This window comes from Methylobacterium sp. J-072 (assembly GCF_022829425.1).
Classification (GTDB): domain Bacteria; phylum Pseudomonadota; class Alphaproteobacteria; order Rhizobiales; family Beijerinckiaceae; genus Methylobacterium.
The window spans coordinates 1-47,402 of the sequence record NZ_JAKSYK010000154.1 but is presented as its reverse complement, the minus strand read 5'-3'; the positions used below and the strand labels follow the sequence as shown (position 1 = coordinate 47,402).

Annotated in this window: 48 protein-coding genes; 26 read left to right on the top strand and 22 right to left on the bottom strand. The window is 70.6% G+C overall.

Annotated features, from left to right (window positions below):
* Positions 1-313, top strand: a 313-nt coding sequence (locus tag MKK67_RS18045) for a type II toxin-antitoxin system PrlF family antitoxin (RefSeq protein WP_409568415.1), incomplete at its 5' end; no start/stop codon positions are given.
* A gap of 15 nt (positions 314-328) precedes the next feature.
* Here MKK67_RS18045 and smpB read toward each other — a convergent pair.
* Together smpB and dapA are read right to left on the bottom strand one after the other, a co-directional pair.
* Positions 329-802, bottom strand: a complete 474-nt coding sequence (gene smpB / locus MKK67_RS18040; protein WP_243966813.1) for an SsrA-binding protein SmpB — start codon at positions 800-802, stop codon at positions 329-331.
* A 16-nt stretch (positions 803-818) separates the two neighbouring features.
* Positions 819-1,718, bottom strand: coding sequence for a 4-hydroxy-tetrahydrodipicolinate synthase (gene dapA, locus MKK67_RS18035; RefSeq protein WP_243966804.1), 900 nt, complete (start codon positions 1,716-1,718; stop codon positions 819-821).
* 248 nt (positions 1,719-1,966) lie between these two features.
* Between dapA and MKK67_RS18030 the strand changes: the two genes are divergently transcribed.
* On the top strand, positions 1,967-4,282 hold the full coding sequence (locus MKK67_RS18030; RefSeq protein WP_243966828.1) for a lytic transglycosylase domain-containing protein: 2,316 nt from the start codon (positions 1,967-1,969) through the stop codon (positions 4,280-4,282).
* 454 nt (positions 4,283-4,736) lie between these two features.
* On the opposite strand, the gene MKK67_RS18025 is transcribed toward MKK67_RS18030, so the two are convergent.
* Both MKK67_RS18025 and MKK67_RS18020 read right to left on the bottom strand, forming a co-directional pair.
* Positions 4,737-4,952, bottom strand: coding sequence for a hypothetical protein (locus MKK67_RS18025; RefSeq protein ID WP_243966796.1), 216 nt, complete (start codon positions 4,950-4,952; stop codon positions 4,737-4,739).
* 186 nt (positions 4,953-5,138) lie between these two features.
* Positions 5,139-5,735, bottom strand: a complete 597-nt coding sequence (locus MKK67_RS18020) for a thermonuclease family protein (protein WP_243966793.1) — start codon at positions 5,733-5,735, stop codon at positions 5,139-5,141.
* 492 nt (positions 5,736-6,227) lie between these two features.
* On the opposite strand from MKK67_RS18020, the gene MKK67_RS18015 reads away from it, so the two are divergent.
* The 3 genes from MKK67_RS18015 to MKK67_RS18005 are packed head-to-tail and all read left to right on the top strand — an operon-like array spanning position 6,228 to position 8,572.
* Positions 6,228-6,533: a PepSY domain-containing protein gene (locus tag MKK67_RS18015; protein WP_243966791.1), complete on the top strand. Its 306-nt coding sequence runs from the start codon at positions 6,228-6,230 to the stop codon at positions 6,531-6,533.
* A 15-nt stretch (positions 6,534-6,548) separates the two neighbouring features.
* Positions 6,549-7,211, top strand: coding sequence for a response regulator transcription factor (locus tag MKK67_RS18010; protein WP_092043123.1), 663 nt, complete (start codon positions 6,549-6,551; stop codon positions 7,209-7,211).
* On the top strand, positions 7,208-8,572 hold the full coding sequence (locus MKK67_RS18005) for an ATP-binding protein (RefSeq protein ID WP_243966783.1): 1,365 nt from the start codon (positions 7,208-7,210) through the stop codon (positions 8,570-8,572). The genes MKK67_RS18010 and MKK67_RS18005 overlap by 4 nt, the downstream gene beginning before the upstream one ends.
* Here the strand turns inward: MKK67_RS18005 and metW are convergent.
* The 5 genes from metW to MKK67_RS17980 all read right to left on the bottom strand — a co-directional run bounded on the left by metW (position 8,569) and on the right by MKK67_RS17980 (position 11,554).
* A complete protein-coding gene (gene metW / locus MKK67_RS18000) occupies positions 8,569-9,255 on the bottom strand; it encodes a methionine biosynthesis protein MetW (RefSeq protein ID WP_243966774.1) in 687 nt (228 codons plus the stop codon). The genes MKK67_RS18005 and metW overlap by 4 nt on opposite strands.
* Positions 9,256-9,263: 8 nt before the next feature.
* Positions 9,264-10,469, bottom strand: a complete 1,206-nt coding sequence (locus MKK67_RS17995) for a homoserine O-acetyltransferase (RefSeq protein ID WP_243966760.1) — start codon at positions 10,467-10,469, stop codon at positions 9,264-9,266.
* Positions 10,470-10,637: 168 nt separating this feature from the next.
* Positions 10,638-10,817 (bottom strand): hypothetical protein, encoded by a 180-nt coding sequence (locus MKK67_RS17990; protein ID WP_243966751.1) that lies wholly within the window; start codon positions 10,815-10,817, stop codon positions 10,638-10,640.
* Positions 10,818-10,946: 129 nt separating this feature from the next.
* Positions 10,947-11,114: a hypothetical protein gene (locus tag MKK67_RS17985; RefSeq protein ID WP_243966749.1), complete on the bottom strand. Its 168-nt coding sequence runs from the start codon at positions 11,112-11,114 to the stop codon at positions 10,947-10,949.
* Positions 11,115-11,257: 143 nt separating this feature from the next.
* Positions 11,258-11,554, bottom strand: coding sequence for a hypothetical protein (locus MKK67_RS17980; protein ID WP_243966747.1), 297 nt, complete (start codon positions 11,552-11,554; stop codon positions 11,258-11,260).
* 601 nt (positions 11,555-12,155) lie between these two features.
* On the opposite strand from MKK67_RS17980, the gene MKK67_RS17975 reads away from it, so the two are divergent.
* From MKK67_RS17975 to MKK67_RS17965, 3 genes are all read left to right on the top strand, one after another.
* A complete protein-coding gene (locus MKK67_RS17975) occupies positions 12,156-12,770 on the top strand; it encodes a LysE family translocator (protein WP_243966745.1) in 615 nt (204 codons plus the stop codon).
* Positions 12,771-12,868: 98 nt separating this feature from the next.
* The gene (locus MKK67_RS17970; RefSeq protein ID WP_243966736.1) at positions 12,869-13,984 is read left to right on the top strand and encodes a pyridoxal phosphate-dependent aminotransferase; all 1,116 of its coding nucleotides are present in this window, start codon (positions 12,869-12,871) and stop codon (positions 13,982-13,984) included.
* The gene (locus tag MKK67_RS17965) at positions 13,977-14,927 is read left to right on the top strand and encodes a prephenate/arogenate dehydrogenase family protein (RefSeq protein WP_243966726.1); all 951 of its coding nucleotides are present in this window, start codon (positions 13,977-13,979) and stop codon (positions 14,925-14,927) included. Before MKK67_RS17970 ends, MKK67_RS17965 begins: the two co-directional genes overlap by 8 nt.
* Before the next feature lie 196 nt (positions 14,928-15,123).
* Here the strand turns inward: MKK67_RS17965 and msrA are convergent, their stop codons facing one another.
* Positions 15,124-15,840: a peptide-methionine (S)-S-oxide reductase MsrA gene (msrA, locus tag MKK67_RS17960; protein WP_243966717.1), complete on the bottom strand. Its 717-nt coding sequence runs from the start codon at positions 15,838-15,840 to the stop codon at positions 15,124-15,126.
* Positions 15,841-16,124: 284 nt separating this feature from the next.
* On the opposite strand from msrA, the gene MKK67_RS17955 reads away from it, so the two are divergent.
* The 3 genes from MKK67_RS17955 to trpB all read left to right on the top strand — a co-directional run bounded on the left by MKK67_RS17955 (position 16,125) and on the right by trpB (position 18,191).
* Positions 16,125-16,520, top strand: coding sequence for a type II toxin-antitoxin system RelE/ParE family toxin (locus MKK67_RS17955; RefSeq protein WP_243966709.1), 396 nt, complete (start codon positions 16,125-16,127; stop codon positions 16,518-16,520).
* Positions 16,489-16,815, top strand: a complete 327-nt coding sequence (locus MKK67_RS17950) for a DNA-binding transcriptional regulator (RefSeq protein ID WP_279601692.1) — start codon at positions 16,489-16,491, stop codon at positions 16,813-16,815. The genes MKK67_RS17955 and MKK67_RS17950 overlap by 32 nt, the downstream gene beginning before the upstream one ends.
* Before the next feature lie 134 nt (positions 16,816-16,949).
* The gene (gene trpB, locus MKK67_RS17945; RefSeq protein ID WP_243966820.1) at positions 16,950-18,191 is read left to right on the top strand and encodes a tryptophan synthase subunit beta; all 1,242 of its coding nucleotides are present in this window, start codon (positions 16,950-16,952) and stop codon (positions 18,189-18,191) included.
* A gap of 285 nt (positions 18,192-18,476) precedes the next feature.
* Here the strand turns inward: trpB and MKK67_RS17940 are convergent, their stop codons facing one another.
* Positions 18,477-18,953 (bottom strand): ComEA family DNA-binding protein, encoded by a 477-nt coding sequence (locus MKK67_RS17940; protein WP_243966678.1) that lies wholly within the window; start codon positions 18,951-18,953, stop codon positions 18,477-18,479.
* Positions 18,954-19,117: 164 nt separating this feature from the next.
* Between MKK67_RS17940 and MKK67_RS17935 the strand changes: the two genes are divergently transcribed.
* Entirely contained in the window at positions 19,118-20,962 is a 1,845-nt protein-coding gene (locus MKK67_RS17935) for an ABC transporter ATP-binding protein (protein WP_243966669.1), read from the top strand.
* A gap of 343 nt (positions 20,963-21,305) precedes the next feature.
* The gene (locus MKK67_RS17930) at positions 21,306-22,211 is read left to right on the top strand and encodes a cell envelope integrity EipB family protein (protein ID WP_243966661.1); all 906 of its coding nucleotides are present in this window, start codon (positions 21,306-21,308) and stop codon (positions 22,209-22,211) included.
* A 619-nt stretch (positions 22,212-22,830) separates the two neighbouring features.
* Here the strand turns inward: MKK67_RS17930 and MKK67_RS17925 are convergent.
* Positions 22,831-23,127, bottom strand: coding sequence for a DUF3572 domain-containing protein (locus MKK67_RS17925; RefSeq protein WP_243966652.1), 297 nt, complete (start codon positions 23,125-23,127; stop codon positions 22,831-22,833).
* 80 nt (positions 23,128-23,207) lie between these two features.
* Between MKK67_RS17925 and MKK67_RS17920 the strand changes: the two genes are divergently transcribed.
* The 5 genes from MKK67_RS17920 (at position 23,208) to MKK67_RS17900 (ending at position 28,729) form a co-directional block, all read left to right on the top strand.
* Positions 23,208-23,579 (top strand): response regulator, encoded by a 372-nt coding sequence (locus MKK67_RS17920; RefSeq protein ID WP_007560977.1) that lies wholly within the window; start codon positions 23,208-23,210, stop codon positions 23,577-23,579.
* A gap of 79 nt (positions 23,580-23,658) precedes the next feature.
* Positions 23,659-25,032, top strand: coding sequence for a PleD family two-component system response regulator (locus MKK67_RS17915; RefSeq protein WP_243966644.1), 1,374 nt, complete (start codon positions 23,659-23,661; stop codon positions 25,030-25,032).
* A gap of 224 nt (positions 25,033-25,256) precedes the next feature.
* Positions 25,257-26,462: a DUF2252 family protein gene (locus MKK67_RS17910; RefSeq protein WP_243966635.1), complete on the top strand. Its 1,206-nt coding sequence runs from the start codon at positions 25,257-25,259 to the stop codon at positions 26,460-26,462.
* A gap of 457 nt (positions 26,463-26,919) precedes the next feature.
* Positions 26,920-27,882 carry an acetyl-CoA carboxylase carboxyltransferase subunit alpha gene (locus tag MKK67_RS17905; RefSeq protein ID WP_243966627.1) on the top strand — a complete coding sequence of 321 codons (963 nt, stop codon included), beginning with the start codon at positions 26,920-26,922 and terminating at the stop codon, positions 27,880-27,882.
* Positions 27,883-27,997: 115 nt separating this feature from the next.
* Positions 27,998-28,729 carry a DUF1796 family putative cysteine peptidase gene (locus tag MKK67_RS17900; RefSeq protein ID WP_243966616.1) on the top strand — a complete coding sequence of 244 codons (732 nt, stop codon included), beginning with the start codon at positions 27,998-28,000 and terminating at the stop codon, positions 28,727-28,729.
* A 226-nt stretch (positions 28,730-28,955) separates the two neighbouring features.
* Here the strand turns inward: MKK67_RS17900 and MKK67_RS17895 are convergent, their stop codons facing one another.
* A complete protein-coding gene (locus tag MKK67_RS17895; protein WP_243966596.1) occupies positions 28,956-29,840 on the bottom strand; it encodes a LysR substrate-binding domain-containing protein in 885 nt (294 codons plus the stop codon).
* A 108-nt stretch (positions 29,841-29,948) separates the two neighbouring features.
* On the opposite strand from MKK67_RS17895, the gene MKK67_RS32660 reads away from it, so the two are divergent.
* Positions 29,949-30,431 (top strand): MFS transporter, encoded by a 483-nt coding sequence (locus tag MKK67_RS32660; protein WP_279601690.1) that lies wholly within the window; start codon positions 29,949-29,951, stop codon positions 30,429-30,431.
* On the top strand, positions 30,338-31,483 hold the full coding sequence (locus tag MKK67_RS17890) for an MFS transporter (protein WP_313899028.1): 1,146 nt from the start codon (positions 30,338-30,340) through the stop codon (positions 31,481-31,483). Before MKK67_RS32660 ends, MKK67_RS17890 begins: the two co-directional genes overlap by 94 nt.
* Positions 31,484-31,494: 11 nt before the next feature.
* On the opposite strand, the gene MKK67_RS17885 is transcribed toward MKK67_RS17890, so the two are convergent.
* Positions 31,495-32,382 (bottom strand): DMT family transporter, encoded by an 888-nt coding sequence (locus MKK67_RS17885; RefSeq protein WP_243966580.1) that lies wholly within the window; start codon positions 32,380-32,382, stop codon positions 31,495-31,497.
* Between the two features lie 156 nt (positions 32,383-32,538).
* Between MKK67_RS17885 and MKK67_RS17880 the strand changes: the two genes are divergently transcribed.
* Complete coding sequence (locus MKK67_RS17880) at positions 32,539-33,399, top strand: helix-turn-helix transcriptional regulator (protein WP_243966570.1); 861 nt, start codon at positions 32,539-32,541, stop codon at positions 33,397-33,399.
* A 48-nt stretch (positions 33,400-33,447) separates the two neighbouring features.
* Here MKK67_RS17880 and MKK67_RS17875 read toward each other — a convergent pair whose 3' ends face one another.
* Positions 33,448-34,350 carry a LysR family transcriptional regulator gene (locus MKK67_RS17875; protein ID WP_243966568.1) on the bottom strand — a complete coding sequence of 301 codons (903 nt, stop codon included), beginning with the start codon at positions 34,348-34,350 and terminating at the stop codon, positions 33,448-33,450.
* A 96-nt stretch (positions 34,351-34,446) separates the two neighbouring features.
* Here MKK67_RS17875 and MKK67_RS17870 point away from each other — a divergent pair, with 96 nt between their 5' ends.
* Together MKK67_RS17870 and MKK67_RS17865 are read left to right on the top strand one after the other, a co-directional pair.
* A complete protein-coding gene (locus MKK67_RS17870) occupies positions 34,447-35,622 on the top strand; it encodes an MFS transporter (protein WP_243966567.1) in 1,176 nt (391 codons plus the stop codon).
* Between the two features lie 420 nt (positions 35,623-36,042).
* Positions 36,043-37,500 carry a murein L,D-transpeptidase family protein gene (locus MKK67_RS17865; protein ID WP_243966565.1) on the top strand — a complete coding sequence of 486 codons (1,458 nt, stop codon included), beginning with the start codon at positions 36,043-36,045 and terminating at the stop codon, positions 37,498-37,500.
* 716 nt (positions 37,501-38,216) lie between these two features.
* Here MKK67_RS17865 and MKK67_RS17860 read toward each other — a convergent pair.
* Positions 38,217-38,390 carry a YqaE/Pmp3 family membrane protein gene (locus MKK67_RS17860; RefSeq protein WP_243966564.1) on the bottom strand — a complete coding sequence of 58 codons (174 nt, stop codon included), beginning with the start codon at positions 38,388-38,390 and terminating at the stop codon, positions 38,217-38,219.
* A 366-nt stretch (positions 38,391-38,756) separates the two neighbouring features.
* Here MKK67_RS17860 and MKK67_RS17855 point away from each other — a divergent pair, with 366 nt between their 5' ends.
* The 3 genes from MKK67_RS17855 to MKK67_RS17845 all read left to right on the top strand — a co-directional run bounded on the left by MKK67_RS17855 (position 38,757) and on the right by MKK67_RS17845 (position 39,972).
* Positions 38,757-39,044: a type II toxin-antitoxin system RelE/ParE family toxin gene (locus tag MKK67_RS17855; protein ID WP_243966563.1), complete on the top strand. Its 288-nt coding sequence runs from the start codon at positions 38,757-38,759 to the stop codon at positions 39,042-39,044.
* A 4-nt stretch (positions 39,045-39,048) separates the two neighbouring features.
* Positions 39,049-39,333: a HigA family addiction module antitoxin gene (locus tag MKK67_RS17850; protein WP_092037298.1), complete on the top strand. Its 285-nt coding sequence runs from the start codon at positions 39,049-39,051 to the stop codon at positions 39,331-39,333.
* Positions 39,334-39,672: 339 nt separating this feature from the next.
* Positions 39,673-39,972, top strand: coding sequence for a GIY-YIG nuclease family protein (locus MKK67_RS17845; protein WP_243966562.1), 300 nt, complete (start codon positions 39,673-39,675; stop codon positions 39,970-39,972).
* A gap of 276 nt (positions 39,973-40,248) precedes the next feature.
* Here the strand turns inward: MKK67_RS17845 and MKK67_RS17840 are convergent, their stop codons facing one another.
* The 6 genes from MKK67_RS17840 to chlG all read right to left on the bottom strand — a co-directional run bounded on the left by MKK67_RS17840 (position 40,249) and on the right by chlG (position 46,550).
* Positions 40,249-41,826: a cytochrome c gene (locus tag MKK67_RS17840; RefSeq protein WP_409568416.1), complete on the bottom strand. Its 1,578-nt coding sequence runs from the start codon at positions 41,824-41,826 to the stop codon at positions 40,249-40,251.
* An 85-nt stretch (positions 41,827-41,911) separates the two neighbouring features.
* Complete coding sequence (locus tag MKK67_RS17835) at positions 41,912-42,250, bottom strand: hypothetical protein (protein WP_243966560.1); 339 nt, start codon at positions 42,248-42,250, stop codon at positions 41,912-41,914.
* The gene (locus MKK67_RS17830) at positions 42,250-42,744 is read right to left on the bottom strand and encodes a tryptophan-rich sensory protein (protein ID WP_279594623.1); all 495 of its coding nucleotides are present in this window, start codon (positions 42,742-42,744) and stop codon (positions 42,250-42,252) included. The genes MKK67_RS17835 and MKK67_RS17830 overlap by 1 nt, the downstream gene beginning before the upstream one ends.
* Positions 42,745-42,749: 5 nt before the next feature.
* A complete protein-coding gene (locus tag MKK67_RS17825) occupies positions 42,750-43,964 on the bottom strand; it encodes a geranylgeranyl diphosphate reductase (protein ID WP_243966557.1) in 1,215 nt (404 codons plus the stop codon).
* Between the two features lie 4 nt (positions 43,965-43,968).
* Positions 43,969-45,207 (bottom strand): BCD family MFS transporter, encoded by a 1,239-nt coding sequence (locus MKK67_RS17820; RefSeq protein WP_243966556.1) that lies wholly within the window; start codon positions 45,205-45,207, stop codon positions 43,969-43,971.
* A gap of 458 nt (positions 45,208-45,665) precedes the next feature.
* Positions 45,666-46,550 carry a chlorophyll synthase ChlG gene (gene chlG, locus MKK67_RS17815; protein WP_243966555.1) on the bottom strand — a complete coding sequence of 295 codons (885 nt, stop codon included), beginning with the start codon at positions 46,548-46,550 and terminating at the stop codon, positions 45,666-45,668.
* Positions 46,551-47,402 lie beyond the last annotated feature (852 nt).

The following is a 47,402-nucleotide window of genomic DNA, read 5'->3' as shown; positions in this document are numbered from 1 at the left end:
CTGCGCTCGCAATGACGAAATGGCTTCGAAGCGATCAACCGGAAACCGGACCACACCGGCGGCTGATCATCGTCGCGGTCGTGATATGGAGCGTGCGATGGCAAAGTTGGGTCCGCGAACCGCGCGCGACGCATTTCTTGCCCTACTCGAACAGGACGTCGAGTCGCGACCAGAGGCCGTCAAGCCAGTCTATCAAGAGCTCTACCAGCGCGCTGCAGCCTTGGTCGAGGGCATCGCAGCTGATCTGGATAGCGCGCTCCCGAGCGACGCGACGGCGCGAAGCCGCCTCGAACGCGCCCGCTCCTGGACCTGACTCGCCTCCGAAGCCTTACCCCCGGTCCCGCAGCAGCCGCGCCCGGTCGCGCTGCCAGTCGCGCTCCTTGGCGGCCTCGCGCTTGTCGTGGGCCTGCTTGCCCTTGCCCAGGCCGAGCTCGATCTTCGCCCGGCCCTTGTCGTTGAAGTAGATCTTCAGCGGCACCACCGTGTAGCCCTGGCGCTGGGTCGCGCCGATCAGCTTGTTGATCTGGCGACGGTGCAGCAGCAGGCGGCGCGGGCGCTTGGGCTCGTGGTTGAAGCGGTTCGCCTCCAGATATTCCGGGATGTAGGCGTTGAACAGCATCAAATCGCCGCCGGAGGGGCCGGCATAGGCCTCGCCGATCGTCGCCTTGCCGCCGCGCAGGGACTTCACCTCGGTGCCGGTCAGGGCGATGCCGGCCTCCAGCGTGTCCTCGATCGTGTAGTGGAAGCGCGCGGCACGGTTGTCGGCGACGACGCGCCGACTGGGCTCCGGTTTCGGGGCCATGTTTTTGGGATTCTCCTTAGCCTTCGAGCAGACCGGCGTGGCGCAGGGCCGCGTCGACGATCGCCCGGGTCGCGTTCGAGACCGGCACCAGCGGCAGGCGCAGTTCTTCCGTCATGTGGCCGAGCTTGGCGAGCGCATACTTCGCCGGCGACGGATTGGCCTCGGCGAACAACCCGCTCTGGAGCGGGAACAGCCGGTCCTGGATGGTGAGCGCCTTGGCGTAGTCACCCGCGAGCGAGGCCTCCTGCAAATCGGCACAGAGGCGCGGCGCCACGTTGGCCACCACCGAGATGCAGCCATGGCCGCCCTGGGCGTTGTAGCCGAGCGCCGTCGCATCTTCGCCTGAAAGCTGGAGGAAGTTCGCCCCCATGGCCTGACGCTGCTGGCTGACGCGGTCGATCTTGGCGGTCGCGTCCTTCACGCCGGCGATGTTCTTCAATTCGTACAGACGGGCCATCGTCTCGACGCTCATGTCGACGACGGAGCGGGGCGGGATGTTGTAGATGATGATCGGGATGCCGACCGCGTCGTTGACGGCCTTGAAGTGGGCGTAGAGGCCCTCTTGCGTCGGCTTGTTGTAGTAGGGCGTGACCACGAGCACCGCGTCGGCGCCGGCGCGCTCGGCGTGGCGCGCCCGCGCCACCGCCTCGGCGGTGGAGTTGGAGCCCGCGCCCGCCACCACGGGCACGCGGCCGCCGGCCTCGTCGATGCAGGCCTCGACCACCCGGTCGTGCTCGGCATGGGTCAGGGTCGGGCTCTCGCCGGTGGTGCCGGTGGGCACGAGGCCGTGGCTACCCTGCTCGATCTGCCAGCGCACGAATGTCCGGAACGCGGCCTCGTCGAAGGCGCCGTCGCGGAACGGCGTCACAAGCGCGGTGAGCGAGCCCCGCAGGCGGCTCCCGGTCATCTCGGTCATCTCAGGCGTCCCGAAAAGTATCAGCTGGGGTCTCGGCGGATGGGCTGGTCCCGGCGTTCTCGGGCCCGTGCGTCCCGCGCGCCCTTCGGCCGCGGACGGGCAGACATAGAAGGTCGCGCCACGGTGCGCAAACAGATCGTGGTCACGGTTTACGGGTTCTTAATGCCCCCGCGCCGATCTTCATTTCTTTCCACTCCGGTCGTGAGAAGGGGGGAAACGTGATCCGAGCCCAGTCGATCCGAGGTCCCCTGATCCGAGCGCTGGCCTCGACGCGCACGCCCCTGGCGGCGGCGGCCCTGGTCACGACGCTTGTCACGACCCTTGGGGTCGCGCTCGCCGGCCAAGCCGGCACCGACGCGCCCGCCTCGCAGCCGACGCCGCCTTCGAGCGACGCCGCCCTGTCGCCCGCCCAGACCCGGAGCACGGAGGCCGAGACGGTCGCCGATCCGGTCACCGCCGACGCCCTGAAGCTCGACCCGGCCCAGACCGCCAAGGGCTCCGACCGGGGCGAGGAGGCCGCCGGCAAGATCCCGGCGGCGGCCACCGCCTATGCTTCGGCCGATCCCGACGCCCCCGTGGCCTTCCCGCTGCCCGACGCGGCGGTGACCCCGGCGGCGCCAGTGCCCGAGGTCCCGGACCCGGGCAAGCCGAAAATTTCGGGCGACACCGATCCCACGCTGCTGCGCGGCGCCATCGACCTCTACCGCAAGGGCCGGGTCGCCGACGGCGACCGGATGCGCGACGGCTTCAACGACCCCGCCGCCCGGGCGCTGCTCGAATGGGTGGCGATCCGCGCTGGCGCCGGCATCGGCTTCGCCCGCACGGTGGCCTTCACCCGCGCCAACCCGACCTGGCCGGCCGGGCCGCTGCTGCGCCGCCGGGCCGAGGAGGCGCTGCTCTCCGAGCGCAAGCCTCCGGTCCTGGTCCGGGCCTTCTTCGCCACGGCCAAGCCGGTGAGCGCGCCGGGCAAGTTCGCCCTGGCGCTGGCGCTGCGGGCCGACGGCTATGACGGCGACGCCGCCGAGATCGTCCACGACCTGTGGCGCACCGAGAGTTTCGGGAAGAGCCTGGAGGCCAAGGTCCAGGACGCGTTCCCGGGGGTGCTCACCCGCATCGACCACCGCTACCGGATGGAGCGGGCGCTCCTGAAGGACGATTGGGAGAGCGCCGGCCGGGCCGCGGGCTATGCGGGCGGCGGCTATGCCAGCCTCGTGCGCGCCCGCCGGGCCGTGGAGGACAAGGCCGGCGGTCCGGCCGCCCTCGCGGCGGTGCCGCCGTCGCTCCGGGGCGACGCCTCCTACATCTTCTCCCGGGCGCAGTATTTCCGCCGGGCCGACAAGCCCGAGGAGGCTGCCGCGGTTCTCGCCACCGCGCCGGTCAACCCGGACGTGCTGGTCGACGGCGACGAGTGGTGGGTCGAGCGCCGGATCGTGGCGCGCAAGCTCCTCGACCTCGGCGATGCCCGCACCGCCTTCACGGTGGCGAGCGGCCATGCGGCCCGCACCCCCGAGAAACGCCTGGAGGCCGAGTTCCACGCCGGCTGGATCGCCCTGCGGTTCGCCGGCGATCCGGCGAGCGCCGCCCAGCACTTCGCCCGGATGGCGACCATCGCCGAGAGCCCGGTCTCGCTCGCCCGCGCCGCCTATTGGCAGGGCCGGGCGGCCGAGTCCCTCGGCCAGCACGACGTGGCAAAAACGTTCTACGAGCGGGCCGCCCTGCAGCCGATCGCCTATTACGGCCAGGTGGCCCGGGCCAAGCTCGGCCAGACCAGCCTGCCGCTGCGCGCGCCGGCCGATCTCGAGGGCGTCGAGCGGCAGGCCTTCGAGGACCGGCTCTACATCCGGGCCCTGCGCATGCTCGGCGAGGCGGGTCTCAAGGATCTGGCGCTGCCGCTCTACATCGATGCCGCCCGGGACCTCGGCGACCCGCGCGAGATCCAGGCGCTCGGCGACCTCGCCACCGAGATGAAGGATGCCCGCGCCCTGGTGGCGATCGGCAAGCTCGCGGTGCAGCGCGGCCTGCCGCTCGACGCCCACGCCTATCCGACCATCGGCATCCCGACCTACGAGACGTTTTCGGCGGTGCCGCAGGTGGAGCGGGCCATGGTCTACGCCATCGCCCGGCAGGAGAGCCAGTTCGACCCCCGGGCCCAGTCCGGCGTCGGCGCCCGCGGCCTGATGCAGATGATGCCGGCCACCGCCCAGCGCACCGCCCGCCGGGTCGCCACGTCCTTCGACGTCGACCGCCTGACCAGCGACCCGGCCTACTGCGCCAAGCTCGGCCAGGCCCATCTCGGCGAGCTGATGGAGGATTGGCGCGGCTCCTACGTGCTCGCCTTCGCCTCCTACAATGCCGGCGGCGGCAACGTGAAGAAGTGGATCGACGCCTACGGCGACCCGCGCAAGGGCGAGGTCGACGTGATCGACTGGGTCGAGCGCATCCCGTTCACCGAGACCCGCAACTACGTGCAGCGGGTGATGGAGAACCTGCAGGTCTACCGCTCCCGCCTCGACGGCCGCAGCGCCTTGCTGATCGACGGGGATCTCCACCGCGGGGCGCGGTAGGATATCGGGCGTTCGCCGCGCGGGGTGCGATGGTCACGCACCTGATGCCAGCGCGTCTCCCTCCCCCCTCTGCGGGGGAGCGGATTCACAGATCGATTACGGCCCGTGCTTCGGCTCCAGCCTTGGTGCGAGTATCCCCTCGCCCCGCTCGTGGGGAGAGGGCTTCGGCGACCTCGTCGTCGCCGAAGCGAGGCGGCAGCCGATGGTGAGGGGGCGGTTCCGGACGCGCGCCTCGTCCTGAACCGCCCCCTCACCGCCGCTCCGGCTTCGCCTGCGCTTCCCGCACGGACGACGAGGTCCGTGCGGGCCTCTCCCCGCAAGCGGGGCGAGGGGACCCGCGCTTCGTCCGCAGATGTGTGAACATCGTAGCCTCTGCGGGGGAGGGAACGCGCGTGCTTCAGCCGCGGCCCTCATCCGTAGAAAGAACCCCGCTCTCAACCAGCGCTCGCGCCTCTCAGCCCTGCTCGTCCTCGATGATGCCGCGCAGGGCGGTGAGGGCGCGTTCCCGGCCGGCGTCGGTCCTGATAGATGACCAGAGCCGCAGGCATTCCTGCATGTCGGCGGTGCCGAGCGACCCGCTGTCGCCGTTGAAGAAGCGGTCGACCGGGATGCCGAGAATGTCGGCGAGCGTCAGCAAGGTCTGGGTCCCCGGCTTCTCGGTACCGCTCATGAGGGACGATCCCCTTACCAGTATACGGTATAATTTAACCAGTTTTATATTATATAAAATTGAATAAAAAATCAATCCTGCTATCTTTATAGGTTTCTAAGAAATACCATCTGCCGATCTGTGGCAGACCAAGCCCGCCAGCGTCCCGGCGGACGCCATCGGCTCGCCCGACACTCACGCCGCGGCTCATCCCGCATTCCGGAGCCCGGCCGCGTCGGCGCGCCGGCCGCGGCGCTCGGCCGGGTCCTGGAACACCCCGGACCACAGGCCGAGCCGCCGTCCCCAGGCCCGGTCGGCGGCCGCCGTGTAGGTCGGCGCGGCCGTGCGATCGGGTACCGCGAGGCCGCGCGCCACCATCCAGGCCCCGAGATCCTCGTCGCCGACCCGGCAGAGCGCCGCCACCGCGCCTTCGGAGTCCGTCCCGCGCGGCTCGCAGGTGATGGCTTCGGTGCCGATATGGTCGGCCAGGGCCCGGGCCGCGTCCCGGCCGCACGGATAGGGCCGGTCCTGCGCGTCCGAGCAGGTCTGGTCGGCATCGGGCGCGGCGATGCCGTAGAGGCTGACCCGGTGCGGGCCGACCATCACGGTCCCGCCGTCGAGCACCCGGGCCGGGCCGTGCAGGGCCTCGCCGGCCCGGGCCGGGGCGTGCCAGGCGAGGCCGCCGGCCAGGAAAACCGCCAGCAGCGGCAGCCGCGAGCGCCGGGCGGCGGACTCGTCGGGGCAGAGGAGGGTGCCGGCGAGGCCGGCGGCACAGGCGAGGAGGGCACCGAGGATCAGGGACATGGGATCGCGTCTCCGCAAGAGGTCTGGCCCCCTTCTGCCGGAACCCCGCCCCGCGACCCTGACGGGGCCTGTCAGCCTCCCGTCAGGCTGTTCGCGCCATGCGATGCGGGATGACTTTACAGGGCCGGACCCCACCTCTCTTCGTCATGGTTGACCCAGCCCAATGTTGCCTTGTGCAGGCCGCGACGCGCGCTCCTCTCCCTTGTGGGCTACGACGTTCACACATTGGCTGCTGGAAGGCGCAACGCGCTCTCCTCCCCCTTGCGGGGAGGAGTTGGAGGTGGGGGTGGCTCAGAAGGCACCGTGACGTTCGATCCTGCACCACCCCCACCCCTGGCCCCTCCCCACAAGGGGGAGGGGAAACGCCTGGTGTTTCAGAGGCTTGCCGCAGAACAATCCCGATGTGTGAATCCGCTAGCCCCTTGCGGGGAGGGGACCAGCGTCTCATCCGGAAACGTGTGATGCCAGGAGCCTCGTCATGACCGAGCCCGCATGATCCAGCCCCCGTCCCGCCGCGCCGCGCTCCTGCTGCTTACCTGCGCGGCCTGGCCGGCCCGCGCCTCCGAGGATGCCGACCGCGCCCGCCGCGCCCTGGAGAAGGGCGAGATCCGTCCCCTCGACGAGGTCCTGCGCGCCGCCCGCGCGGCCGTGCCGGGGGATGTGGTGGCGGTCGATCTCAAGCGCGACGACGGGCAGTGGCTGTACAAGCTGCGCATCCTCGGCGCCGACGGGAAGCGCCGGTCCGTGAAGGTCGATGCCGGCTCGCTCAAGATCCTGGACGAGGACGACGATGATTGAGGGCGGGAGCCGGCCGTGCGCGTCCTAGTGGTCGAGGACGAGCCGCGCATCGCCGCGGACGTGAAGCACGGGCTCGAACAGGCCGGCTACGTCGCCGACGTGGTCGCGGACGGGGAGGCGGCGTGGTTCCGCGCCGAGACCGAGCCCTACGACGCCATGGTGCTCGATCTCGGCCTGCCGCGCCTCGACGGGCTCGGTGTGCTGCGCCGGCTGCGGACGGCCGAGGTGGCGCTGCCGGTGCTGATCCTCACCGCCCGGGACGGCTGGCGCGAGCGGGTCGAGGGCATCGATGCCGGCGCCGACGATTATCTGGTCAAGCCGTTCCGCATGGAGGAGCTGGTCGCGCGCCTGCGGGCGATCCTGCGGCGCACCGCGGGCCACGCCTCGCCGGTGCTCCGGACCGGGGACGTGGAACTCGACACCCGCACCCGGGCGGTGAGCGTCGCGGGCCGGCCGACCGAACTGACCGCCCTCGAATACCGGCTCCTGGCCTTCCTGCTGCACCGGCAGGGGCAGGTCGTGCCGGCGGGCGAGGTTCTGGACCACCTCCACGGGGTCGGCACCGAGCGCGAGGCCAACGCCCTCGAAGCGCTCCTGACCCGCCTGCGCCGCAAGCTCGGGCCGGGGGTGATCGAGACCCGCCGCGGCCAGGGCTACCGCGTCCCGGAGGCGCCGTGAGGCGCGACTCCCTGCGGCTGCGGCTGGGGCTCGCGGCGGCGGCCCTGATCGCGCTCGCGCTGCTGCTCGCCGGCGCCGGCCTCACCGTGATCCTCGACCAGGTGCTCGACGCCCGCACCGCCGACGAGCTCGACCGGACCGCCAAGCTCATCGCCGGCCGGGTCAACCTCGCCCCGGACGGGAGCCCGACCGTCTCCCGGGAGCCGCCGGACCCGCGCTTCGCCACGCCCTATGGCGGCCTGTACTGGCAGGTGGAGGCGGGAAGCCAGGTCCTGCGCTCGCGCTCCCTCTGGGACAAGCGCCTCGACCTGGGGCCGACCACCGGCGACGCTCCGGTGACCCTGGAGACCACCGGGCCGGATGGCGGCCGGCTGATCGCCATCGTCCGCCCCCTGGAGATCGGCCCGCGCGGCGCCGAGACCGGCTTGCGGGTGATCGTGGCCGAGGACCGGCGCGACCTGGCAGCGAGCCGCGCCACCTTCCTGCGCCTGCTGGTCCCGGCGCTGGCGGCTTTGTTCGTGGTCCTGACCCTGGCCCTGTGGCTGTTCGTGCACCGGGCGCTGGCGCCGTTCCGGGTGCTGCAGCAGGATCTCGGCGCGGTCCATGCCGGGACGCGGACCCGGCTGCCCGAGCAGTTCCCCGACGAGGTCCGGCCGCTGGTGGCCGATCTCAACCGGCTGCTCGACGCGCAGGAGCGCGCCCTGGTCCGGGCCCGCGCCGCGGCGGCCGACATGGCCCACGGCCTCAAGACGCCGCTCGCCGTGCTCGACGCCCTGGCGCGCCGGACCGGGCCGGCCGATCCCGGCCTGTCGGCGGAGATCGCCGAGCAGGCCCGCGCGATGGCGGGCCAAGTCGAGCGCGCGCTGGCCCGTGCCCGGATCGCGGCGGCCGGCGACCTGCGGCGGCGGACCTGCCGGGTCGCCCCGGTGGCCGAGCGGCTGGTCGCGACCATGCGCCGGCTGCCGGAGGGCGATTCCCTGGCCTGGGAGGTCGCCGTGCCGGAGGCGCTCGCCTATCCGGGGGACGAGGGCGAGTTGATGGAGGTGCTGGGCAACCTCCTCGACAACGCCCGCAAGTGGGCGCACCGGCGGGTCCGGGTGGCCGGGGCGGCGGATGGCGGCGGCCTGCGGCTCACGGTCGAGGATGACGGCCCCGGCATGAGCGAGACCGCGATCGCCGGCATCGGCCGCGGCCAGCGCTGGGACGAGAGCCGCCCGGGCACCGGCTTCGGCATCGCCATCGCCCGGGACGTGGCCGAGGCCGCGGGCGCCCAGCTCGCCTTCGGACGCTCGGAGATGGGCGGGTTGCGGGCCGCGCTGACTTGGACGGAGCAAGCGGGCGGCGGAAGGCCGGGGCGCTAATCCGCCCCGCGCCGGAGCAGAAACACCCCTTGCGCCCCGAACAGGTTCCACACCCACCAGGGCATCGAGAACCGCATCGGCCGGCCGCTCGCGTCCAGCGCCGTGGCGGTCTCGATCTGCGCGCCGATCAGGCGGCACAGGCCGACGAAGTCGCGGATCGTGCAATGGTGGATGTTGGGCGTCTCCCACCAGGCATCCGGCATGATCTCGGTGACCGGCATCCGGCCGCGCAGGGCCAGTTCCGACCGGACCCGCCAATGCCCGAAATTCGGGAACGAGATGATCACCTGCCGGCCGATGCGCAGCAGGTGCTCCAGCACGATCCGCGGATTGCGGGTCGCCTGGATGGTCTGGGACAGCACGACCACGTCGAAGGCGTCGTCGGGGTAATTTTCCAGGTCGGTGTCGGCGTCCCCCTGGATCACCGACAGGCCGCGGGCGAGGCAGGCATTCACCCCGTCGCGGGAGAGCTCGATCCCGCGCCCGTCGATGCTGCGGCGGTCGCGCAGCAGCGCCAGCAGGGAGCCGTCGCCGCAGCCGATATCGAGCACCCGGGCGCTCGGCGGCACGAGGCCCAGCACGACGATGTGGTCGACCCGGGCGCCGTTGCCCTCGGCGGTGCGGGGCAGGGCGTCGGTGGTCTGCCAGGGCGCGGTGTTGCCCGGAGAGCCTTTGAACAGCATCGAGCCGCTCATAATCCGCGCGCCCGGGCGGCGGCGTCGATGAAACCGCGGGCGGCCGAGAACATCGCCGGCTCGTCGAGCAGGAAGGCGTCGTGGCCCTTGTCGGTCTCGACCTCCACGAAGGCGACCGGCGCCGCGGCGGCGTTGAGCGCGTGCACGATCACCCGCGACTCGGAGGTCGGGAACAGCCAGTCGGAGGTGAACGAGATCACGCAGAACCGGGTCTTGATCCCCTGGAACGCCTTGGCCAGCGCGCCGCCATGGTCCTCGGCGAGGTCGAAATAATCCATCGCCCGGGTCAGGTAGAGATAGGCGTTGGCGTCGAACCGCTCGACGAAGCTCAGGCCCTGGTGGCGCAGGTAGCTCTCGATCTGGAAGTCGGCGTTGAACGAGAAGGTCGGCGCCGAGCCGCCCTGGAACCGCCGGCCGAACTTCCGGTGCAGCGCCGGCTCGGACAGGTAGGTGATGTGCGCGCCCATCCGGGCGACGCCGAGCCCCTTGGACGGGCGCGTCCCCGCCTCGAGGTAGCGCCCGTCGGCCCAGGCCGGATCGGCCATGATCGCCTGCCGGCCGACCTCGTGGAACGCGATGTTCTGCGCCGAGTGGCGCGGGCCGGTGGCGATCGGCATCGCGGCGAAGACCCGCTCGGGGTACAGGGCCGCCCATTGCAGCACCTGCATCCCGCCCATCGAGCCGCCGATGCACAGGAACAGGTCGCGCACGCCGAGCCGCTCCAGCAGCATCATTTGGGCGCGGACCATGTCGCGGATCGTCACCAGCGGGAAGTTCAGGCCGTAGGGCCGCCCGGTCGCGGGATCGATCGAGGCCGGGCCCGTGGAGCCCATGCAGGACCCGATCACGTTCGAGCAGACGACGAAGTAGCGGTCGGTGTCCACCGGCTTGCCGGGGCCGACCAGGGTCTCCCACCAGCCCGGCTTGCCGGTGAGCGGATGCGTATGGGCGAAATACTGGTCGCCGGTGAGCGCGTGGCAGATCAGCACCGCGTTCGTGCCCGCGGCGTTGAGGGTGCCGGCGGTCTGGTAGGCGATCTGGAAGGGCGCGAGCTCGACGCCGGCATCGGTCAGCAGCGGCGTATCCGCGCCGAAGCGCATGACCAGGCTCTTCGGGTCGAGCGCCTGCGAGGGCTCCGACAGGCGCCCGGCCGTCTCGTCGATCGGGTCCGGCCGCAGCGCGGTATCCGGTTGGGTATCCATGCGGGACTTGACGACCGTCTGTCGGCGATCCCGGTCCGTGGCGAGGGAGCGCGGTGCCGCGTGACGCGCCGCACTCGCCCGACGCGGCCAGCGAGACCGGGAGGTAATGCTCCGGGGGGCGAGCGTCAACGCGCCCGGTATGGGCAGGAATGCCGGGTCGCCTCCGGCTCAGGCGAGCGGAGCCGCCATCAACGCCAGCCCGAGGGCCGGGAGCCCGAGCGCCAGGGCCGCGCGGGCGTCCAGCCGGTCGGCGCGGACGCCGCCGCGCCAGCTCCGGCTCGCGACGCTCTCGACGCAGAGCCCGGTCAGGACGAGCGCGCAGCCGACGATCGCCTGGATCGAAACCATGGGAACCTCACCGAGCCGGCCGCGCCGCGGAACGCGGCCCAGGATCACGGCTGGTGAAGTGTGAAGCGGGCCTGCCGGTTCCTCCGGCACGTCATCGTGAAGGCGGGGTGTCGCTTTCAGGGCAAGCCCTCAGCGGATGGCGACCGCGCAGGCGAAAAAGACCATGGCGGCGCCGACCGCGGTGATGCAGCCGTTCGTCCACGCGGAGGCGTCAGCCCGGCGCATTCGACAATCGGCGGCCACCGAGGTGAAGATCCCGATCAGGAACAGGCTGCAGGGGATCAGGTCGCCGGGCATATGGATCCGTCCAGGGGAACGCGGGGCGCGACGCGCCCGACGCGGCCCCTTCTCCTGGATCAACAGGCCGAAACGTGGCGAGTGCCCCGCGGCATTTGCGCGTCGCCGCTTTGCCGCGGCGCGGGGCCTCGCTTCGCCGGGCTCTAAAGCGTGGCCGCGCTTGGGGGCGTCTCGAAATCCTCCGGGCCCATGTCGAGGAGGTCGTTCGGGGTCTCGGTCTTGTCGTAGGCGGCGCTGGCGGCGGCCTCGATCGCCGCCTGGTTCTTGGCGAACAGGTCGAGGGGCGCGATGTCGGCGCCGGCGCCGAAATTTTGGCGCAGCACCGGGATCGGCACGTCGATCCCGATCACCCGCTCGCCGTTGGTCATCGCGAACCGGATCAGGCTCTCGTCGGCGGGCAGGATATGGGCGCCGCCATCCAGGTAACGTGTGAGGGGCATGGGATCCGTCCTTTTACAGTCCAGTTGCGGACCTTTGAGGTAGGGCGGAGCCGGGCTCACGTGTATCCGCCGCTCGGGTGTGCCCGGGGTCAGACGGCGCCTTCCAAGGGCCGCAGGTCTCGAAATCAAATCCCCTGCCGCACCATCGTCGCCCTCGAACTCAAACACGACGTTCGGATGAACGATGGGAGATCGATCGGCACCAGCAATCCCGCATCACGTCAATTCCAGTTTCATGTATTATTATAGATTTTAATGTTCAAAATTTCCTTTTTTATAGATATATCGTGCCGTGACGCAGGATTATGCCCAGAATAAGATAGCATTCCAAGCACGCGCGCGCTGGATTGCTTCGCTGCGCTGGCAATAACGGGAAGGGCGCGGCGAATCCCACGACCGAAACCGTCATGACACCGACGGATATCCCGCTCCCTTCCCTCATCCTGAGGTGTGAGCGAAGCGAGCCTCGAAGGAGCCCTCCAGCCGGCCGCGCGATGTCTGGAGGGCTCCTTCGAGGCTTGCGCCGTACGCAAGCACCTCAGGATCAGGTCGAGGATAGGACATCATCGGCCGATACTACTCAAAGATAGAACTACGAAACATGTTCGCCGCCGCACTCATCTACATCTTGGCCGTCATGAGCCCGGGGCCGAATTTTCTTCTGGTCACGCGCTTCGCATCGTCGGGCTCGGTGCGGGCCGGATTGGGCGCGACGGCAGGGATCGTCCTGGTCGGACTGATCTTCTCCAGCGCGTCCGTGACCGGCCTTTCCGTCCTGATCCGGGAGATCCCCGCCTTCGACAAGGTCGCCGGCGCCGCAGCGGCCCTGTATCTGATCGCCATCGCCGCCCTCCTGACCCGGGACGCCTTCAAGCCTTCGACCCCGGCGATGCCGGGCGCGGAGCCGCGGCCCGAGGCGCGCTTCTGGAACGCCTTTCGGATCGGGGCGCTGACCAATGTCGGCAACGTCAAGACGATCGCGTTCATGGTGAGCATCTTCACCGGCTTCCTCGTGGTCGAGCGAAGCGGACCCGAGAAGGCGGCAATCGTCGCGCTGTGCAGCTCGCTCGAGTGCGCGTGGTATGCCGGCGTGGCCTTCATCTTCGGTCGCGGCGCGGTCCGGACCTTCTACGCGCGGCACAACCGCCTGATCGACCTCTTCATGGCCGTGTTCCTGGTCGGCTTTGCCGCCAAGACCGCAGCGGAACTCCTGTGAGCCGCGCAGGGCCGGCCCCTCCGGCTTCACCCGAAGAGGAAATGCTGTAGACGGACCCGGCAAACGAAAATTCGCACGCGCATCCGAGTCGCCCTGCCATGTCCGCCTCCACCCCCGTCCGTCCGGAACCGCGCCCCGGCGTCCTGGCGATCGACACCTACGTGCCCGGCAAGAGCGGGCGGCCCGGCGGCGGCAAGGTCTACAAGCTGTCGGCCAACGAGACTCCGCTCGGCCCGAGCCCGGTGGCGCTCGCAGCGCTCCACGAGGCCACCGCCAAGCTGGAGATCTACCCGGACGGGCAGGCGACGGCCCTGCGCACGGCCATCGCCCAACGCTACGGGCTCGATCCGGCGCGGATCGTCTGCGGCGTCGGCTCGGGCGAACTGCTGTCGCTGCTTTCCTACGCGTATTGCGGGCCTGGCGCCGAGGGCATCTATTCCGAGCACGGATTCCTGACCTACCCGATCGTGATCAACGCCTCGGGCGGCACGCCCGTGGTGGCGCCGGAACGCGACCTCACCACCGATGTCGACGCGATCCTGGCCCGGGTCACCGAGCGGACCCGGATCGTCTACGTCAGCAACCCGAACAACCCGACCGGCACCTACCTGCCGTTCGACGAGATCCGCCGCCTGCACGCCGGCCTGCCGTCCAACGTGCTGCTGGTGATCGACGGCGCCTATGCCGAATACGTGCGGGCGAACGACTACTCGGCCGGGCTCGAACTCGCGCTCGAATTCGAGAACGTCGTGATGACCCGGACCTTCTCGAAGATCTACGGGCTCGCCGCCGTGCGGATCGGCTGGATGCTGGCGCCGGCCCATGTGGCGGATTCGGTCAACCGCATCCGCGGCCCGTTCAACGTCTCGGGTCCGGCCATCGCGGCGGGCGCGGCTGCCATCGCCGACGAGGCGCACATGGCGGCGGCCGCCGCCCACAACGCCGAATGGCTGCCGAAACTCACCGACGGCGCCCGGGCGCTGGGGCTGACCGTGACGCCGAGCGTCGCCAACTTCGTGCTGATCCACTTCCCCGATGCGCCGGGCTGCTCGGCCGCGGACGCCGACGCCTTCCTCACCGAGCGCGGGCTGATCACCCGCCGAGTCAGCGCCTACGGGCTGCCCAACGCCCTGCGGGTGACGGTGGCAGGGGCCGAGGCCAACGAGGCCTTCCTGGCGGCGCTCGGCGACTTCGTGCGGGGCGCGCATGCCTGAACCGCACGCCCCTGGGGCCGCGACCCCGCCCATCGGGCGCCTCACCATCGTCGGGCTCGGGCTGATCGGATCCTCGATCGCCCGGGCCGCCCGCCGCTACAATCTCGCCGGCACGATCGTCGCCCTGGACCGGGACGAGGCCGTGCGCGCGCGCGTCACCGAGCTCGGCATCGCCGATCGCGTCACCGGCGACCCGCAGGAGGGCGCCACCGAGGCCGATCTCGTGATCCTGTGCGTGCCGGTGGGCGCCATCGGGGCGGCGGCGGCCGAACTGGCGCCGTACCTGAAGCCCGGCGCGATCGTGTCAGATGTTGGCTCGGTCAAGGGCGCCGTGGTGGCGGCGATCCAGCCGCACCTGCCCGCGGGCGTCGCCCTGGTCCCCGGCCACCCGATCGCCGGCACCGAGTTCTCGGGGCCGGATGCCGGCTTCGCGACCCTGTTCCAAGGCCGCTGGTGCATCCTCACGCCCCCCGAGGGCACCGACCCGGCGGCGGTGGCGCGGGTCCGGGCCTTGTGGGCGGGCATGGGCGCCGATGTCGAGACCATGAGCGCCGAGCACCACGACCACGTGCTGGCGATCACCAGCCACCTGCCGCACCTGATCGCCTACAACATCGTCGGCACCGCCGCGGACCTCGAATCGGCGACCCAGTCCGAGGTGATCAAGTTCTCGGCCAGCGGATTCCGGGATTTCACCCGCATCGCCGCCTCCGACCCGACCATGTGGCGCGACATCTTCCTCAACAACCGCGAGGCGGTGCTGGAGATGCTCGGCCGGTTTAACGAGGACCTCTCGGCGCTCGCCAAGGCGGTCCGCTGGGGCGACGGCGACGCGCTCCACGCGATGTTCACCCGCACCCGGGCGATCCGACGCAGCATCGTGGCCCAGGGCCAGGAGACCGCAGCGCCGGATTTCGGCCGGCCACGGCCGCCGGAGGCGTAGGGCGCGCGCGGGATACAACCGAACGGGGCATCCCGCCCAACCCGCCTCATCCTGAGGTACCGGAGCGCAGCGGAGGCCTCGAAGGAGGCCTCCAGGGATCGCGCGGCCGGCTGGAGGGCTCCTTCGAGGCTCGCTGCGCTCGCGCCTCAGGATGAGGGCGCGGGTGGGATGGCCATTCAGCCTGCGGCGCCCCGGCTCACGCCGGCGGCCGGTTCACCAGCACCGGCTGCGGCGCCGTCCGCTCCGGAAACAGCTGCTTCAGCGCCTCCAGCTTCGGCGCGTCGTTGGCGGCGATGTAGGGGTGGCTCGGGTGCTGGGCCATGAAATCCTGGTGGTAGCCTTCCGCCGGGTAGAACGCCGCGCCCGGCTCGATCCGGGTGGCGAGGGGCCGGGCATAGGCCTTGGCCGCCTCGAGCTGCGCGATGTAGGCTCGCGCGATCCGGGCCTGCTCGGCATCCTGCGGGAATAGCGCCGAGCGGTATTGCCGCCCGCTATCGGGCCCCTGGCGGTCCACCTGCGTCGGGTCGAGGGCCACCGAGAAGAAGATCCGCAGCAGCTCGTCGTAGCGGATCACGGCCGGGTCGTAGGTGACCGCCACCGCCTCGGCATGGTCGGTGCCGCCGCGGCTGACAATGTTGTAATCCGCGTCGGCGGCCGTGCCCCCGGCATAGCCCGAGACCGCGCCGGTCACCCCGCGCACGTGCTGGAACACGCCCTGCACGCCCCAGAAGCAGCCGCCCGCGAACACCGCCACGCGGGCGCCCGGCGCCTCGCCCGCCTGGGTCGCGGCCTCGGGCAGACGGCGCGGCGCCTCCTCGGCGAAGGCGGCCAGGCGCGGCAGCAGCAACGCCCCGGCGAGGCCGAGCCCGAGGGCCGCCCCGAGGAGCGGGCGGATCGTAGTGCGAAGAGCCATGCTGTCCTCCTGCAAGATGCGCCCTGCGAAACGCGCGGCTTGATTGCACTGGATTGTTCGCCTCCGGTCGCGCCCCGGTTACGCGGACCGTGGCTCCCATAGCTTGCCCAACCGATGCGGCCGGCCGCGACAGCCCATGCCTTGAACCATGGCACAAAGTACCATACTTGCCGGATCATGGGTTTGGGGACGCGTGGGGCACGCAGCAGGACAGGCAGGCGCAAGCCGACGGGAGCAGGACATGAGCACATGCTGGAGCGGGCCGCGCCCCGCGAGGCCATCGTATGCGCATCTTCCTGCCGCTCGACGTCGCGAAACGGGCCGCGAAGCAGAAGGCGACCGACGACGATCTGCGCGAGGCGGTCGCCCGTGCCGAACGCGACCTGATCGATGCGCGGCTCGGGCTGGCACTGATCAAGCAGCGCATCCCGCGCGCCGGACAGGGCCGCTCCGGCGGCTTCCGCAGCATCATCGTCTACGAACGCGGGCGGATCGCGATCTTCCTGCACCTGTTCGCCAAGAACACCAAGGCGAACCTGACCAAGACCGAGACGCAGGTGTTTCGCGACCTCGCGGCGACCCTGGCCGGCCTCAGCGACGAGGCGCTGGAACGGGTCGCAGCCGCGCAAAGCTGGAGACGGATCGACGATGGGAAGCGTGAAGACGCCATACCGCAGTGACGCGCTCCGGTCGGCGCACCGGATCGCCCAGGATCTCCACGCCGCCGGCGCGATCGACAAGGCGACGATGCGCCGGTTCGACGTGTCGTGCCTGACGCCGGTCGAAGACCTTAAGCCGGAGGCGATCCGCGCCATCCGCGAGACCGCGCAGATGAGCCAGGCGATCTTCGCCATGGCCCTCAACGTGACCACGTCGCTGGTCAGCAAATGGGAGCGGGGCGAGAAGAAGCCCGGCGGCCCGTCGCTGAAGCTGCTCGCCCTGGCCAGCCGGAAGGGTATCGACGCCATCCTGTGAGGCGCGAAGACCCCGCGATCGCGGTTATCGGCGCCGCTCGCATGGGTTAGGCGGGCGGGAGGCCGCATTGCGGCGGCGCCCGCATGGGTCTAGGCACCCGGCAACAGATCGAATTCGTCCGGAAGGACCTGCCCGTGACCATCGCCCCCGAACCGAACTCCTTCCGCACCGGCCCCGACGAGCGCGGCCGCTTCGGCATCTTCGGCGGCCGGTTCGTCGCCGAGACGCTGATGCCGCTGATCCTCGAGCTGGAGGCGGCCTACGAGGCGGCGAAGGTCGATCCCGCCTTCGCGGCCGACATGGCGAGCTACGGCACCCACTATATCGGCCGGCCGAGCCCGCTCTACTACGCCGAGCGCCTGACCGAGCACCTGCGCGCCCAGGCGCCGGCCGGGCAGGGCGCCAAGGTCTATTTCAAGCGCGAGGAGCTGAACCATACCGGCTCCCACAAGGTGAACAACGTGCTCGGCCAGATCCTGCTGGCCCGGCGCATGGGCAAGCCGCGGATCATCGCCGAGACCGGCGCCGGCCAGCACGGCGTCGCCACCGCCACGCTCTGCGCGCGGTTCGGCCTGAAATGCGTGGTCTACATGGGCGCGGTCGACGTCGCCCGGCAGGCGCCCAACGTCTTCCGGATGAAGATGCTCGGCGCCGAGGTGATCCCGGTGGAATCCGGCACCAAGACCCTCAAGGACGCGATGAACGAGGCCCTGCGCGACTGGGTCACCAACGTCGCCGACACGTTCTACTGCATTGGCACCGTGGCCGGCCCGCACCCGTACCCCGCCATGGTCCGCGACTTCCAGTCGGTGATCGGCCGCGAGACCCGGGAGCAGATGCTCGCGCAGGAAGGCCGCCTGCCGGATTCGCTGATCGCCTGCATCGGCGGCGGCTCCAACGCCATGGGGCTGTTCCACCCGTTCCTGGACGACCGCGAGGTCGAGATCTTCGGGGTCGAGGCCGCCGGCCACGGCGTCGAGTCCGGCTTGCACGCCGCCTCGCTCACCGGCGGCAAGCCGGGGGTGCTGCACGGCAACCGCACCTACCTGCTGATGGACGCGGACGGCCAGATCTCCGACGCGCACTCGATCTCGGCCGGCCTCGACTATCCCGGCATCGGCCCCGAGCACGCCTGGCTGCACGAGATGGGCCGCGTGCAGTACCTCTCGGCTACCGATTCCGAGACCCTGGAGGCGTTCAAGCTCTGCTCGATGCTGGAGGGGATCATCCCGGCCCTGGAGCCGGCCCACGCCCTGGCTCGGGTGCTGGACATCGCGCCCCAGCGCCCGGCCGATCACCTGATGGTGCTCAACATGTCCGGCCGGGGCGACAAAGATATTCCGCAAGTCGCGGAGATCTTTGGGACGAAGCTCTGAAGCTTTTGGGACTGGGACCTATCCCATCCCCGACCTCATCCTGAGGCGGCGCAGCGAAGCGAAGCCCTCGAAGGAGCCCTCCTTCGAGGCCGCTGCGCGGCACCTCAGGATGAGGGGTGGGTTTGGGAGGGCCGGAATGCGGGTCGCAGCCCCATCGTCATTGCGAGCGCAGCGAAGCAACCTAGGGCAGCGCGCGATCAACGGATGTGGCGTGTCCCTGGGTCGCTTCGCTGCGCTCGCGATGACGGCCTGAATCCAAAACATCGCAGACGCACTGCGCCGACTTCACCGCACCGTCACCTGATCCTTGATCTTCTCGTAGACCCCCCGGCTGAGGACGCGCTTCGACAAAAGCTGGTCCACGGAGGTGTAGGGGCGCTTGGCGGTGATCGCCCGGCCGATCGCGCCGCCGCCCCGGAGCTTGTTGAGGTCCGCCGCCGAGGCGGTGTTGAGGTCGAGGAGGGCGAGTGCCCGGGGGCCGGCATTGTCCTCGGCCTGGTCGATCTCGGCCTGGCCCTGCTGGACCGGCTCGGACGGAAAGGCGAGGGCGTCGGACGGCATCTGGGCGGGGCGCGAGGCGGCCGACCCCGGGGGCGGGGCGACGGGCTGCGGCGCCGGTTCCGGCGGGGGGGCCGGCGGCGCGATCGGCTCAGGGAGTGTGCTGGGCGCCTCGGCCACCGGGGCGGGATCCGGCGCGGGGGCGCGGCTCGGACTCGGCAGCAGGAATTGCACCACCGCCGCCAGGATCCCGGCCAGGATCAAGATGACGGAAATTCTCAGGATTGCAGGACCACTCAGCACGCGTCACTCGGCAATGAAATTACACTCTTCAGGCCTCAGATAATGCGCTCCCCACCCGCCGGCCAATCGGACGAAAGCCCCCTGGGCCGGACCATCGACGGGCGATCCGCCGGGACCGGCCGCCGGTGAGCGTTCGGATCGCCCGCCTCGGCGAGCGCCTCGGGGCGCTGCGCTACCTGCCGGCCCTGTTCCGCGAGATCGCCGCGGCGAGCCCGCGCCTGCTCGCGGCGAGCTTGGCCTTGCGCCTGGTGGCGGCCTGCCTGCCGATCCTGTCGCTCTACCTCGCCAAGCTGATCCTCGACGGCATCGTGGCCGAGCATGCCCGCCCGGCGCCGGCGGCGGGACTTTCGGACTGGCTCGCCGATCCCGGCCGGGCGCGGCTCGCCCTTCTGGTGGCGGCCGAACTCGGGCTGGCCCTCCTCTCCGACCTCACCGGCCGGCTGGCCAACCTCACCGAAACCCTGATCGGCGACCTCTACGCCAACGCCGCCTCCCTGCGGCTGATGGCGCACGCCGCCTCCCTGGACCTCGCCCAGTTCGAGGACAGCGCCCAGCAGGACCGGCTGGAGCGGGCGCGCCGGCAGGTCAGCGGCCGCACTGGGCTGATCGGGACGGTGTTCGGGCAGTTCCAGGCCCTGGTGACGCTCGCCTCGCTCACCGCCGGGGTGGCGGCCTTCACGCCCTGGCTGGTGGTGCTGATCGCCGCCGCCCTGGTGCCGGCTTTGCTCAACGAGTGGCACTTCACCAAGGCCGGCTATCGCCTGGCCTGGATCCGCAGCCCGGAGCGGCGGCGGATCGATTACCTGCGCTACCTCGGCGCCAGCGTCGAGACCGCCAAGGAGACGAAGCTCTTCGGCCTCTCGGGCTACATCACCGCGCTCTACGGCGCGCTCGCGAAAGACCTGCTCGCCGAGAACCGGGCGCTCGCCACCGCCCGGGCGCGCTGGGGCTTCGCCTTCGCCAGCCTCGGGACCCTGGCCTATTACGCTGCCTACGCGGTGATCGTCTGGCGGACCGTGGCCGGGGCGTTCTCGATCGGCGACCTCGCCTTCCTGGCCGGCGCGTTCCAGCGCCTGCGCGGCGGCATCGAGGGGCTGCTGCTGGGCCTCACCCAGATCAGCGGCCAGGCGCAGTATCTCGACGATTTCTTCTCGTTCTTCGCGATCCGACCGGAGATCCGCTCGCCCGCGCATCCGGTCCCGGTGCCGAACCCGATCCGCGAGGGGCTGGTGTTCGAGGCTGTCGGCTACCGCTATCCCGGAACCGAGATCTGGGCCCTGCGCGGCCTGTCCTTCGCGGTGCGGGCCGGGGAGACCGTGGCGCTCGTCGGCGGCAACGGTGCCGGCAAGACCACGATCGTCAAGCTGATGACCCGGCTCTACGACCCGCACGAGGGGCGGGTGCTCCTCGATGGGCTGCCGCTGGCCGCCTACGACCTCGACGACCTCCGCGCCCGGGTCGCGGCGATCTTCCAGGATTTCGTCCGGTTCGACCTCACGGCGGGCGAGAACGTCGCGGTCGGCCGGATCGCGGCGGCCGAGGACCGGGACCGGATCGCGGCGGCCGCGGCACGGGGGCTCGCCGCCCCGGTGATCGAGCGCCTGCCGGAGGGCTACGCCCAGCCGCTCGGCAAGCGCTTCGCCGGCGGCGTCGACCTGTCGGGGGGCGAGTGGCAGAAGGTCGCCCTGTCCCGGGCCTATATGCGCGAGGCCGAGATCCTGATCCTCGACGAGCCGACCGCGGCCTTGGACGCGCGGGCCGAGCACGACGTGTTCGCGCGCTTCCGGGAGCTGTCGGCGGGCCGCACGACGGTGCTGATCTCGCACCGCTTCTCGACGGTGCGCATGGCCGACCGGATCCTGGTCCTGGAGGGTGGCCGGGTGCTGGAAGAGGGCAGCCACGCCGCCCTGATGGGGCAGGGCGGCCGCTACGCCGAGCTGTTCACCCTGCAGGCCCAGGGCTACCGGTGAATGTCGGGATAGGCGCATCGCACAAACGTTGGAGACGATCCACGCCGCCGGATCATCAACCCCGTCATTCCGGGGCCGCGAAGCGGAGCCCGGAATCCAGAACCATAGGTGGAGCAAGTCCCGGCACCGTTGGCGGCTCTGGATTCCGGGCTCGCCTGCGGCGCCCCGGAATGACGGGGTGGTTTGTCGCGCCGATCGTCGCGCTGAATTGCAGGGATGATCCAGGCATGATCGAGCCTGATGAGGCCGTTCGTCCGTACAGCGATCGCCGTACACGGTTCGGTCCGAGGATTGCCCCTTTCGCGGCGCCTGCTATCTGGCGGACCTTGAACCGGGATTATTCATGCGCCTCTCGCATCTCCTGACGGCCGGCCTGCTCGTCTCCGCCTGGGGGGCGCAGGCTGCGCCGGCCGTCGCCGAACCACCGGCCCCCGCGGCCAAGGTCGAGACCCCCGCGTCGGCGCAGGAGATCGTGCTGGCCAACCACCGGGCGGTCTACGACCTGTCGCTCGCCGAGGGCGGGGGCACCCGATCGGTGGAGAGCGCCCGGGGCCGCATCGTCATCGACTTCCGGGGCGATGCCTGCCGCGGCTATACCATGCTGACCCGGCAGGTGACGGAACTCTCCTCCGGCGAGAGCGGGCCGCGCCTGTCGGACATGCGCAGCACCACCTTCGAGGGCGGCAAGGGCCGCGAGTTCCGGTTCAAGACCACGACGCTGACCAACAACCAGCCGGCCGCCCCGGTGGACGGCACCGCCTCGGAGCAGGGCGACGGCGTGACCGTGAAGCTGAAGGGCGCCAAGTCCTTCACCGTGGAGGGGCCGGTGCTGTTCCCGAGCGAGCACATGCGCCACCTGATCGAGGCGGCCCGCGCCGGCCAGGCGACCCTGTCGGCCAAGGTGTTCGACGGCTCCGACGACGGCAAGAAGATCTACGACACCTTCGCGGTGATCGGCCATGCCGGCACCGGCCCGGCCGCGGACACCGCCCGGGACAAGCCTCTGCGGGATGGGCCGCTCGCCGGCATGCCGCACTGGCCGGTGCGGCTGAGCTACTACACGCCTGGGGTGGGCGAGCGGACGCCGATCTACACCCTCGGCTTCGATCTCTACGAGAACGGGGTCAGCGGCGCACTCAAGCTCGATTACGGCGAGTTCGCCATCCTGGGCGACATGACCGCCCTCGACATCGACAATCAGGCCGGCCGGGCGGCCGCCAAGGAGAGCGAGAAGGGCTGCACGCCGTGAGGGTGAAGCCGCGTTGCCTGGGAAGCCGATGGCCGGGGCGCACGTAGTTCCGCGCTGAGCCCGCGATGTTCAAAGGGCCGATTGTGGACAGGCGCGACAGGCCCCCTCTCCCGTGCGGGAGAGGGTTGGGGTGAGGGACCAGGTTTGTCCGGAGAAGTCGCACCCCTCACCCTGTCCCTCTCCCGCACGGGCTAAGGATTATACAGGTTAGAATTTTCATCTCTTCCCGGCACGGAAAGCTCAGTCTTGTTCTTCAAGCGAAGGCTTGACCGATGCCGCCACGCACCGTCATCCCGGGGCCGCGCAGCGGAGCCCGGGATCCAGAGCCGCCGACGTGCCAAACTCTTGCACCGACGGCGTTTCTGGATTCCGGGTTCGCCTGCGGCGCCCCGGAATGACGGCGCGAGTTATTATGTATGGGATATCAATCCTCGGGAGATGAATCTTCCAACCTGTGTAGCCCCTAGCCCGCACGGGAGAGGGGACCAGCGCCCGGTTCGGCACCGTGTTCTTGCGCGCCGATCTCGGGTGTGCAGCAGCGGCGGCACCGGGATGATCCGATTGCCTCCCCGTCGAAAGCCCGCCCGCTGCTCAACCCAGGACGCGGCAAACCGACGCCTCAGGCCCAATCATCCTCCGGCTGCGGCGACAGCGTGCGCCAAGCTGCGGCAATCCGCTCGGGCTTGATCTCCAGCGCCCCCGCGCAGGCCACGAGCACACCCTCGTCGCCCATCACGTGGTCGAGCACGCCCGCCAGGAAGGCCGGCTCCTGGGCGCTTTCGCGCAAGGTGTTGGCGCTCAGGCCGCTCGCCGCCAGGAAGGGCAGGAGGCGGTCATCCTCCGCGACGATCCACAGCAGAACGTCCAGGGCGAGCCGTTCTGCAGATTCGGCCCCTTGAAGAGGTTTGCCATTCATCAACATGTGATCGCTACACAGGTCACTAAGGGGCTTCACCGCCCGCTAATCATGATCGGCGCGCACCGGGACATCGGATCATGAAAAAGACGGTGCTGATCGTCGAGGATAACGAACTGAACATGAAGCTGTTCAACGACCTCTTGGAGGCGAACGGCTACGCGACCCTGAAGACCGCCCACGGCATCGAGGCGATCGAGCTGGCCCGCGCGCACCATCCCGACCTGATCCTCATGGACATCCAGCTCCCCGAGGTCTCCGGCCTCGAAGTGACCAAATGGCTCAAGGAGGACGACGACCTCAAGAGCATTCCGGTCATCGCGATCACGGCCTTCGCCATGAAGGGCGACGAGGAGCGGATCCGCGAGGGCGGCTGCGAGGCCTATCTGTCGAAGCCGATCTCCGTCGCGAAGTTTTTGGCAACGGTTCGCGCGTATCTTGAGCCCCGGTGACGCCAGCGCGGCGCGCCGTTAGCGGCGCCTGACCGTCCGCCCGGGGCGGGACCGAGAAACCGCGCGTCAGCGAGGAACCATGTCGGCCCGCGTCCTGATCGTCGACGACCTGTTCCCGAACGTGAAGCTTCTGGAGACGAAGCTCGGGCTCGAATATTTCGACACGGTCGCCGCCATGAACGGCCCGGACGCGATCGCGATCTGCGAGAAGGGCCTGTGCGACCTGGTCCTGCTCGACGTGATGATGCCCGGCATGGACGGGTTCGAGGTCTGCCGCTACCTCAAGAACAACCCGGTCACCGCCCATATCCCGGTGGTGATGGTCACCGCCCTCGACCAGCCCTCGGACCGCCTGCGCGGCCTCGATGCCGGCGCCGACGATTTCCTCACCAAGCCCGTGGACGACACCGCCCTGTTCAGCCGGGTGCGCAGCCTCGTGCGCCTCAAGGCGGTCACCGACGAGCTGCGCCAGCGGGCGCTGGCCTCGCGCGAGTTCGGCATCGGCGATCCCCTGGCGCTCGCCACCGCCGAGACCGGCCTCGACGCCCGGATCCTGCTGGTCGAGGACCGGCCCGGCTCGGCCGAGCGCATGGCCGGGGCCCTGCGCCAGCACCACGCCGTTACGATCGAGCCCGACCCGCAGGCGGCGATGCGCCTGGCCGCCGAGGGCGGCTTCGACCTCGCCCTGGTCAGCCTCGACCTCGACGGGTTCGATGGGCTTCGCCTGTGCAGCCAGTTGCGCTCGCAGGACGCCACCCGGGCGATGCCGCTGATCATGCTGGCCGAGGAGCACGACCGCGGCCGGGTGGTGCGCGGCCTCGATTTCGGCGTCCACGACTTCCTGATGCGCCCGGTCGACCGCAACGAGTTGATGGCCCGGGTTCGCACCCAGGTGAAGCGCAAGCGCTTCACGGAGGCCCTGCGGGGCGCCATGCAGGCTTCCCTGCAGCTTGCCATCACCGACGCGCTCACCGGCCTGCACAACCGGCGCTACCTCGACAACCATCTCGGCGCGCTGTTTGCCGACGAGACCGCGCGGCGCCCGGGGCTGGCCGCCCTGATCCTCGACATCGACCTGTTCAAGGCGATCAACGACAGCTACGGCCACGAGGCCGGCGACGAGGTGCTGCGCACCTTCGCCGAGCGCGTCCGCCAGCACACGCGGCCGGTGGACATCGTCGCCCGCTACGGCGGCGAGGAGATCGTGGTGGTGCTGCCGGAAGCCGGTTTGGCCGAGGCCCGGGCCATCGCCGAGCGCATCCGCGAGAAGGTCGAGGCGCTGCCGTTCTCGGTCCAGCGCGCCACCCGGACGATTCCCGTGACGGTCTCGATCGGCGTCGCCATCCGCCACCCGGAGGATACCGGCCCGGGCGACATGCTCAAGCGCGCCGACATCGCCCTGTACCGGGCCAAGGCCACGGGGCGGAACCGGGTCGAGCAGCAGGCGGCTTGAAGGCCCACCCGTCATTGCGAGCGCAGCGAAGCAACCCAGGGCAGCACGCAATCCTCGATCGTAGCGAATCGCTGGGTCGCTTCGCTGCGCTCGCGATGACGGAACCGCACCATCGCACTGCGTCAAAACGCTCACCCGAGCTTAAGGATGAAATTCTAACCTCGCACCCGACATCGTTCCGCGGCCCTGTCGGATAGGGCGCGGCAGAGGATCGGACGACGCGGATGGATATGCAGGTGCCGGCCCGGTCGGGGCGCGCGGCGAGCGAGCTGGAACAGCGCCGCCTGTGCAAGATCGCCTCCTCGCCGCACGCCTATGTCCGGGGCAGCACCGCGCGATTCTACGAGCTGATCGCCGCCATGCCGGCGGGATCCCTGCCGGAGGGGCCGGCGGTCTGGATCTGCGGCGACGCGCATCTCGGCAATCTCGGCGCGGTGGCCGGCCCCGACGGGCGGATCGACATCCAGATCCGCGACCTCGACCAGACCCTGATCGCGAACCCGGCCTTCGACCTCGTCCGGCTGGCCCTGTCCCTGGTCACCGCCGCCCTCAACGCGACCCTGCCGGGCATCGTCACCGCCCGGATGATGGACGCCATGGCGGTGGGCTACGCGGACGGGATCCTCGATCCCGAGGAGGCCGAGCGGGACATCGCCGAATCCGAGATCGTCGCCACCACCCGCCGCCGGGCGCTCGGCCGGCGCTGGCGCCACCTGTCCCGGGAGCGGCTGAAGGGCAAGGACGCCCGCCTGCCGCGAGGCGACCGGTTCTTCGACCTCGACCCGGCCGAGCAGGAGGCGTTCGAGGCGCTGAGCCGTGACCCGGACGTGCACCGGCTGGTCCTGGCGCTCGGCGGCGCCGAGGCCGGGACGACGATCCGGCTGCTCGACGCCGCCTACTGGATCAAGGGCTGCAGCTCGCTCGGCCGCCTGCGCTATGCCGGCCTCGTGGAGATTTCCGGCGGCGCCCGCCCGCACCTCGCCCTCCTCGACGTCAAGGAGGCGGTGCCGTACCTCGCCCCGCCGGCCAGGGGAGCCGACATGCCCGCGGATGCCGCCGCCCGCGTCGTGGCCGGCGCCCGCGCCCTGTCGCCGAATCTCGGCGACCGGATGGTCGCCACGCATTTCCAGGGCACCCCGGTGACGGTCCGCGAGCTGATGCCGCAGGATCTCAAGATCGATGCCGAGCAGTTTTCCCGGGGCGAGGCCGTGCGGGTCTCGGGCCACCTCGCCGCCATCCTGGGCCGCGCCCACGGCCGACAGATGTCGGCGGCAGACCGCCAAGCCTGGAGCGACACGGTCCGCGCCCCGGGGCAGGGCGCCGACACCCCCGGCTGGCTCTGGTCCGCCGTCACCGACCTGATGGGCGCGCACCAGCGCGGCTACCTGGAACATTGCCGCCGCATCGCCCGGGAGGACCTGGCGGCGTAGGGCGTACCTTGCAGGTCCCGACATCATGGGCCGATAAGGGCAGCAGCCGAACGCGCGCGCTCCCTCCCCCCTCTGCGGGGGAGGGTGGCCCCCGAAGGGAGTCGGGAGAGGGGAGCGACGGTGCAGGAGACAGCTCCGGCCCTCACACAGGCTCTGCCTTTTCCGGACGCCGGGTTCCCCTCTCCCGACCCGGCCTGACGGCCGGCCCACCCTCCCCCGCAGAGGGGGGAGGGAAGGCGCGTGGCACCTCAGGGCAGACGCTTATGTCGGATCGCCGCCTCTACCTCACGCACTCTCCCAACCCCACAAACGCCCCCACCCCATCAAAAAAATCCCACCTCCGAAGCCCCCGCGCACGGCTGCTCGAACCCGGCGCCGGTTGACACCACCCCCGCCATCGCCAACACCTCGCGCCCGCCGCTTCCGGAGCGGCGAACCCGGGAAGACCTGTGACACGATGGCGGTGACGCGCACCTACCTCGACTTCGAGAAGCCGGTTGCCGAGCTGGAGGCCAAGCTCGAGGAATTGCGCGCGGTCGGCGAGCGCGACGGCGCCGTCTCGATCTCCGAAGAGGTCGGCCGGCTCGAGGCGAAGGCCGGCCAGGCGCTCGCCGAGATCTACGCGAGCCTCACGCCCTGGCAGAAGACCCAGGTCGCCCGCCATCCGCAGCGCCCGCATTTCGTGGATTACTGCGCCGGGCTGATCTCCGAGTTCACGCCGCTCGCCGGCGACCGCACCTTCGGCGAGGACGAGGCGATCCTGGGCGGCTTCGGCCGCTTCCGCGGGCGCCCGGTCCTGGTGCTCGGCCAGGAGAAGGGCGCCACCACCGAGGCGCGGCTGCGCCACAATTTCGGGATGGCCCGGCCCGAGGGCTACCGCAAGGCGGTCCGGCTGATGGAGACCGCCGACCGGTTCGGCCTGCCGGTGATCGCCTTCGTCGATACCGCCGGCGCCTATCCGGGCATCGAGGCCGAGGAGCGCGGCCAGGCCGAGGCCATCGCCCGCTCCACCGAGGCGTGCCTGGCGCTCGGCGTGCCCAACGTCGCCGTGGTGATCGGGGAGGGCGGCTCGGGGGGCGCCATCGCGCTCGCCACCGCCAACCGGGTGCTGATGCTGGAGCACGCGATCTACGGGGTGATCTCCCCCGAGGGCGCCGCCTCGATCCTGTGGCGCGACCAGGGCCGCGCCCACGAGGCCGCCACCGCCATGAAGATCACCGCCCAGGACCTGCTGCGGCTCGGCGTCATCGACGGCATCATCCCGGAAGCCACCGGCGGCGCGCATCGCGACCGCGAGGCGGCAATCCGCGGCACGGGCGACGCCGTCGCCGATGCGCTCGCCCAGTTCGACGGCCTGAGCCCCGTGGAGATCCGCGACCGCCGGGCGGAAAAATTCCTCGCCATCGGCCGGACCCTGTGAGTCCGACGGCCGAAACTTTTGACGTTCGAGGCGTTCGGCCGTCGGCAAGCGCGAACGCGCGTCGCCGCAGGTGCGGCGGACCGCCCTGGAGGCGTCAGCCGCAGGGGCGAACCGTATGACTTCCCCAGGCGCGACCGGCGGCCTGCTGGGCGCCCTGGGGCGCCTGCTGGGTCGTCGCGACGCGCGCGAGCCGGGCGGGCACAACCACGTCTCGCTCGGCTGCAATTGCCAGATGGCGCACGTGCTCAAGACCCTGGACCTGCGCCACTGGTCCGGCCCGCTCGACTGGATCTTTTCGATGCCCGGCATGGTCCGGGATTGTCTGGACGACGACTTTTCCGCGCTCACCGACCGGGGCCAACTCGAGAGCATCCCGGAAGCAGAGCGGCGCGGCCCCGACATCTGGCGCGGCCGGCACCGGCTCTACCGGGAGCGGCACGGGCTCGAATGCGTGTTCAACCACCACGACCCGGCGGTGAACGAGGCGGATTACGCCTTCCTGACCGAGGGCGTGCGCCGCCTGCGCGTAGCCCTCGACACCCCCGGCACCGAGAACCGGCTGTGGATGATGACCCATCTGCACACGCCCCGGGAGACGGTCGAGGCGATCGACGACCTGCTCGGCGCGCGTGCCAGCCGCAACCACCTGACCTTCCTGCAGCTCCAGCCAGAGCATCCCGGGGTGGCGATCGTCGAGGCGACCGACCTCCGGCCCACCTTACGCTGGCTGACGATCCAGACCCGCTCAACCCCGGTCGGCCTGCGCCTCGCCGACCCGGCCGAGGACGCGCAGCTCGTGGAGATCATCCGCACCGAGGCGGCGCGGCGGCCGGTGGTGTTCGGCTGAGGGGGCAATCGCAGGGCGCCGATCTTCCCCACCCCCTCATTCTCAACCTCCCCCCTCATCCTGAGGCGGCGCAGCGAAGCGGAGCCCTCGAAGGAGCCCTCCAGCCGGCCACGCGATCCCTGGAGGGCTCCTTCGAGGCCCGCTAGCGCGGGCACCTCAGGATGAGGTGGAGGATGGGATTCCGCTTTCCAAGCAAGCCCTTATCCCACCCGCAAGCCCCGCTGCCTCACCCCGCCTGAAACAACCGCGCCCCGACGAAATCCACGAAGGCGCGCAGCCGGGCCGACATGTGCCGCCCGGAGGACCACAGAATCGAGAACTGGCCGGGATCGGTGAGATACGGGTCGAGGATCCGGGTCAGGCCGCCCTCGCGCAGGGCCGACTCGGCCAGAAAGTCGGGCATGTAGCCGATGCCCAACCCGCCGATCGCGGCGGCGCGCAGGGCCTCCATGTTGTTGCAGGTGAGCGCGGTGTAGAGGCCCGCGGGCAGGGGCTCCGCGAGGGTCCAGTCCTGAAGCTTGCCCGAGCTGGGGAAGCGGAAGCGCAGGGCCGCATGCCCCGCCAGCTCGGCCGGGCACCGGGGCGTGCCGGCCCGGTCCAAATAGGATGGGGCGGCGCAGAGCACGAACCGGAACGGGCCGAGCCGCCGGGCCATCAGGCTCGAATCGACCAGGGTGCCGCTGCGGATCGCGGCGTCGACGCCGGCCTCCACGAGGTCGATCAGGCGGTCGTTGAAGTCGAGATCGAGCTCGATCTCAGGATAGCGTTTCTGGAACTCCGGCAGCACCGGCAGCAGGAAGCGGTAGCCGATGATCGGCAGGCTGATCCGCAGGATGCCGCGCGGTGCAAGCCGGCTCTGGGTGACCAGCGCCTCGGCCTCGCGCAGGTCGTCGAGGATGCCCCGGCAGCGCGCCTGGAGCAGGGCGCCCTCCTCGGTGAGCGACACCTTTCGGGTGGTCCTGTGGAACAGGCGCACGCCGAGTTCCGCTTCGAGCCGCGCCACGGCCTTGCCCACCGCCGAGGCCGACAGGCGCAGATCGCGCCCCGCCTCGACGAAGCTCAACCGCTCCGCCGTCCGCACGAAGGCCGCGATATCGCCGAGGCTGTCCATGGCAGCGGATTAGAGCGCATCGATCCGGAATGACAGGACGAAAGGCACGATTAACGGCGATCAGGCCGCAAGCGAAGGTGAGGCCCGTCCTCCCGACAGAGCCGATCCATGCCCGACACGCCACATCCCGCCCGAACGGGCGATCCGCTGGTCCTCGGGGCGGTGTGCCTCGCCGCCTTGATCCTGCCGCTCAGCTTCTCGGGCGGTGCGGTGGCGACGCCGGCCATCGGGCGCGAGCTCGGCGGTTCTCCCGAGGCGCTGACCTGGATCACCAACGGCTTCATGCTGACCTTCGGCAGCCTGCTGATGGCGGCCGGGACCCTGGCCGACCGTTACGGCCGCCGGCTGGTGTTCACGGTGGGCGTGGCGATCGTCACCGGGTTTTCCCTGGCGCTCGGCTTCGCGCCCTCGGTCTGGCTGATCGACCTGCTCCGGGCCGGGCAGGGAATCGGCGCCGCAGCGGCGCTCGCGGGCGGCACCGCCGCCCTCGCCCAGGAATTCGACGGCCATCCCGCACCCGGGCCTTCAGCCTGCTCGGCACAACCTTCGGCGTCGGCCTGGCCTTCGGGCCGATCGTCACCGGCTTCCTGATCAGTGGCGCCGGCTGGCGCGCGATCTTTCTGGTGGGCGCGCTGGTGGGCACGGCCGCGCTCCTGCTCGGGGCGCCGCGGATGCGCGAGACCCGCGACCCGCAGGCCAGCCGCCTCGACGGGCCCGGGACGCTGAGCTTCACCGCCATGCTCACCGCCCTGACGGTGGCGGTGATCGAAGCGCCGGGCCTCGGCTGGGACAGCCCGGCCCTGCGCGAGCTGCTCGCCGCCGCCGCGCTGCTCCTCCTGGCCTTCGTAGTCATCGAGACCCGGGCCGCCCGGCCGATGCTCGACCTCGGCCTGTTCCGCTACCGGCGCTTCGTCGGCGTGCAGATGCTGCCGGTGGCGACCTGCGCGAGCTTCGTGGTGCTGCTGGTGATCCTGCCCCTGCGCTTCATCGGCATCGAAGGACGGAGCGAGATGGAGGCCGGGCTCCTGATGCTGGCCCTGTCGGCACCGATGCTCATCGTCCCGATGCTGGCCGCCGCCCTGGCCCGGCGGGTCTCGCCCGGCCTGCTCTCGGGGCTCGGCCTGCTGATCGCTGCCTCCGGACTGGTCTGGCTGGGTTTCGTCGAGATCGGCAGCCGCGCGGTGCTGGCGCCGATGCTGCTCATCGGCCTCGGCAGCGGCCTGCCCTGGGGCCTGATGGACGGCTTGTCGGTCGCCGTCGTACCCCGGGAGCGCGCCGGCATGGCGGCGGGCATTTTCGGGACGGTCCGGGTCGCCGGCGAGGGCGTGGCGCTGGCCCTGGTCAGCGCGACGCTCGCCGGATTGGTCGCGGCCGAGCTGCGCCAGGTCCCGGGCCTACGGGATGCCTCCCTCGCGCAGGCGGGCCAGCGCCTGGCGGTGGGCGATCCGGATGGCGCCCGCGCGCTGCTGCCGGGCCTCGACGGCGCAACCCTGGTCCAGGCCTACCAGGCAGCCTTCACCACCCTGTCCTGGACTCTGGCCGCCATTACGGTCCTGTGCGCCGGCGCGGTGTTCGGGTTGCTCGCGGCGCCGAGGGATCGGGCGGAGGTCATGCCCGAGCGGGCGGATTATCCGGTTGCCTGAGACTGCCATGCTCAGGCGGCGGCCGGGCGCCGGGCCGGCCGCTCGGAGAACATCAGGATGTTGCCGCACAGGGCCACCGCCAGGCCGAGCAGGCCGGTCCAGTGCCAGCGATAGCCCTCGAACAGCGTCGAGAGCGCCAGAGCGACCACCGGGAACAGCACGGTCGCGTAGGCGGCCTGCGCGGGCCCGATCCGGGCGACGAGCGACAGGTAGGCGGTGAAGCCGACCACCGTGCCGATCACCGCCAGGTAGAGGAGCGCCAGGAGGTAGGCCGTATCGGGCGGCGGCACCAGCGGTGTGCCGGTGCCGGCGACGAGGCCGAGCAGGACCAGGGTGCCGTAGCCCATGCTCCAGGCATTGGCCTGGAGGGGCGGCACGCCCGCCGCGCTGTTGCGGCGGGAGGCCATGTTGCCCAGCGAGAACAGCAGCGTTCCAAGGGTGGCGAGCCCCAGCCCCTTCAGCGTGCCGGCATCGAGCCCGGCCAACAGCTCGCGGGCGAACAGCAGGACGAGGCCGGTGAAGCCCAGCAGGGCGGCCAGCGCGACCCGCCCGGTGATCGGCGTACCGAACAGGATTCGTCCGTTGACGGCGTTGAACAGGGTGGCGAGCGAGAAGACCACCGAGACCAGCCCCGACGGGATGAAGCCGGTCGCCGCGTAGAAGCACAGGAAGTTGCAGCAGAACAGGCACAGGGCCTGCGCGACGAGGAACGGCTGGTGCCGCAGGGCCGGGACCGTGAGCCGGCCGGTGACGGCGAGGCCGCCGAGCAGGATCGCGGCCGCGAGCGCGAACCGGTAGAGCACCGAGACCAGCACCGGCACCGGTCCGAGTTCGACCGTGATGGCGATCCAGGTCGTGCCCCAGATCAGCACGGTGGCGGCGAAGAGCAGGGCGTTCATCGGGCGGGCAATCCGGCTGGGACTGCTCGGAGCCTAGCCGCAGGGGCGGGGGCCGTTCTTGCAGGATCTTGCGGCGCATTGCGGGCCCCGGCTCGACCGCGCAGCGCGCCCTGGATATCCGATCCGGGACGACGCGCCTCTGAAAGGTTCTTCTTGATGTCCGCCGGCCCGACCTCCGTCTTCGGGTTCCTGTCCGCTTCGCCGAACGCCCGGACCGCCGGCGCGCTGGACCTCGGCTTCGGGCGCTCGGCGGCCCTGTGGAGCAACAGCCACGACGAGGTCGCGTATGACAGCCCGGAGGGCCACACCTTCAGCCTCTATCTCGAGGGCGGCGGCGGCACCCGCCGGGTCGATGGCAGGACCGTCTCTGGCTGGCCAGGGGCGCTGTGCGTGATGCCCCACCGCCACCAGTCGGACTGGGTGATCACGGCGCCCTTCGCGTTCGTCCATCTCTACCTGCCGGCCGACGAGCTCGCCCGGGCCTATGCCGAAACCTTCGAGCGCGACGCCAGGCTGCTCGACGTGCCCGAGGTCACATTCGCGGAGGCGCCCCGTCTTGCGGTAGCGCTCCGGCACGTCGCGCGCGCGGTCGCGGATTGCGACGCATTGGCGGCCGAGTCTGTGATGACCGAGACGGTCGCCCTGTTCCTCGCCGACCCGCGCTGGGGCGGGCTCCGCCGCCGGGCGCTGACCGGCGGGCTCGCGCCGCATCTGGCCCGGCGGATCGCCGCGTATGTCGAGGCGCAGCTCCACGGCACGATCCGGCTCGCCGACCTCGCGGCCGTGGCGGATCTGAGCCCGTTCCACCTGCAGCGCGCCTTCCGGGCGAGCCGGGGGGTGTCGCCCCAGGTCTACGTCGCCCATCGCCGGACCGAGCGGGCCAAGGTGCTGCTGCGCGGCCGCGACCCGATCGCCGCCATCGCGCTCGCCTGCGGCTACAGCAGCCAGAGCCACCTGACCCGGGCATTCCGGGCCGCCACCGGCACGACGCCTGCGGCCTACCGGGCGGGGGCCTAGCGCATCGTCTTTTTCCGAAAGCTGGAACCCACCGTTCAGGACGATGCTCTAGCCCCCGCGCAGCCGCTCCGCCAAAAAGTCGACCAGCACCCGCACCCGGGCCGGCATGGCCGGTCCGCCCACGAACACCGCGTGGATCGCCTCCCGGTCCTGCGGGTTGAACGGCTCCAAGAGCGGCATCAGCCGGCCGGCGGCGAGGTCGTCGGCGATGTGGAAATTGCCGACCCGGGTGATGCCGACGCCGCCGAGGGCCAGCTGCACCAGGGTCTCGCCGTTGTTGGCCGCGAGGGTGCCGCGCACCGGCAGGATGAAGTCGCGTCCGTCCTCGCGGAACGGCCAGCCGGGCTCGCTCCGGCGGAAGGTGAAATCCAGGCAATTGTGGTCGGCGAGATCGGCGGGCCGGCGCGGGGTCCCGGCCCGGGCGAGATAGGCGGGGGCGGCCACCACGGTCCGGCCGGTCTCGCCCAGCCGCCGGGCGGTGAGCGGGCTGTCGGCCAGGGGGCCGAACCGGATGCCGATGTCGGCCCGGCCGCCGAGCACGTCGACGATCTCGTCGCTGAGGTCGATCTCGACCACGATGCCGGGATGGCAGGCCACGAAGTCCCCGAGCAGCGGCACGATCACCAGCCGTCCATGGGCGGTGGCGGCGCTGACCCGAACCCGCCCGCGCGGGCAGCCCCGGTCGGAGAGCGCCGTCTCGGTCTCGTCGAGATCGGCCAGGATGCGCCTCGCCGCGCGCCCGTAGGTCTCGCCCTCGGCGGTGAGGCGCAGCGTCCGGGTGGTCCGGACCAGGAGTTGCACGCCGAGCCGCGCCTCGATCCGGGCGACGACCCGGCTCACCGCCGAGGGCGTCAGCCCGAGCCGGCGCGCCGCCGCCGACAGGCTGCCGGCCTCCGCCACCGCCACGAACACGGCCATGTCCCCGGCGCGGTCGGCCTTGTCGCGCAACATTCGTGACACCCCCGCACAGATCTTGGTCCCGCCAACGGACTACTCCCCGCGCGCCGAATCCGCCACGTGCGGTTCCGGAACAACCGGAGAGCCCTGATGGCGATCAATCCTCCCCTGCTGGCCCTGGCGATCGGCGCCTTCGGCATCGGCGTCACGGAATTCACCCCGATGGGCATGCTGCCCCTCGTCGCCGGGGATCTCGGCGTCTCGATCCCCGCCGCCGGGCTGGTGGTCAGCGCCTACGCGCTCGGCGTCCAGGTCGGCGCGCCGCTGGTGACGTTGGCCGCCGCGCGGGTGCCCCGGCGCCGGCTGCTGGTCGGGCTCATGGCGATCTTTACCCTCGGCAACCTGCTGGCGGCCATCGCCGACAGCTACGCGATGCTGGTCGTCGCCCGGCTGGTCACGGCGCTGAACCACGGCGCGTTCTTCGGGATCGGCTCGGTGGTGGCCGCCGGGCTCGTGCCGCCGGAGCGCCGGGCGGCCGCGGTGGCGTCGATGTTCTCGGGGCTGACCATCGCGACGATCGGCGGCGTGCCGCTCGCCGCCTGGATCGGCGAGATGCTCGGTTGGCGCGCGGCGTTCTGGGGCATCGCGGGCGTTGGCGCGCTCGCCATGGTGGCGCTGCGCCTCGCATTGCCCGAGCTGAAGGTCGAGGCCCGGGACGACATGCGGGCCGAATTGCGGGTGCTCGGGCGCGGGCCGGTGCTCGCCGCCCTGGCGCTCACAGTGGTCGGCGCCAGCGCGATGTTCACGGTGTTCACCTACATCGTGCCGATCCTGCGGACGGAGACCGGCGCGACGACGCCGTTCGTCACCGCGATGCTGATGCTGTTTGGCGTCGGCCTGACCCTCGGCAACTGGCTCGGCGGGCGCCTCGCCGACCGCTCGGTGGACGGCACGATCCTCGGGTCGCTGGCCGGGCTGGTCGCGGTGCTGGCCCTGTTCGCCTGGGGCATGCGCCTGGAGGGCGGCGCGGCCCTGCTGATCCTGCTCTGGGGCGTGGCGAGCTTCGCCCTGGTGCCGCCCTTGCAGATGCGGGTGATGGAGAAGGCCGGCGCGGCGCCGAACCTCGCCTCGGCGATGAATATCGGTGCGTTCAACCTCGGCAACGCCATCGGGGCGGCGGTCGGCGGCGGCGTGATCGATGCCGGGCTCGGCTACAGGGCCGTGCCGCTCGCGGGCGCCGCCATGGCGGCGGCGGGGCTCGCCCTGCTGCTGTGGCTGCGCCGGGACGGACGGGTGCGGGCCGCCGCGGCGGCGAGCTGCGGATAAGGGATTCGGTCAGTCGGCCTTGGCCGCAAGAGCCTGAACCACCGCGCTTTCCCTCCCCCCTTTGCGGGGGAGGGTGGCCCCCGAAGGGCGTCGGGAGAGGGGAGCGCCGTTTCCGGAAAGGGCGCAACGAGCGCGAGATCCTGAACCGTCGCGCCGCCCCTCTCCCGACCCGGCCTGACGGCCGGCCCACCCTCCCCCGCAGAGGGGGGAGGGAGCGCGCGCATGTTCGTCGCGGCCCTCATCCCCATCTCGCGAAGACGTGTGCATAGCGTCAATCCACCGCTCACAGCCGTGCAGTGTTGCGCCCGGGTCCTTGCGGTAACAAAGGTGCAAGCTTAACGAGCCTATTGGGTTGGGGAGTGGCGCCCGATGTCGGCTATCAAAAGGCCGCCGGGCGCAGGCTAGACGACGAGGTTCCCCATGACGGCGCGTCTCGCGACGGTGCGATTGCTGGCGGCCGCTTCCCTGCTGGCCCTCGCGCTGGCCGGCTGCCAGGACGGCTCCGGGATCAACGGCCCGACCGCGCGCAGCATCGCGCCGATCGCCCCCCAGACGCTGGCCCTGATGCAGACCAAGGGCATGCAGCAATCCGACCCGATCCTGATCCGCGCCTACAAGAAGGAAGCGGAGATGGAGGTCTGGAAGCGCGGCGGCGACGGCCGCTACGCCCTGCTGAAGACCTACCCAATCTGCCGCTGGTCCGGCCAGCTCGGGCCGAAGGTCCGCGAGGGCGACCGGCAGGCGCCGGAGGGGTTTTACACGATCACCCCGGGGCTGATGAACCCGAATTCCTCGTACTACCTGTCGTTCGACACCGGCTTCCCGAACGCCGTCGACCGGGCCAACGGGCGCACCGGCCGCTACCTGATGGTGCACGGCACCTGCTCGTCGGCGGGCTGCTTCGCCATGACCGACGCGACCATCGCGGAGATCTACGCGGTGGCGCGCGAGGCGTTCATCGGCGGCCAGCGCAGCTTTCAGTTCCAGTCCTACCCGTTCCGGATGACGGCCCAGAACATGGCCAAGTTCCGCAACGACCCGAACATGCCGTTCTGGCAGAACCTCAAGGAGGGCTCGGATTATTTCGAGGCCCTGCGCGAGGAGCCGAAAATCGGCCAGTGCGGAACGAAATACGTGTTCGGCGGCTCGGACGCGGCGGCCGGCTCGTGCAAGCCGAAGGTCGATCCGCAGGTCGCCGAGAAGCGCGAGCACGACGAGCGCGAGGTGGCGGAACTCGTCGCCAAGGGCACGCCGGCGGTGCGGGTGGTCTACCAGGACGGCGGCCAGAACCCGGTGTTCCGGCCGCCGGCCAACACCAGCGCCTTCGCGAGCCTCGGCGGCACCGAGACCGTGCTGCCCTACGACGCCAAGGAGTTCGGCCGGCACAATCTCGGCGACGTCAGCCGCCCCGAGACCCTGGCGGCCGGGCCGCAGGAGATCGAGATCGACCCGAAGGTGCAGCCGACGATGATGGCCGCGGCCGTGCCGGCGAAGGCGACCGCGAAGGCCGGCCGGGGTCAGAAGCCCGCGGCTACGACGCTCATGGCCAACCGGTCCGAGCCCGACCGGATCGAGACCACTGCGTCAGTCTCCGAGAAGCCGGCCCGGATCACGGTGGCCGACGCCGACGGCGATCCGAGGAGCTACCAGAAGGTGCTGGGCTCCCTGTTCGATAAGGAGAAGCCGACGGCTCCCGTCACCCCGGCGGTGGACGCGACCGTGGTGCCCGAGCCGGTCAAGCTCGCGCACGCGGCCGAGAAGGTTGCCCCGAAGGCGGCGGCCAAGCCGCACGCGGTGAAGACCGCCAAGGTCGAGGCCAAGACGGATGCGAAGCTCGTCCTGCGCAAGGGCGAGCCGGAGGCGAAGACCAAGCCGTAGAGCCGTTCCCGATCGCGTCGCGACACGGTACCCGACAGGGATTGGCTTCGTCTTGATCGGCGTCCGTCCAATCCAACCCCCTCATCCTGAGGTGGCGACGCACAGCGGCGCCCTCGAAGGAGCCCTCCAGGGGTCGCGCGGCTGGCTGGAGGGCTCCTTCGAGGCTCGCTGCGCTCACACCTCAGGATGAGGGCGTGGGTGGGAAAGACCGGTCCAACAGGCCCTAAGACCCAGCCCTTTCAAGGTGTTCGGATTGGGCCGTGGCCCTGGATTTTCCCAAAGGGATCGATCGGCTCGGATCGCAGCGCAGATCCGATGGCCCACCCGCGATCCTCGCCAAGGGAAGCGTGGCAGACACGGCACGGATGTGAGAGCGGGATCGCTTAAGGGGAGATGCTCCTCTTCCACGAATCCCGGATTTCCACGAGGCATCAGCCTCTACCCCGTCATCCCGGGGCGCCGCAGGCGAGCCCGGGATCCAGAGCCGCCGACGGCGCAAGCTATTGATCCCACGGTGTTTCTGGATCCCGGGCTCCGCTTCGCGGCGCCGGGATGACGGGGTTGTTTCCAGACCGGGCTCCGCAAGAACCAAGCGTCGTGAGGCTAGCGGGACAGTCCGCTGCCGCAAACACCTTGAAAGGGCTGGCTCTAAGACCCTGATTGAACACGCTCGCTGACGCCGAACCGGACTCCACTTCGGCGGCGAGCGCTCGAGCTCACACCAGCGGCCGGTCGCGGTTCATCAGCCACAGGGCGTGGACCGTGCCGGGCAGCCAGAAGATCAGCCACAGCAGGATGTTCAGCAGGAACTGCAGGCCGAACCCCGTGGTGACGAGCACCGCCACCGGGGGGATGAAGATCGCGAGCAGGATACGGACGAGGGTCGACACGGGCACTCCGGGGCTCAAGGCCTGAGGAATCCCGGCTCAAACGAAGCGCGGCCTTGTCCGTTCCCGTGGGAGCGCCGTGGGCTTAGGCCGCCCTCCCTGTCATTCCGGGGCCGCGCAGCGGAGCCCGGACCCGGAGGGGCCGCCGGAGGGAGGCGGCAATCCAGAGCCGCCGCGGTTGCAGGACTCTCCGCTGTAGCGTTCCGACCGATTCGCATCACTCGGCGGCTCTGGATCCCGGGCTCGCCTACGGCCCCCAGGATGACGACGTGGAGGCTGGAGCGTCCGCCGAAACATGGATCCTTTGAAGACCTCGTTGCCCTTCTCCGCCATTCCTGATACGTTTTACGTACAACATAACACGCAGCGATGATCCAGAGTTTCGCGGACAAGGATACGGAGGCGCTCCACCTCCACGATACCTGTCACCGGCAGTGGCGCGCCTTCAAGGCCGTCGCTGTGCGCAAGCTCGACATGATCGACGCTGCCACCGCTCTAGGCGACCTGCGTTCCCCGCCCGGCAATCAGCTTGAGAAGCTGAGCGGGGACCGCGCCGGACAGTGGAGCATCCGCATCAACGACCAGTGGCGCATCTGCTTCACGTGGGGCGACGCCGGGCCCGAGAAAGTCGAGATCGTGGATTACCACAGAGGATAACCCCATGCCCCGCCTGCGCACGCATCCCGGTGAGGTTCTACGCGAGGAGTTCATGGCGCCGCTCGGACTGAGCGCCAATCGCCTCGCCGCCGAGATCGATGTCCCGCCCAACAGGCTCAGCGAGATCGTCCGCGAACGCCGCGGCGTGACCGCGGATACCGCGTTGCGCTTGAGCACCCGGTTCGGGACGACACCCCAGTTCTGGCTCAACCTTCAGACCGCGCACGACCTCTCGCGGGCCGAGGCCGAGACGGACCTTTCGAAGGTGCGGCGCTACGAACCGGCCTGAGCGCCTCTTTCACGCCCGGCGCGATGGGACGGACGGGAACCACCGGCTGGAGGTGGCCGAGGCGGCGTCGTTCGCCCTCCGACACGTCAGGGACGTGATCCACGACGCGCTTCCGCCACCCGCCACGTCATTCCGGGGCCGCGCAGCGGAGCCCGGAACCCAGAACCGCCGTGGTTGCCGAATGTGAACCGCAGCGTTCCGCGCTCTCCGTGCGCCTCAGCGGGTCTGGGTTCCGGGCTCGCCTGCGGCGCCCCGGAATGACGGGTAGGGCGTCATTCAGGCTTGCGGGAAAGCAGACGCTCTCGTCTGATCGATACGTATTCTAAGCTCGGCTGCGCCATGGCCTTCCACGTCTACATGCTCGCCAGCCGTCTGCACGGCACGCTCTATGTCGGCGTGACCAACAATCTTGCGCGCCGGGTCTACGAACACAGAACGCGGCACAGCCCCGGTTTCACCGCGACCTATGGTGTGACGCGGCTCGTCTGGTACGAGTCCTACGACCGCGTCATCGAGGCGATCGCGCGGGAGAAGGCGCTAAAGAAATGGCGGCGCGACTGGAAGATCCGTCTGATCGAGGAGATGAACCCGGACTGGTCGGACCTGTACGGCACCCTCGCCGGATGGAGCGGATACTAGGGCGCCCCGTCGTCAAACACCCTCTGTCATTCCGGGTCCGCGCAGCGGAGCTCGGAAACCAGAAACGCTGCCCCTGCAGGAGCTTGGCACGTCGGCGACTCTGGATCCCGGGCTCCGATGCGCGGCCCCGGGATGACGGTGCGGGGCGGTATTTGTCGAGCCTTCGCCTGAAGAACGAGATCAGGCTTTTCTTGCCGGGGGAAATGTAAATCCGAACCCCTGTAGCTCGTAGCCGCACGGACGGGGAGGGCACGTCCAGCACCCCCCCGAAAAAACTCAGTTCTTCACCGGCGGCGTGGTGGCGCTGGGAACGTTCGCCGCCTGCTTCTCCGGGTTCTTCACCTGGCTGTAGGCGACGTTGGCGAAGGTGCCGATCACCGCGGGCCAGCTCGGCGCCGCGTATTGCGGGTCGTCGCGGCCGACCTTGCAGAAGGCCGTGGTCAGGGCGTTGACCACGTCGTCGTCGGAGGCGCCGGTGTCGGCCGCCTTGATCTGCGGCACCACCCGGACCAGCGTCGGCACGAAATCCTGCTGCTTCAGGCCGGTGAGCGTCGCCGCGACCCCGACCTTGTCGAAGGCGGCCTTGAGCGTGTCCTGCTCGATCTCGGCGCAGGGGGCCGTGCCGGCCAACATCGTCTTGGTGGCGGCCCGGGCCTCGGAGGCCTTGTCGCCGGTCACCGGCGGTGCCTTGTTGCCCCAGGAATTGCGGATGTAGTCGGTGACGTTCCGGACCTCGACATCGGTCATCTGCTGGCCGATCGCCACCATCGGGGCGAGCCCGCTCTGGGCGGCGAGCCCCCCATAGATCACCCGCAGCACCGTCTCGGGGCCTTCGGACTGGACCGAGGTGTTGCCGGCGAGCGCCGGCACCGCGCCCTCGATGCCCTTGCCGTCGGGCTGGTGGCAGGAGGAGCAGTAGGTCAGGTAGGTGGACGCGCCGGGGGCATCCGGCTTGTCGAAGGCGGCGAGGTCCTTGGCCTTGTAGGTCTGCTTGGCCGGAACCGTGCGCAGATAGGCGACCATCGCCTTCAGGTCCTCCTCCTTCACCTTGGAGAGGGATTCCATGATGGTCTGGCGCATCGGGCCCGCCGCGACGCCGGGGCGGTCGCCAGGCGCGGTGCCGGTCTTGAGGTAGGTGACCACCTGCTCATCGGTCCAGGCGCCGATGCCCTGGTGGCCGTCCGGGGTGATGTTGGGGGCGTACCAGCCGTCGATGACGCCGCCGCCGAAGCGGCCGGCGAAGCTCGAATTGCCGACGAGCTTGTTCTCGTTGTGGCACATGGCGCAGTGGCCGAGCCCCTCGACCAAGTAGCCGCCGCGGTTCACCTCGGCGCTGGCATTGGGGTCGGGCTTGAAGCGCTCCTCCGTGAAGAACGCCGTCCGCCAGGTCACCAGCGCGGTGCGGACGTTGAACGGGAACGGGATCTGGTTCTCTTTGCGCTTCTCGTTCACCGGCGGGAGCGATTGCAGATAGGCCCAGATCGCCTGCGTGTCCTCGTCGGTGACCTTGGTGTACCAGCCGAACGGGAAGGCCGGGTAGAGATACCCGACATGCTTGCTGTAGCCCTGCCGGAACGACTTCTCGAAGTCGGCGTAGCTATAATCGCCGAGCCCGGTCTCCTTGTCGGGGGTGAGGTTGGGGGTCATGATCACCCCGAACGGCATGTTGAGCGCGTAGTTGCCGGCCAGGAACTTTCCGCCCGGGGCGGTGTGGCAGGCGGCGCAATCGCCCATGGTCACGAGGTATTTGCCGCGCTCGACCGGGTCGGAGCCGTCCTGCGCCAGGGCCGGGAAGGCGAGCAGCAGGCCCGCCAGGATTGGGGCGGACGATGCTCTCAGGTTTTGCGCAAGCATCATCTTTTTGCGAAGGCCGGGGCGTACCTGTCGGGATGATGCTTTAAGCTGCATGACCACATCTCCCGGGTCGCGTTTATAGTCGTTACAAGGTGATACCGCGCGTGAACGCGCCCGTTTGCGGCGTTGTTCCGGCCGGCGGGGGGCTGCGGCGTTGCGTCCGGGCGGCGCGCAGGCGCAACGTCAGGTCCGCCAGATGGGCCAAAAGCCCCGCGAGCATCCATCCGGCGACGACCGGCCAGACGGCCCCGGTGAGGGCGGCGCGCAGGGCCAGCATCAGGGCCGCCCCGGAGGCGAGGTTGGCCAGGAGCGGCGCCCGGGCCAGGCCCCGGCGCCGGGCCAGCCAGGCGAGCAGCAGCGCCTCGGCGGCGACCAGCGCCAGGATGAGGTCGATGATCCGGCCCGAGGCGAACAGGGCTTCCATCAGGCGAGCCCCCGGAACGGCGCGTTGAGGCGCACGATCCGCAGGTTCAGGCAGGCGGCGACGCTGACCCAGGCCAGATACGGCAGGTTCATCAGCCCGGCCGCGGTGGAGACCCGGCCGGTGACCAGCACGAGCACGGCGATCGACAGCCACAGGGCCGCGACCTCGGCCAGCGCCCAGTCCGGCCGGCGGAACCGGAAGAACAGCACGCTCCAGGCGATGTTGAGCACGCCGTTCACCGCGTAGGCGGCGACCAGCAGCAGCCGGGCGGTCGGGTCGGGATCGCGGTTCCAGACCATCACGGCGGCGATGGTGGTGAGCAGGAAGATCGTGGTCCAGACCGGCCCGAACGCCCAGTCCGGCGGCTTCCAGGACGGAAAGCGCAGGTGCCGGTACCAGCCATCCGTCTTGGTCGCGACGGCGCCGGCCACGGCCACCAGCACGGCGGCCGATGCCGCCACCGCAGGCGGCCCCCAGCCGGAGTCGAGTCCCAGAAGAGTCACGGGGAGACCCAGCGGAACAGGTGGGCGAGATCCTTGAAGAAGATCCGCGCGTGGGCGGCGGGTTTCGCCCGGACCAGCTCCTTGTTCATGTAGCTGTCCCAGGTGAGCTGCTGGACATCCTTGTCCCGGCAGATCGAGACGAAGCGCTCGCGCAGGCCGTCGCTGCGGTACCAGACCCACTGCATGATCCCGAGGATCCAGAACACGCGGCCGTGCAGCTTCATGAATTGTTTCCGCGCACCCGCGAGCGCCCGGACATCCCCGGTGGCCAGGAAGCTCTTGGCCGCCTCCGCCGAGAGCTGGCCGCCCAGCATCGCGTAGTAGATGCCCTCGCCGGAGGCCGGGGCGACCACACCGGCGGCGTCGCCCGCGAGCAGCACGTCGCGGCCGTTGTCCCAGCGCTTGAGCGGCTTCAGCGGCAGGGGGGCGCCCTCCCGGCGGATCGTCTCGGCGCCGTCGAGGCCGGTGGCGACGCGCAGCGCCCGGATCGAGGAGCGCAGGGAAAACCCCTTCTTGGCGCTGCCGGTGCCGATGCTGGCGGTGTCCCCGTGCGGAAAAATCCAGGAATAGAAATCCGGCGAGTGCCGGCCCTGGTAATAGACATCGCAGCGGGCGGCATCCACGGCGTCGCCGCCCGGCGCGTCGGGGGCCGGAACCCGGACGATCTCGTGATAGGCGAAAACCTGTTTCATCTTGTCGTGGCCCGGCACCTCGGCCCGGCCGACCGGCGAGCAGGCCCCATCGGCGCCGATCACCAGCCGCGCCCGGACCGTGTGGCGGGCCTGGGCCTCGCCCTTGCCGGTGGTGAAATGCACCAGCGGCAGCCCGTCATCCGGTCGCGTCATCTTTTCATAGGCCGCTTCGCGCAGGTCGGCGCCGGCCTCCTCGGCGCGGGTGCGCAGCCACGGGTCGAAATGCTGGCGATCGACCATGCCGACGAAGCCTTCGCCCACCGGCATGTCCACGGCCTTGCCGCTCGGCGCCACCATCCGGGCGGAGCGGATCTTGGCGACCAGCAGGGAATCGGGAATCGCGAAGTCGCGGATCAGCCGGGGCGGGATCGCACCGCCGCAGGGCTTGATCCGCCCGGGCTTGTCGAGGAGCAGCACCGCGTGCCCGGCCCGGGCCAGCTCGGTCGCCGCCGTGGCCCCCGCGGGACCGCCTCCGACCACGACGACATCGTAGGAAACGCCATCAACCAACCGAGCCATCGCGTTACCTCGCGCCGAGGATGGGATTGAGCGGGATCGTGCCCCGAGCGGGAGCCCGGACGGGTTCGAGCCGCAGGGCCAGCACCACCGCGACGAGGAACAACACCCCCTCGGCGGCGAAGACGGCGGCGTAGGCCTGAACCGGCTCGGCCGTGATGAGCCGCACCGCATCCACGGCGGCGGCCCCGAGAAAACCGCCGGCCCCGAAGGCGATGCCCTGGGCCGCGCCCCAGACGCCCATGCGGGTGCCGCGCTCCCGAGCGTCGCCGCGGCCGGCGAGCGCCATCATCGAGCCGATGGCGGTGACCGCGTAGGCGCCGTTGGCGACGCCCAGCGCGAACACCACCGGCCGCAGGGGCAGGACATCACCGCCCGCGGCCAGCGCGAACAGGGCGGCGGCCGAGCCGGCGCAGCCGAGCGCGATCCACAGCCGGAGGGAGGCGAGGGGCGTACCGCGAGCCACCAGCGTCACGCCCGCCACCAGCAGCATCCCGGCGAGCACGCCGCCATGCTGGAGCCCGGCGAGCTTGGTGGTCGCCCCGGGGCTCATGGCGAAGACCAGCCCGGCATAGGGTTCCAGGATCAGTTCCTGGGCGCTGTAGGCCAGCATCGAGACGAACACGAAGATCGTGAAGGTCCGGGCCACGGGATCGGAGAGCACATGGGCCAGGACCGTGAAGAACGGTTTTTTGGCCGCTTCGGGCTCGGGCGCCCGGGCGGGCAGGCGCCGCTCGACTCCGGCCAGCGCCAGCACGGCGACGCAGAAGGCCACGAGTGAAACCGTGCCGGAGACGGCGACCAGCCTCAGGCCGGAGAACGGATCCAAAAAGTGCCCGGCGAGCGGTGCCGTCAGGGCGAAGCCCAGGATCATCATCACCCAGACGATGGTGGCGGCGGCTCCGCGCCGGGCCGGGGCGACACCCCCAGACAGCAAAACGAGCAACGACGTCCCGGCGGCCCCGGCCCCGATCCCGACGCAGAGGAACGACAGGGCCGCCAGGGCGAGGCCGAGCACGAGGTCAGTGGCGGCGAGCGCCGTGCCGCAGGCCGCCCCGAACCCGCCGAGGCAGAGGGCGGCCATGCCGCCGACGATCCAGGGCGTGCGCGTCCCGCTCCGGTCCGAGCCGTAGCCCCAGCGCGGGCGCAGCACCTGCGCGGCGTAGTGCAGGGCGACCAGAAACCCCGGCACCAGGGCGGGCAGGGCCAGTTCGACCACCATCACCCGGTTGAGGGTGGCGGTCATCAGCACGACGACGCTGCCCAGCGCGGTCTGGACCAGGCCGAGGCGGACGATCTGGGGCCAGCCCAGGCCGTCTTCAGGCGCCGCGCCTTTCCCTCCCCCCTCTGCGGGGGAGGGTGGGCCGGCCTTCAGGCCGGGTCGGGAGAGGGGAGCGGCGTTGCCGGAAAGGTCGCGACGGGCGTGCGATCCTGCAGCGTCGCGCTGCCCCTCTCCCCCCCTGCTGCGCAGGGTACCCTCCCCCGCAGAGGGGGGAGGGAGAGGCGCGTGGGTCGGCTCGGTATTCTCATCGAGCACCGAAACCGCAACCTGCTCCCTCTCCCGTGCGGGAGAGGGTTGGGGTGAGGGGTGCGACCGATCCGGAAAATCCTGGTCCCTCACCCTGTCCCTCTCCCGCACGGGAGAGGGGACCTGCGACTCATCCGGTCTCCGGGCGGACGCCCCGATCGAATCCGAAGGCGTCATCACGCCCCTCCCACCAGCGGCCGCAGCGCGAAGGCGGCGACCAGCATGCCGAGGACGTAGAGGGTCGTGCCGGTGCCGTTGTACCAGGCCGCCCGCTCGCGCGGGCTCTTCAGGAACCGGACCATCAGGGCGAGCTGGCCGGCGAGCAGGGCGGCTACCAGGGCGGCATGGCCCTGGCGCTCCCAGGCGAGCAGCAGCCCGATCACCACCACCTGCGGCACGGCCATGACCAGGCAGGCGAAGCGGGCGGCCCGGTCGGTGCCCATCTGGACCGGCAGGGACAGGAGCCCCATGCGCCGGTCACCCTCCACCGACTTGAAGTCGTTGAGGGTCATGATGCCGTGGGCGCCGATGGAATAGAGTAGGGCGACGAGCAGCACCCGCCGGTCGGGCAGGGCGGCGGCCATCACGGCGGCGCCGGTGAACCAGGGCAGGCCCTCGTAGCAGAGCCCGACCGCGGCATTGCCCCACCAGCCGTTTTTTTTGAGACGCAACGGTGGTGCGGAGTAGATCCAGGCGAGCACCAGCCCGAACAGGGCGGCACCCAGGATCCACGGCCCGAGGGCCGCGGCGACCAGCAGCGACAGCAGGGTCCAGCCGAGCGCCAGGTAGAGGCCCCAGCGGCCCGGTATGCGCCCGGAGGGGATCGGCCGGCCCGGCTCGTTGATCGCATCGACATGCCGGTCGAACCAGTCGTTGGTGGCCTGGCTGGTAGCGCAGACCAGCGGCCCGGCCAGCACGACGCCCGCGGCGATCACCGGCCATTGCCCGTGGGCCGGCTGTCCGGACGAGATCACCCCACAGGCGAACGCCCACATCGGCGCGAACCAAGTGAGCGGCTTGAGGAGCTCGACGACGGCGCTCGGGGCGGGCGTGGTAGCCATACAGGCAGGCTACCGGGGCCGCCGGGCGTGTCAAGCTGGATTTACACTCGGCGGGAAAATGTCGATCCGGATTGGCGTACAAACGTAGCTGTAAGCCTGCGAATACATAATCCAGTACCAGCATCAACCGGACACGATCGCGTCAGGTGCGCGGGCGGTTCTGCGAAGAATCGGCGCTGCCTGAGCCAGCCTGCGCAGGCCGCGCGAAGGGTGGCGGCGCTGAACCTTCGAAGAATCGGCAAATCCGGCTGGCCGGCTGAGGTTGCGCGCGGCGTATCCGGGCTTCGGACCGGGGCGGGTTTTGGGGGTCGGATGTCCGCCCAAGACCGTTTTCGGGCGGCCCGCACGGCGCCCCGGTGAATCGCCCCACCCGGGACGGATCACGACCTTGGGTTGCGTCGCTACGCTCGCACCGACGGGACCGACGCGACGATCCCTCCGGATATCCCACCCCCCGCCCTCATCCTGAGGCGCCGCGCAGCGGCCTCGAAGGAGGCCTCCAGGGATCGCCCGGCCGGCTGGAGGGCTCCTTCGAGGCCTCCGCTGCGCTTCGGCGCCTCAGGATGAGGGGGTGGGGTTGGATTCGAAGGTCGGGTTCTCCAACCCACCCGCCTCATCCTGAGGCGCCAGAGGCCAGCGGGGGCATCGAAGAACCCCTCCGACCGGCCGGGCGAGCCCTGGAGGTCTCCTTAGAGGCCGGTGCGCGGCGCCTCAGGATGAGGGCGGGGGGTGGGATTTCCGGAGGGATCGTCGCGTCGGTTCCGTCGGTGCGAGCTTAGCGACGCAACCCAAGGTCGTGATCCGTCCCGGGTGGGGCGATTCACCGGGGCGCCGTGCGGGCCGCCCGAAAAC

Bases quoted from the DNA above. Each gene is read 5' to 3' on its own strand.
- chlG (WP_243966555.1), bottom strand. From the start codon at position 46,550: ATGGCTACCACGCCCGCCCCGAGCGCCGTCGTCGAGCTCCTCAAGCCG.
- MKK67_RS17900 (WP_243966616.1), top strand. From the start codon at position 27,998: ATGACTTCCCCAGGCGCGACCGGCGGCCTGCTGGGCGCCCTGGGGCGC.
- MKK67_RS17970 (WP_243966736.1), top strand. From the start codon at position 12,869: ATGTCCGCCTCCACCCCCGTCCGTCCGGAACCGCGCCCCGGCGTCCTG.
- MKK67_RS17870 (WP_243966567.1), top strand. From the start codon at position 34,447: ATGGCGATCAATCCTCCCCTGCTGGCCCTGGCGATCGGCGCCTTCGGC.
- msrA (WP_243966717.1), bottom strand. From the start codon at position 15,840: ATGGCTCTTCGCACTACGATCCGCCCGCTCCTCGGGGCGGCCCTCGGG.
- MKK67_RS17990 (WP_243966751.1), bottom strand. From the start codon at position 10,817: ATGGTTTCGATCCAGGCGATCGTCGGCTGCGCGCTCGTCCTGACCGGG.
- MKK67_RS17880 (WP_243966570.1), top strand. From the start codon at position 32,539: ATGTCCGCCGGCCCGACCTCCGTCTTCGGGTTCCTGTCCGCTTCGCCG.
- MKK67_RS17910 (WP_243966635.1), top strand. From the start codon at position 25,257: ATGGATATGCAGGTGCCGGCCCGGTCGGGGCGCGCGGCGAGCGAGCTG.
- MKK67_RS18015 (WP_243966791.1), top strand. From the start codon at position 6,228: ATGATCCAGCCCCCGTCCCGCCGCGCCGCGCTCCTGCTGCTTACCTGC.
- MKK67_RS17865 (WP_243966565.1), top strand. From the start codon at position 36,043: ATGACGGCGCGTCTCGCGACGGTGCGATTGCTGGCGGCCGCTTCCCTG.
- MKK67_RS17950 (WP_279601692.1), top strand. From the start codon at position 16,489: ATGGGAAGCGTGAAGACGCCATACCGCAGTGACGCGCTCCGGTCGGCG.
- MKK67_RS17995 (WP_243966760.1), bottom strand. From the start codon at position 10,469: ATGGATACCCAACCGGATACCGCGCTGCGGCCGGACCCGATCGACGAG.
- MKK67_RS17850 (WP_092037298.1), top strand. From the start codon at position 39,049: ATGCCCCGCCTGCGCACGCATCCCGGTGAGGTTCTACGCGAGGAGTTC.
- MKK67_RS17840 (WP_409568416.1), bottom strand. From the start codon at position 41,826: ATGCTTGCGCAAAACCTGAGAGCATCGTCCGCCCCAATCCTGGCGGGC.
- MKK67_RS17835 (WP_243966560.1), bottom strand. From the start codon at position 42,250: ATGGAAGCCCTGTTCGCCTCGGGCCGGATCATCGACCTCATCCTGGCG.
- MKK67_RS17925 (WP_243966652.1), bottom strand. From the start codon at position 23,127: ATGAATGGCAAACCTCTTCAAGGGGCCGAATCTGCAGAACGGCTCGCC.
- MKK67_RS17875 (WP_243966568.1), bottom strand. From the start codon at position 34,350: ATGTTGCGCGACAAGGCCGACCGCGCCGGGGACATGGCCGTGTTCGTG.
- MKK67_RS18025 (WP_243966796.1), bottom strand. From the start codon at position 4,952: ATGAGCGGTACCGAGAAGCCGGGGACCCAGACCTTGCTGACGCTCGCC.
- dapA (WP_243966804.1), bottom strand. From the start codon at position 1,718: ATGACCGAGATGACCGGGAGCCGCCTGCGGGGCTCGCTCACCGCGCTT.
- MKK67_RS17955 (WP_243966709.1), top strand. From the start codon at position 16,125: ATGCGCATCTTCCTGCCGCTCGACGTCGCGAAACGGGCCGCGAAGCAG.
- MKK67_RS17930 (WP_243966661.1), top strand. From the start codon at position 21,306: ATGCGCCTCTCGCATCTCCTGACGGCCGGCCTGCTCGTCTCCGCCTGG.
- MKK67_RS17915 (WP_243966644.1), top strand. From the start codon at position 23,659: ATGTCGGCCCGCGTCCTGATCGTCGACGACCTGTTCCCGAACGTGAAG.
- MKK67_RS17855 (WP_243966563.1), top strand. From the start codon at position 38,757: ATGATCCAGAGTTTCGCGGACAAGGATACGGAGGCGCTCCACCTCCAC.
- MKK67_RS18020 (WP_243966793.1), bottom strand. From the start codon at position 5,735: ATGTCCCTGATCCTCGGTGCCCTCCTCGCCTGTGCCGCCGGCCTCGCC.
- MKK67_RS17895 (WP_243966596.1), bottom strand. From the start codon at position 29,840: ATGGACAGCCTCGGCGATATCGCGGCCTTCGTGCGGACGGCGGAGCGG.
- MKK67_RS17980 (WP_243966747.1), bottom strand. From the start codon at position 11,554: ATGCCCCTCACACGTTACCTGGATGGCGGCGCCCATATCCTGCCCGCC.
- MKK67_RS17985 (WP_243966749.1), bottom strand. From the start codon at position 11,114: ATGCCCGGCGACCTGATCCCCTGCAGCCTGTTCCTGATCGGGATCTTC.
- MKK67_RS17885 (WP_243966580.1), bottom strand. From the start codon at position 32,382: ATGAACGCCCTGCTCTTCGCCGCCACCGTGCTGATCTGGGGCACGACC.
- MKK67_RS17820 (WP_243966556.1), bottom strand. From the start codon at position 45,207: ATGACCGCCACCCTCAACCGGGTGATGGTGGTCGAACTGGCCCTGCCC.
- metW (WP_243966774.1), bottom strand. From the start codon at position 9,255: ATGCTGTTCAAAGGCTCTCCGGGCAACACCGCGCCCTGGCAGACCACC.
- smpB (WP_243966813.1), bottom strand. From the start codon at position 802: ATGGCCCCGAAACCGGAGCCCAGTCGGCGCGTCGTCGCCGACAACCGT.
- MKK67_RS17975 (WP_243966745.1), top strand. From the start codon at position 12,156: ATGTTCGCCGCCGCACTCATCTACATCTTGGCCGTCATGAGCCCGGGG.
- MKK67_RS17920 (WP_007560977.1), top strand. From the start codon at position 23,208: ATGAAAAAGACGGTGCTGATCGTCGAGGATAACGAACTGAACATGAAG.
- MKK67_RS17845 (WP_243966562.1), top strand. From the start codon at position 39,673: ATGGCCTTCCACGTCTACATGCTCGCCAGCCGTCTGCACGGCACGCTC.
- MKK67_RS17965 (WP_243966726.1), top strand. From the start codon at position 13,977: ATGCCTGAACCGCACGCCCCTGGGGCCGCGACCCCGCCCATCGGGCGC.
- MKK67_RS32660 (WP_279601690.1), top strand. From the start codon at position 29,949: ATGCCCGACACGCCACATCCCGCCCGAACGGGCGATCCGCTGGTCCTC.
- MKK67_RS17905 (WP_243966627.1), top strand. From the start codon at position 26,920: ATGGCGGTGACGCGCACCTACCTCGACTTCGAGAAGCCGGTTGCCGAG.
- MKK67_RS17825 (WP_243966557.1), bottom strand. From the start codon at position 43,964: ATGGCTCGGTTGGTTGATGGCGTTTCCTACGATGTCGTCGTGGTCGGA.